This is a genomic window from Candidatus Parakkermansia intestinigallinarum, from assembly GCF_944389695.1.
Taxonomy (GTDB): domain Bacteria; phylum Verrucomicrobiota; class Verrucomicrobiia; order Verrucomicrobiales; family Akkermansiaceae; genus Akkermansia; species Akkermansia intestinigallinarum.
The window spans coordinates 57,672-115,342 of record NZ_CALXNG010000005.1; the positions used below are offsets into that span (position 1 = coordinate 57,672).

At 63.2% G+C, this 57,671-nt stretch carries 48 protein-coding genes and 1 tRNA gene (1 of these 49 only partly in view); 28 read left to right on the plus strand and 21 right to left on the minus strand.

The features are described from left to right. The 9 genes from tssE to AC6UAL_RS02450 all read right to left on the minus strand — a co-directional run. A protein-coding gene (tssE, locus tag AC6UAL_RS02410; protein WP_500681761.1) for a type VI secretion system baseplate subunit TssE crosses the window boundary here: on the minus strand, positions 1-149 show its beginning. Its footprint begins 352 nt before the window's first position; the window shows 149 of its 501 coding nt (coding positions 1-149); it begins with the start codon at positions 147-149; its stop codon lies beyond the left edge, outside the window. 18 nt (positions 150-167) lie between these two features. Beyond that, positions 168-998: a type VI secretion system accessory protein TagJ gene (locus AC6UAL_RS02415; protein ID WP_500681762.1), complete on the minus strand. Its 831-nt coding sequence runs from the start codon at positions 996-998 to the stop codon at positions 168-170. Positions 999-1,082: 84 nt separating this feature from the next. Then, positions 1,083-1,613, minus strand: a complete 531-nt coding sequence (locus AC6UAL_RS02420; RefSeq protein ID WP_500681763.1) for an Hcp family type VI secretion system effector — start codon at positions 1,611-1,613, stop codon at positions 1,083-1,085. A 40-nt stretch (positions 1,614-1,653) separates the two neighbouring features. Further along, a complete protein-coding gene (gene tssC / locus AC6UAL_RS02425; protein WP_500681764.1) occupies positions 1,654-3,141 on the minus strand; it encodes a type VI secretion system contractile sheath large subunit in 1,488 nt (495 codons plus the stop codon). A 2-nt stretch (positions 3,142-3,143) separates the two neighbouring features. Further along, positions 3,144-3,671, minus strand: coding sequence for a type VI secretion system contractile sheath small subunit (tssB, locus tag AC6UAL_RS02430; RefSeq protein ID WP_500681765.1), 528 nt, complete (start codon positions 3,669-3,671; stop codon positions 3,144-3,146). 212 nt (positions 3,672-3,883) lie between these two features. Then, entirely contained in the window at positions 3,884-5,911 is a 2,028-nt protein-coding gene (locus AC6UAL_RS02435; protein WP_500681766.1) for a hypothetical protein, read from the minus strand. A 129-nt stretch (positions 5,912-6,040) separates the two neighbouring features. After that, positions 6,041-6,694 carry an adenylate kinase family protein gene (locus tag AC6UAL_RS02440; RefSeq protein ID WP_500681767.1) on the minus strand — a complete coding sequence of 218 codons (654 nt, stop codon included), beginning with the start codon at positions 6,692-6,694 and terminating at the stop codon, positions 6,041-6,043. A 156-nt stretch (positions 6,695-6,850) separates the two neighbouring features. Continuing rightward, a complete protein-coding gene (locus AC6UAL_RS02445) occupies positions 6,851-7,459 on the minus strand; it encodes a hypothetical protein (protein ID WP_500681768.1) in 609 nt (202 codons plus the stop codon). 27 nt (positions 7,460-7,486) lie between these two features. Continuing rightward, complete coding sequence (locus AC6UAL_RS02450) at positions 7,487-7,891, minus strand: OsmC family protein (RefSeq protein WP_500681769.1); 405 nt, start codon at positions 7,889-7,891, stop codon at positions 7,487-7,489. Between the two features lie 461 nt (positions 7,892-8,352). Between AC6UAL_RS02450 and AC6UAL_RS02455 the strand changes: the two genes are divergently transcribed. The 7 genes from AC6UAL_RS02455 to AC6UAL_RS02485 all read left to right on the plus strand — a co-directional run bounded on the left by AC6UAL_RS02455 (position 8,353) and on the right by AC6UAL_RS02485 (position 18,013). Next, positions 8,353-9,828, plus strand: coding sequence for a hypothetical protein (locus AC6UAL_RS02455; RefSeq protein ID WP_500681770.1), 1,476 nt, complete (start codon positions 8,353-8,355; stop codon positions 9,826-9,828). 45 nt (positions 9,829-9,873) lie between these two features. Then, a complete protein-coding gene (locus AC6UAL_RS02460; RefSeq protein ID WP_500681771.1) occupies positions 9,874-12,600 on the plus strand; it encodes a hypothetical protein in 2,727 nt (908 codons plus the stop codon). After that, positions 12,587-13,510: a hypothetical protein gene (locus AC6UAL_RS02465; RefSeq protein WP_500681772.1), complete on the plus strand. Its 924-nt coding sequence runs from the start codon at positions 12,587-12,589 to the stop codon at positions 13,508-13,510. The genes AC6UAL_RS02460 and AC6UAL_RS02465 overlap by 14 nt, the downstream gene beginning before the upstream one ends. 21 nt (positions 13,511-13,531) lie before the next feature. Beyond that, on the plus strand, positions 13,532-14,032 hold the full coding sequence (gene coaD, locus AC6UAL_RS02470; protein ID WP_500681773.1) for a pantetheine-phosphate adenylyltransferase: 501 nt from the start codon (positions 13,532-13,534) through the stop codon (positions 14,030-14,032). A gap of 179 nt (positions 14,033-14,211) precedes the next feature. Then, a complete protein-coding gene (locus AC6UAL_RS02475; protein WP_500681774.1) occupies positions 14,212-14,760 on the plus strand; it encodes a hypothetical protein in 549 nt (182 codons plus the stop codon). Positions 14,761-14,950: 190 nt separating this feature from the next. Next, complete coding sequence (ffh, locus tag AC6UAL_RS02480; protein ID WP_500681775.1) at positions 14,951-16,459, plus strand: signal recognition particle protein; 1,509 nt, start codon at positions 14,951-14,953, stop codon at positions 16,457-16,459. A 27-nt stretch (positions 16,460-16,486) separates the two neighbouring features. Then, complete coding sequence (locus AC6UAL_RS02485; protein WP_500681776.1) at positions 16,487-18,013, plus strand: TIGR03790 family protein; 1,527 nt, start codon at positions 16,487-16,489, stop codon at positions 18,011-18,013. A 115-nt stretch (positions 18,014-18,128) separates the two neighbouring features. On the opposite strand, the gene AC6UAL_RS02490 is transcribed toward AC6UAL_RS02485, so the two are convergent. Continuing rightward, positions 18,129-18,368, minus strand: coding sequence for a hypothetical protein (locus tag AC6UAL_RS02490; protein ID WP_500681777.1), 240 nt, complete (start codon positions 18,366-18,368; stop codon positions 18,129-18,131). 93 nt (positions 18,369-18,461) lie between these two features. Continuing rightward, complete coding sequence (gene rsmA, locus AC6UAL_RS02495; protein ID WP_500681778.1) at positions 18,462-19,802, minus strand: 16S rRNA (adenine(1518)-N(6)/adenine(1519)-N(6))-dimethyltransferase RsmA; 1,341 nt, start codon at positions 19,800-19,802, stop codon at positions 18,462-18,464. Between the two features lie 112 nt (positions 19,803-19,914). On the opposite strand from rsmA, the gene hemB reads away from it, so the two are divergent. Further along, a complete protein-coding gene (gene hemB / locus AC6UAL_RS02500) occupies positions 19,915-20,910 on the plus strand; it encodes a porphobilinogen synthase (protein WP_500681809.1) in 996 nt (331 codons plus the stop codon). A gap of 50 nt (positions 20,911-20,960) precedes the next feature. After that, on the plus strand, positions 20,961-22,016 hold the full coding sequence (locus tag AC6UAL_RS02505; RefSeq protein ID WP_500681779.1) for an endonuclease/exonuclease/phosphatase family protein: 1,056 nt from the start codon (positions 20,961-20,963) through the stop codon (positions 22,014-22,016). A 43-nt stretch (positions 22,017-22,059) separates the two neighbouring features. Here the strand turns inward: AC6UAL_RS02505 and AC6UAL_RS02510 are convergent, their stop codons facing one another. From AC6UAL_RS02510 to AC6UAL_RS02525, 4 genes are read right to left on the minus strand one after another with little or no spacing between them, the layout of a single operon-like run. Beyond that, entirely contained in the window at positions 22,060-24,447 is a 2,388-nt protein-coding gene (locus AC6UAL_RS02510; RefSeq protein WP_500681780.1) for a hypothetical protein, read from the minus strand. A 3-nt stretch (positions 24,448-24,450) separates the two neighbouring features. Further along, a complete protein-coding gene (locus AC6UAL_RS02515) occupies positions 24,451-25,560 on the minus strand; it encodes a M23 family metallopeptidase (RefSeq protein WP_500681781.1) in 1,110 nt (369 codons plus the stop codon). Between the two features lie 5 nt (positions 25,561-25,565). Beyond that, positions 25,566-26,126, minus strand: coding sequence for a hypothetical protein (locus AC6UAL_RS02520; protein WP_500681782.1), 561 nt, complete (start codon positions 26,124-26,126; stop codon positions 25,566-25,568). A 56-nt stretch (positions 26,127-26,182) separates the two neighbouring features. Further along, complete coding sequence (locus tag AC6UAL_RS02525; RefSeq protein WP_500681783.1) at positions 26,183-26,326, minus strand: hypothetical protein; 144 nt, start codon at positions 26,324-26,326, stop codon at positions 26,183-26,185. A 20-nt stretch (positions 26,327-26,346) separates the two neighbouring features. Here AC6UAL_RS02525 and ilvD point away from each other — a divergent pair, with 20 nt between their 5' ends. The 6 genes from ilvD (at position 26,347) to AC6UAL_RS02555 (ending at position 34,306) form a co-directional block, all read left to right on the plus strand. Then, on the plus strand, positions 26,347-28,014 hold the full coding sequence (gene ilvD / locus AC6UAL_RS02530) for a dihydroxy-acid dehydratase (protein ID WP_500681784.1): 1,668 nt from the start codon (positions 26,347-26,349) through the stop codon (positions 28,012-28,014). Between the two features lie 50 nt (positions 28,015-28,064). Further along, complete coding sequence (locus tag AC6UAL_RS02535; RefSeq protein WP_500681785.1) at positions 28,065-29,555, plus strand: MFS transporter; 1,491 nt, start codon at positions 28,065-28,067, stop codon at positions 29,553-29,555. Positions 29,556-29,570: 15 nt separating this feature from the next. Beyond that, positions 29,571-30,863, plus strand: a complete 1,293-nt coding sequence (locus AC6UAL_RS02540; RefSeq protein WP_500681786.1) for an ankyrin repeat domain-containing protein — start codon at positions 29,571-29,573, stop codon at positions 30,861-30,863. A gap of 118 nt (positions 30,864-30,981) precedes the next feature. Further along, a complete protein-coding gene (locus AC6UAL_RS02545) occupies positions 30,982-32,103 on the plus strand; it encodes an SEL1-like repeat protein (RefSeq protein ID WP_500681787.1) in 1,122 nt (373 codons plus the stop codon). A 44-nt stretch (positions 32,104-32,147) separates the two neighbouring features. Next, positions 32,148-33,050, plus strand: coding sequence for a DMT family transporter (locus AC6UAL_RS02550; protein ID WP_500681788.1), 903 nt, complete (start codon positions 32,148-32,150; stop codon positions 33,048-33,050). A gap of 98 nt (positions 33,051-33,148) precedes the next feature. Beyond that, on the plus strand, positions 33,149-34,306 hold the full coding sequence (locus AC6UAL_RS02555; RefSeq protein WP_500681789.1) for an acyltransferase family protein: 1,158 nt from the start codon (positions 33,149-33,151) through the stop codon (positions 34,304-34,306). Positions 34,307-34,467: 161 nt separating this feature from the next. Here the strand turns inward: AC6UAL_RS02555 and AC6UAL_RS02560 are convergent, their stop codons facing one another. Continuing rightward, positions 34,468-34,884 (minus strand): LexA family protein, encoded by a 417-nt coding sequence (locus AC6UAL_RS02560; RefSeq protein WP_500681790.1) that lies wholly within the window; start codon positions 34,882-34,884, stop codon positions 34,468-34,470. A 95-nt stretch (positions 34,885-34,979) separates the two neighbouring features. On the opposite strand from AC6UAL_RS02560, the gene AC6UAL_RS02565 reads away from it, so the two are divergent. Next, a complete protein-coding gene (locus AC6UAL_RS02565; protein ID WP_500681791.1) occupies positions 34,980-35,306 on the plus strand; it encodes a 50S ribosome-binding protein YggL in 327 nt (108 codons plus the stop codon). A 92-nt stretch (positions 35,307-35,398) separates the two neighbouring features. Then, a complete protein-coding gene (locus AC6UAL_RS02570; RefSeq protein WP_500681792.1) occupies positions 35,399-36,541 on the plus strand; it encodes a citrate/2-methylcitrate synthase in 1,143 nt (380 codons plus the stop codon). Positions 36,542-36,827: 286 nt separating this feature from the next. Here the strand turns inward: AC6UAL_RS02570 and AC6UAL_RS02575 are convergent, their stop codons facing one another. The 3 genes from AC6UAL_RS02575 to AC6UAL_RS02585 are packed head-to-tail and all read right to left on the minus strand — an operon-like array spanning position 36,828 to position 41,393. Beyond that, the gene (locus AC6UAL_RS02575; RefSeq protein WP_500681793.1) at positions 36,828-39,749 is read right to left on the minus strand and encodes an ATP-dependent Clp protease ATP-binding subunit; all 2,922 of its coding nucleotides are present in this window, start codon (positions 39,747-39,749) and stop codon (positions 36,828-36,830) included. Continuing rightward, positions 39,742-40,872 (minus strand): hypothetical protein, encoded by a 1,131-nt coding sequence (locus tag AC6UAL_RS02580; protein ID WP_500681794.1) that lies wholly within the window; start codon positions 40,870-40,872, stop codon positions 39,742-39,744. Before AC6UAL_RS02580 ends, AC6UAL_RS02575 begins: the two co-directional genes overlap by 8 nt. After that, on the minus strand, positions 40,872-41,393 hold the full coding sequence (locus AC6UAL_RS02585) for a UvrB/UvrC motif-containing protein (protein ID WP_500681795.1): 522 nt from the start codon (positions 41,391-41,393) through the stop codon (positions 40,872-40,874). The genes AC6UAL_RS02580 and AC6UAL_RS02585 overlap by 1 nt, the downstream gene beginning before the upstream one ends. A 143-nt stretch (positions 41,394-41,536) precedes the next feature. On the opposite strand from AC6UAL_RS02585, the gene mutL reads away from it, so the two are divergent. The 6 genes from mutL to AC6UAL_RS02615 all read left to right on the plus strand — a co-directional run bounded on the left by mutL (position 41,537) and on the right by AC6UAL_RS02615 (position 49,453). Then, positions 41,537-43,603 carry a DNA mismatch repair endonuclease MutL gene (gene mutL, locus AC6UAL_RS02590; RefSeq protein WP_500681796.1) on the plus strand — a complete coding sequence of 689 codons (2,067 nt, stop codon included), beginning with the start codon at positions 41,537-41,539 and terminating at the stop codon, positions 43,601-43,603. A 126-nt stretch (positions 43,604-43,729) separates the two neighbouring features. Next, positions 43,730-44,722 (plus strand): ROK family protein, encoded by a 993-nt coding sequence (locus AC6UAL_RS02595; protein WP_500681797.1) that lies wholly within the window; start codon positions 43,730-43,732, stop codon positions 44,720-44,722. Positions 44,723-44,742: 20 nt separating this feature from the next. Further along, positions 44,743-45,675 (plus strand): RsmB/NOP family class I SAM-dependent RNA methyltransferase, encoded by a 933-nt coding sequence (locus AC6UAL_RS02600; RefSeq protein ID WP_500681798.1) that lies wholly within the window; start codon positions 44,743-44,745, stop codon positions 45,673-45,675. Positions 45,676-45,769: 94 nt separating this feature from the next. Then, positions 45,770-47,287: a PP2C family protein-serine/threonine phosphatase gene (locus AC6UAL_RS02605; RefSeq protein ID WP_500681799.1), complete on the plus strand. Its 1,518-nt coding sequence runs from the start codon at positions 45,770-45,772 to the stop codon at positions 47,285-47,287. 156 nt (positions 47,288-47,443) lie between these two features. After that, on the plus strand, positions 47,444-48,352 hold the full coding sequence (locus tag AC6UAL_RS02610; RefSeq protein WP_500681800.1) for a nucleotidyltransferase family protein: 909 nt from the start codon (positions 47,444-47,446) through the stop codon (positions 48,350-48,352). Between the two features lie 9 nt (positions 48,353-48,361). Next, the gene (locus AC6UAL_RS02615; RefSeq protein ID WP_500681801.1) at positions 48,362-49,453 is read left to right on the plus strand and encodes a phosphotransferase enzyme family protein; all 1,092 of its coding nucleotides are present in this window, start codon (positions 48,362-48,364) and stop codon (positions 49,451-49,453) included. 524 nt (positions 49,454-49,977) lie between these two features. Here AC6UAL_RS02615 and queA read toward each other — a convergent pair. Continuing rightward, a complete protein-coding gene (queA, locus tag AC6UAL_RS02620) occupies positions 49,978-50,952 on the minus strand; it encodes a tRNA preQ1(34) S-adenosylmethionine ribosyltransferase-isomerase QueA (protein ID WP_500681802.1) in 975 nt (324 codons plus the stop codon). A 31-nt stretch (positions 50,953-50,983) separates the two neighbouring features. Continuing rightward, positions 50,984-52,339: a glutamate--tRNA ligase gene (locus tag AC6UAL_RS02625; RefSeq protein WP_500681803.1), complete on the minus strand. Its 1,356-nt coding sequence runs from the start codon at positions 52,337-52,339 to the stop codon at positions 50,984-50,986. Between the two features lie 409 nt (positions 52,340-52,748). Here AC6UAL_RS02625 and AC6UAL_RS02630 point away from each other — a divergent pair, with 409 nt between their 5' ends. The 5 genes from AC6UAL_RS02630 (at position 52,749) to AC6UAL_RS02650 (ending at position 57,663) form a co-directional block, all read left to right on the plus strand. Next, positions 52,749-53,321 carry a hypothetical protein gene (locus AC6UAL_RS02630; protein WP_500681804.1) on the plus strand — a complete coding sequence of 191 codons (573 nt, stop codon included), beginning with the start codon at positions 52,749-52,751 and terminating at the stop codon, positions 53,319-53,321. 102 nt (positions 53,322-53,423) lie between these two features. Continuing rightward, entirely contained in the window at positions 53,424-53,870 is a 447-nt protein-coding gene (locus tag AC6UAL_RS02635) for a hypothetical protein (RefSeq protein WP_500681805.1), read from the plus strand. A 50-nt stretch (positions 53,871-53,920) separates the two neighbouring features. Beyond that, a complete protein-coding gene (locus tag AC6UAL_RS02640; protein WP_500681806.1) occupies positions 53,921-55,417 on the plus strand; it encodes a bifunctional metallophosphatase/5'-nucleotidase in 1,497 nt (498 codons plus the stop codon). Between the two features lie 196 nt (positions 55,418-55,613). Beyond that, positions 55,614-57,398 (plus strand): ankyrin repeat domain-containing protein, encoded by a 1,785-nt coding sequence (locus AC6UAL_RS02645; RefSeq protein WP_500681807.1) that lies wholly within the window; start codon positions 55,614-55,616, stop codon positions 57,396-57,398. Positions 57,399-57,591: 193 nt separating this feature from the next. Further along, a tRNA-Val gene (locus AC6UAL_RS02650) sits at positions 57,592-57,663 on the plus strand. Positions 57,664-57,671: the final 8 nt, after the last annotated feature.

Genomic DNA, 57,671 nt, shown 5'->3' on the forward strand with positions numbered 1-57,671 from the left:
AGCAACATGCTCAGATTCGCGAGGATATCGCTGCGAAGCTGCTCCGCGGAAAACTCGGTTCCGTAAGTGCTGTCCTTTGAGGCAAAGGGATTCTCATCCGTCAGCCTCGTCAAAAGGCAGGGCAAGTACTTGCTGGAGTTTCGCTGCATATCCGTCACGTCGCGCCGTCAGGGCTCTTTTGCCGCCGCAGCGGGCAGGGGATTCTCATCGCCGCTGTCGAAGCGAAGAAGCGGCTCGTGCAGCATGGGGAACAAGCCTTCCGGAGTACACCAGCAGCGCTGCCCCGCGCCGATATAGAGCCCCGCTCCGCACTCGGTCCATGCCGTCGAGCGCATCATCAGCAGCTCGGAATCGAGCTTGCCGTTGATCACGGGATAGCGTCCCGGCATGCGACCGACCATCACCTCACCGTTCTTCAGCTGCAAGCGCACATGAGCCCAAAGCAACTCGACGGGGTGAGTGGGGGCGGCCAGCTCCATCGACCGAACAACGGACAGATCGACCACTCCGTGCGTATCGCCGACGAGGAGCTCCAACACGCCGGCCAAGCGCGCATCGCCATCGAGAATCCAAGGGCTCGCGCCCCGGCTGAGCACGGCCTTCGTCTCCGGCAGCGCATCCGTCAGGCGAGCCGATGCTTCGGCTCCGGCCTGCAGGCCCTCGCGAGCATACGCGGCAAGCGCTCCCGCAAACAGATCCGCCCACTCCGGCTTTTCCCCGAACCACGTCGGCGGCGCGTCCGCGCGAAACATCGCCTCGCGGCGGCGCTCCGCGCGGATGAGCTTGCCGAGCGTCGAGCAGAACACCGCAGATGCCGGGTGAAGGCTCATCAGGGCATCCGCCTGCTTGTCCGCCCTCTCCCACTCTCCCTCCAAGCAGAGCACCTGAGCAAACAGAGCGCGCGACGCCGCATCCCGGGGATTTTGGCGAATGTCCTGCGCCACCTGCTCGTGCAGGGCCGTCAAGTTTCCTTGGGCAAACAAGGTCTTCGTATCCATAGCCTGTCTCAGCGTGTTGAAATAATGAAAAAAGCCGACGACTCACAGCGGGCGCCGGCTTTGCAAGACCAGAAGTCTTGGGGCTCAGGCTGACTGATCGGTAGCGACGTTCCACCCGGCTGCCACATCACCGCCGAGTTCGCCCGTGGTCTTGAAGGTATGCGTCGTCCACTTGAACTGCTCGGCAACGATGCTCACCTGCTCCACGAGGCGCAGCGCCGCGGCATCGCGGCCGATGCCGGCCATGAGCGTCTCCGAGCACACGGGAGCATCCACCGTCATCACCTTAGCCTCGATGACGCGGGCATTCGTCAGCTCCACCTCATAGAGCTTCTGCTTGGCGCCGCCGATTTGAGCGCACACCTCGAGCTTGACACTGGCGATATTCTGGCCGCTCATGCAAGCCTTCTGAATGTTCGGCGTCGCCTTGTCGAGCAAATGCACGAACACGAGCGGAGCCAAGACACCGCGACCACTGGCATTCGTCTGATTGGCAAACTGCGTCTCCTGCGTAGCTCCGTGGCTGAAAGAAACAACGTCAACCCAATTAGCGTGTGCCACATCGGTGGATTGCCCCTCGATGCCGTCGATTTGAATGTAGGAATTAAAGGCCATAATAATTACTTGTAGGTTTGTATGTTAACGAAATGATGGTTTATTTTTTCTCACTGGGGAGCTTGGTAACGAGTCGAAGCGAAGCCGTCAGACCCTCGAGCTGGAAGTGGGGCTTGAGGTAGAACTTGGCGGTGTAGTAGCCGGGATTGCCGTCCACATCCTCCACCACCACATCGGCGGAAGCAAGCGGGTAGCGCGCCTTGACGCTCTCATCGGCATTCGGATCCGCCGTCACATAGCCGGCAATCCAGTTGGAGAGCCATTTCTGCATGTTCTCCCGCCCCTTGAACGAGCCCACCTTGTCTCGCACGATGCACTTCAGGTAATGCGAGAAGCGGCTTGTCGCGAAAATATAGGGCAGGCGAGCGGAGAGACGGGCATTGGCCGTTGCATCGGCATCGTCATACACCGTCGGATTGTTCAGCGTCTGACCGCCGAGGAAGACGGCGTAGTCCGTGTTCTTCCAGTGGCTGATCGGCAAGAAACCGTTCTGAGAGAGCTCCGCCTCGCGGCGATCCGTGATGGCAATCTCCGTCGGGCACTTCATGGCCACGCCGCCGTCATCCGTCGGGAAGGTGTGGCAGGGCAGAGACTCCACCATGCCGCCGGACTCCACGCCGCGGATCGAAGCGCACCAGCCGTACAGCTTGAAGGCGCGGTTGATATTAACGCCCATGGCATAGGCCGCATTCATCCACGTGTACGCGGAATTATCGCCCGCGCCGGTCTCCTCCTCAAAGGCGAAGCCCTCGACGGGCGAGGTCTTGGAGCCGTAGGGCAGACGCGCCAGCACGCGCGGCATCGTCAGAGCCAGATAGCGGCTGTCCTCCGAATCGCGCAGACTGCGCCAGGCGGCGTACTCCGGCGTCTGGAAAATCTTGCTGATGTCTCGCGGGTTGGCGAGCTCCTGCCAGCTGTCCATATTCATCAGCAGGGGATCCGCCGCCGAAATCATCGGGCAATGGGCAGCTGCGCAAATGCGGCCCATACCCTTGAGAATCTCCACATCCTTCGGCTGATGGCTGAAATAGTAGTCCGCCACCAGAGCGCCGTAAGGCTCACCGCCCGGAGAGCCGAACTCATCCTCATACAACTTCTTGAAGAGAGGATTTTGATCCCAAGCCGCGCCCTTGAACTTCTTGATCGACTTCGCGAGCTCGTCCTTGGAAATGTTAAACACCTTAATCTTCAGGCGGCTGTCCGTCTCCGTGTTCGACACGAGATAGTGAAGGCCGCGCCAAGCACTCTCCAGCTTCTGGAAATCCGGATGGTGAATGACCGTATTGAGCTGGGCACTCAGCTTGCGGTCAATCTCCGCAATCATGGCCTCAACCGATGAGATCACGTCATCCGAAATCAAATTCGCCTTGCCGAGAGCCTGCGTCGCCAGCGTTCCGACGGCCTGCTGCACGGCGGACTTGGCCTCTTGAGTCTTGGGTTTGAACTCGCGATCGAGCAGCGCCTCAAAATCATTCAGCTCGAGACTCGCTGCCGAAGCCTGCGTATCCGTTTGTGTTTCCGGCGTCATAATTATGCTTGTTCAGGGGTGTTCGCCTCATTCTCCTTGTCCTTGGCCGCTTGCTCGGAAAGCGTCTTGAGCAGAGCGGGATCCTTGAGAATCTTACCGACAAGCTCCTCAGCCCCGGCCTTGCCGTCCATGTAGGAGACGAGCGCCGCCAGTTGCTTGCGAGCCTCCAAAAGGTCAGAAACGCCGGGAATGCGCGCGGCCACGGCATCGGGCTGGAAGTCATCCATGCTGTTGAAGGTAAGGTCGACGCCGATGCTTCCCTCGTTGGTGATGACATTCGGCACGGAGAAAGCGACTCGCGGCTTCATGCTCTCCATCCGATCATCGAAGTTGTCGCCGTCGATCTCCATGAAACCGCGCTCGGCCACCGGCGGCAGCTCGGCATTCGACTTACCGGACAGATCGGACATGACGCCCATGACGAAGGGTAAATCCACCTTTTTCTCGGCACCGTACAACTCCACATCGTATTCAATCTGGACGCGCGGTGCGCGATTGCGCCCAATGAATTTTTGGCTGCTATCTGACATATTATAACAATATTATTCGAGAGCAAGGCGGATCCCTGCTACTCCACTTATATTAACGTTTCTTTACATTCATTACAAGGGAAAAAATGCCGCGCCCGGCTTTTTTTGGCGAAATCGTTTCATTCGCACGCCCTTATGGAAGGCCGGCCGCGCGATGACTCTTTGGCGCGGGCCTGTCTCCCTGAAACCCGGAGGCGCGGCGGCGGCCGCTTTCAGCGCTTGCGCCTGAGGCGCAGGTGAAGCTCGGCTTTGCCGTCCTGCGCAGTGAACAGTCCGGAGACGGAGCGCAGGTGCTCCGCGAGTTGTTCAAGATGTTGACGGACGAAGGGCGGAATTTGCAGCGGGCTTGGCACGCCGCCTCGCGGCTCGCTCTCGGCGATGCGCATGAACTCAAGCGCCTTCTCGAAATTCAGCTGAAAGACGGCGCCGGGCAGCGCCGAGCTTTCCGCCAGACTCTCGATCACCTGACGATTGAGTTGTTCGTTGCTGCCCAGCACGAGATCCGTGTTGCTCACGAGAACATTGGGCGAGAAGCCCGGAACGCGGACGGGCAGCAACAGACTGTAGGCCGCGCTGCCCTCCGGCCCGTCGCGCAGCGCCATGGGCAGACTGTTGATGACGTCGGGGTTCATGCCGAGCCCCCTGATGCTGCCGTCGAGCGCGTCCAGAAATCTCTCCCAGCCCTCCGAAAGCCCCTGCCGACTTGCCACGGGGCTGTGTACGGCGACGGAGAGTCCCGCCTCGCCCGGGCTCGACTGCACAACCAGCGCCTTGGCGCCTTCCAGCGAGTTGAACATCGACGAAAAGGCCCGCCCCATGGCTCGCAGTGCCGGGCGCAGCGAGCGGTAGAGGGCGCTGCCGGCGTGCGCTTCCGCTGCGGAGGCGCGGCTGTCCTTTTCCGCGACGCGGTGAACGAGCTGCTCGGTCAGATCGGCCACGTCAGCGGCCTCTTTCCGTGTGGAGCTGTCGAGCGGAGCCGATTCGGCGTAGAGAAGCATCCCGGGATGCTCCGCCATGTGCCTCATCTCCAGCGGAACGGACAGGAAGGAATGCCCGCAGGCATCCGCCGAGAGAGCGACATACAGCGAGTCTCCCGCGCCCCCGTCATCCCACAGCTGCACGACCAAAGGCTCGGTCATGACCGACGTCGGCTCCAGCAAGCGCACCAGCGTCTGCAACAGGCGGTCGGCATCGGCTCGCAGTCTCTCGCGATGGGCGGGATCCGCCGCTCGGGCATCGGCCAGCTGCTCCCGCAGCTCGGTGCCGTATCGCCGCGCGGCGCTGATGAGGCTGCTCGACAGGCGTCGCAAGGGGCGTGCATCGATGCGGCACAGAAAGAGGTGAGCGGGCTGCGGCGATGCGTCGTCCCCCGCCGCCTGTTTCGGAAAATCGCAAAACTCGTCCGGGCAGACGGCCTCCTGAGCCGTCTCGGGCAATCGGATGTCTTGCGCGTCGTCCGCGAGGGCGATGATCGTATAGTCGCCTCTCGGGCAGATGATGACATCAAGGCAGCGCCCGCTGAGCCGCTCCGCCTCGCGCTTGTCGTCCTCTTCAAGAGTCAGATACCGCAGCGCCGCCTTCCCGAGGTCGAGACGCAGGCCGCGCAACTCGCCGCAGCTGATGCGGCTGATGCCGGAGCCTTCCCCCGTCGGGAGAAGGGGAAGCATTTGCAGCATGAACGAGGTCTCTGCGCGGCACTCCAAAACGACGTAGATCGGGCTGATGCGAGCCTGTCTCTCCCCGATCTCGGCCAGCGTGTGCAGCAGCGAGCCTCGCGGCTCCTCCTGAAACCGCCGCGCCAGCAAGGCGTCTGCGGCCATGACCAAGGCGTCTTCGCTCCCCCGCGTCAGCCCCACGGCCACACTCCGCACCCCCTTCAGCCCGACTTCGGCAAAGAGCCGCTCGACAAGAGCGGCCGACTCGTCGTTCGGAGACGTTGCCGCAAAACTCTTCACCTCCTTCGGCAGGAACTGAAGCGCCGGGTAGGCCGCCTGTGCCGCCTGCTGCCGACGGGCATCGCCGGCCGTCGCCGCCGGAGTGATGACGACAATGCCGGGCTCGGACTCCGCCGAGGCCGAGGCACGGGAGCACGACTCCTGCGGCAGCGCCGTTGCGGAGGCGCCGGCCAGAAGAGTTGCCAAAGCCGTCAGAGGCGAGAGTCTTGCGCGGGGGAACATGGGGGAGCGGGGCGTCGAGGCGATGACGATGCACGCAGGGCGAACATCCGACGCCTTCAGCATACGCCTTTTCCGTCAATGGCGCAAGTCCAAAAGCAGAGCCCTTGCTCACAAGGGCGCGGCCGCCAAAAAGCCCCCGCCGCGGCAAGGCCGGAGCAGGGGCTTTTCGTTAAAAGAGGCAGAACCTGCGGCTTATTTCTCCGCATAGCTGCGGATGGCGGCGGCGATGCGGGCGGAAACATCTTCCGGCTCGCCCTCCTCCGTCACGTCAATCTGCACCACCTTGCCTTGGCTGCGGTAGTGCTCGATGACGGGAACCGTCAGCGTCTCGTAATCCTTCCAGCGCTTAGCGAAGGCCTCCGGGTTGTCGTCGGAGCGCACAATCATGGCGTGGCCGCACTTCGGGCAGGTCTCCTCACCGTTGCGCGTCGTCTCGCCGCAGGCGGGGCAGGCCTTGCGCTTGAGCATGCGGGCCTGAATCAGTTCGAGGGAAACATTGAGGTAGACAACGATATCGACCTCCATCCCCATGGCCGTGAGGTTAGCGTCGAGCGTCTCGGCCTGAGAAACGGTGCGGGGATAACCGTCGAGCAGGCAACCGCAGTCCTTGTTTTCACCGAGCCACTTGGCGACGATGCCGTTGACCACTTCGTCGGGCACGAACATAGCCGCATCCATGTACTTCTTGGCCTCGAGGCCAAGCTGAGAACCGGCAGCAATCTCGGCACGAAGCAGCGCGCCCGTGCTCAGGGGCTTGAGATCATAGGTCCCGGAGAGGAAGGAAGACTGCGTGCCCTTGCCGGAAGCGGGGGCGCCTACGAGTACGAATCGCTTGAGCGTTTTCATGATATATGATCGAAAGAGAGGTGACTCCGCCATACCTGGTCGGCAAAGTCCTGACCCATTATGCTCCACTTTTTATCGAAAAGCAATGCCAAAAAATAAGCCTTGCAATAACATAAATACCGACTCCCCTTTGCCGCAGGCTTTCAGCGCCGTCTTTCAGAGCGCAGCGTCACCTCGTCGCACAGCGTCGAGGAAATGCCGACAAAAGGCCGCATCGTCAAAGCAGCGGTGCAGGTAGGTCGCCCAGAGGCGGCCGTGCCCGTAGCCGATGGGGCTGCCGTCTTCGCGGCGGAAGAGCACGGGTTCTTCCCCCTCGCTCATACCCCGGTGGGTCTCAAAGCCTCGCAGCTCGCAGCCGCCCGGAGCGCTGACGCGGCGCAGGCGGCGAAAGACGGCCTCGGCCGCAAAGACCGTGTCCAGCGCCAGCAGCCCGAGCATCTCCTTTTCCGCGAAAGGATACTTGTGGTGATGCGGATCAAGCAAGCGGCGCCCCATCATTTGAAGCCCGCCGCAGATCCCGACGACCCAGCCGCCCGCTTCCGCGTGGCGGCGAATCGCCTCCGCGATACCGGAGGCTTCATGAGCGTCGAAATCTCCGGCCACATCTTGCGTGCCCGGCAGGATGATGACATCGGGGCTGGCCCAGTCACTCGCAAAGCGCAACACGCGGAAATGCACCCCCGGCGCGGCAGCCAGGGGCGCAAAATCGTCCTCATTGTAGGAATGGCCTGCGAGAATCAGGGCGATATCGAGAGTCTGAGGCACGGCAGCAGAGGGAAAAGAACCGGGCGGTCAGGCCCAGTTCCACGTGATAATCTTCTGCACCTCGGGGCGAATGGCGTTGCCGACGGGGCAGGCCTTGGCCGCCGCCTCAAGAATCTTGCGGCTCTTCGCATCCAGCGCGGCCGAGGCCGTGATATCAAAGCTCAGCTCGCAAATGCCCGAGGCATCACTCTTGACGGCGGAGCGGATCCTGATGCCGTCGGTGGGAATGCCCTTGGTGTGGCCGGTATAAGCAATCATGCTCAGCATGCAGGAAGCGACGCAGCCGGCGAGCATGTCTGCGGGGCAGGGCATCTCACCCTTGCCGCCGAGCGGGGCGACGACGTCGGTGGTGAACTGAGCGTTGCCGCTCGTGAAGCTTGAAAGGCAGCGCATGCCGCCCTCGTGAACAGTAGTTGCAGCGTATGTATTCATGGTGTTGAGGGTTTGAAACCCTGTCTCATTCTGCACCGCGGAAGCTCCTTTGTCAACTTCAAAGCCAAACAGACAGATCCCGGCGCAAACGCCCGTACACAGCGTCGATCAAGCCTGAAAGCGGCTTGCGACGTTGCCGGAATATGATGCGCACCGGAACGCATCCGAGTGACGAAGAGATGGGGGCAATGAGAGTCGGTCGCAATGATCGAACGGCGGCATCAGTAGGATTTCGGCTAAGGTGAGGCTCATAGACATTTTCAGCTCCCTTACCGATCCGTAATCACCATAATCATTATATACCTTTACCATTCTATGCTTGCAAGCGGGTGGGGGACTGTGGTACGATAGCGGCTATGGAGGCGGAATGCACACGTTGCCACAGGAAATTTCAGACCCGGCGGGAAGGTGTCGATATATGCCCCGATTGCCTGAGCTCCGAGTTTTGCGTTCAGGAGGTCGTGGAGCAGTCTCCGGAAGAGGCTCGCGAGGAGGCTCAGCTTCGTCGGCAGGTCAATCGATCCAACCGCCGCCAGCAGGCGCGAGCGGAGAGCTTGGTTGATAATTACACTTCGGCCGAGCCTTTCCGGCACGTAGGCGGGTTGCGCCTTGTGTTCGGCCTGGTGGTCTTTGGCATCGTTGCCTTTGCTTTTTTGATGGGGACGGATTCGTCGTACGAGACGTTTCTCAGTGAGCTGCCGCCGATGGGTCAGCATGCCTTGGCGGCTCTTTTCTGCGTGCCGGCTTCGCTGTTGATCTTCTTTTCCGTCAGGCGTTTGCGCTGGGTGACGGGGGCTCTGGCTCTGGCGGTTTTGGCCGGTTCGTGGTATCTTCCGCTGCTGAGTTACCGGATGATTCTCGGCGATGCTATTCCCGAAAAGGCGGCGGCTTCGGAGCCCGAGGCGCGGCTGCGGGATGACGGTGCCGCGACCAAGGTTGTTCCCCGAAGGGGGACGCGGGTGCTTTCGACGGAGCGTATTGCCGCATTGCGCGGGCTTTTCAAGGACGAACCCGAAGGGCGCTATTACCTCGTTTACATGAACACGCCGGCGAAGTACGATGATGTCTTCTGCCGCGCCTTGAAGCGCATCTGCATGGCGGATGCCGTGCGCCCCTACCGAGAGAATGCCGGGGCGGTTTATCTGGTGAAGCGGGCTCATCCGGACTGTTCCGCACGGGAAATGCGGCGTCTGCTGGAGCGCTACGGCGTTGTGACCTATGATGAAGACGGCGTCTTTGAGGTGAACTTTGACGAGGAGAAATCCAACCTCGGCCGCCGCCCGGTCCCGACGTCGAGAAATCCCAATGCCGATCCGCAGTTCGTGGAGTCGAATCTCCTCTGCATCATGAGCCCCGATGCTGATCGCGTTGCGCGGGCCGCCGAGGCTCTCGCCGCCGCTCGCGTGACGGTGAGGCGCGATTTGATTCGCGAGAAGTTGATGGCCGTGCTGCAGGATGCGTGGGCGAGTGAGCCGGAGGCGTGGGGTCAGCTCGTCCGTGCATTGATTGTTTATTCGGAGCCCGGCGACGCAGCGGTGCTGCCGCCGGTGCGGCGCTACTTTGATTTCAGGCTTGCCGGAGGCACTCGCGGCGGTTCGGCGGACGATGAGGTGGTCGCCTACTTGGTTCGGGAGACTCCCGCGACGATGGTGCAGCCGGTGGTGGATTTCTGGGCGCAGGATCCCGTTAACCGCAGCAACGCCATCGTTCTGCTGGGCTCTGCCGCTGAGGAAGCCGTGCTGAACAGCGCCGGCAACGGCGAAGATCCGCAGAAGCTCCATGCTCTGCTCAACTACCTTTCCCTTTGCGGTACCGAGCGCTGCGTGCCGCTGCTGGAGTCTTTGCTGAAGCATCCCGACGACCTGACGCGCCACAGTGCCGAGGCCACACTGCTCCGAGTTCGTGAACGATTGGCTGCGCCGGATGCGGCCCCGTGACTGTTTTTCTGACCACTCACCTCTTCCTTGTCAATTGAACGTCGTATGAAACGATCCGTATCCCTGCTTTTCTTCTTTGTCTTTCTGGCGCTTCTCGCCGGCTTTATCTGTTACCCGGGATTTTATCAGTTGCCCAAGCCGATCGCGGCGCTGCAACCGTCTCCCCAAGGGCCGAGCGCGTCGCCCGATGCCGCGCCTTCCGAGACGCCGTCCGGCGATGGATTCGTGCCGCTTCCCGATCAGGGCGGCATCGTGATCGACGAGTCCGACAGCGCCGGGGACGGCAGTTCGCCCGATGCCTCGGGCGGTGACGATGGGGCTTTGGTTGATAGCTGGGATGACGGCAGTTGGGATGAGGAGGACTCTGACGACGGGCAGGCGCTCGCCACGGAGCGCGATCCGAACTCCTACATGCCGGAAGAGCAGGGGGCCGTTCCGCAGCACTTCCTAGAGCACAACGTGCCCGTTGATCCGAAGCAGATGAAGCTTCCCGGCGTGTACTCCCAAGGTGAGCTGCGTCAGGTGCGCCGCCGCGGGGATAAGCTTGCCGAGGTGCTGGCGAAGGAGGCGAAGGAGAGCGATCGCAAGGGGTATTACCACGCGAATGATGTGACCTCTGCTCAGTGGGCGAACGCCGAGGCGCTGCGCGAACAGCTGCTTGCCCGCGTGACCGCGGGGCTCGCTCAGGCCGATTCGGAGAGCATGTGGAACTACCTGCGCGAGCCGGCGAACCGCTTGGATGTGGCTCGCCTGTTGCTCATTGAAAAGGCCGGAGCGGCTGCCGTCTCCAAGGTGGCGCAATCGGGCATGGGCGGCCGCCTGCTTGAGGAGATGGGCAACGATTTGGAGTGGATGTACGGGTTGCTCTACTCCGGGCCGACGCAGAAGCTCGACGTGGCTTTGACCTACCTCGCGGCCATTTATGCTCGCCATTCGGAGGATTGGCACGACAGGTTGCTGCGCCGCGTCGCCACGACGACGGCTCTGGAGTTTGCGCGCGAAGGCTGGCCGGAGAAAGAGATGCTCGCGCGTTGCTCCTACTACTACAACAGTGCCCGTCAAGGCCGCCTCAACGTCCTTTTCGACAGCCTGCAGTACTGGGAGACGCGCTTGGTGACCGGGTGCACGGAGTACGACGGTTGGGGCAGTGTGCGCTCGCTGACCTGGCAGCGGGATAATGTGCGCCTGCCCGTGCAGGGCTACCTCAATGCCTATGATCAGGTGCAGTACCGCTTGGTGAACGTGGCGGGCGATTCGATTTTCACCGGTGAATATCTGGCGCCGATACGCAAGTACACCCGCAACATTACGGCTCTGGCGCACCGCGAGATGGGCGGCGTCTGCGGTGCCTGTTCGCACTACGGAGCCTACGGTGCGCTGGCGGCCGGCCTTCCGGCGATGACGATGGGCGAGCCCGGGCACTGCGCCTACGTGGTGCGCGTCAACGGCAAGTGGGAGAAGAGCTACACGATTTACTGGCAGCACGGCATGCACAAGACTTTCTGGGGCGAGACGGACTGGGACTTCCTGGAGCTCATGCAGCAGCTTTACTCCGATCACTTCCGCACGCTGGCCTCCGACCAGATGCTCGCGCTTGCCGAGTTGCTCGCAAGCCAGCGCAAGGTGACATCTGCCGCCACGGCCTTCTTTGAAGCCGTCGTGGTGCAGCCCCTGCACTGGGAGGGCTGGCTGCGCTACACCGGCTATCTGAAAAAGCAGGGACCCATGAACAAGGGCAAGTGGCGCGAGGCTCACGATCTTGCCGTGGCCACGATGGCGGAGACCTATCACAACGCCTCCGCGATTCTGCTGCGCAAGTATGTGTATCCGACGCTGTTGCCGCTGACGGAGGATCCGAAGGAGCGCACGAAGATGTTTGCGGCGTTCTTTGATCAATGCGAAGACTTCGGCACGAATCGCTGGGATGTCGCACCGCTGCTCAACATGCAGATGGACACCTTCTCGACGGATAAGGAGCGCATCTCCTTCATGAAGGCGACGCTCAAAACGCTCATGAGCAAGCCCGACTACGCGTCGTCCGCGCTCGCCTGGGGGCTCGACTACATCGGCTCTCAGCCCAAGACGGACGAGAGCGAGGAGCTCAATGAAGATTTTTACAAGTTGGTGATTTCGGCTCTGTCGCGCACGCGAGCGACGGGCAAGAACAAGGATGCGGCGTGGGCGAGCCTCGGCGAAGCGATGGCGACTTCGGCGGATAACAAGGATCGCCGCGCCTTTCAGGCCATCGGCAAGCTGGCTCTGCGCAAGTTCCGCCACAATTTCCCGCGCAACCGTTTCCGCTTCCGAGCCGTCAGCGGCAAGGTGGTGTCATCGACGGGACTGATTCAGACGGCTACGACCCTGACGGAGGAGCAGCGCGCGCAGGCCTGCCTGCACTGGGGGGTGTTGCAGCGCACCGGCGGCCGCATGCCCGGCAAATTTGAGGGCGACGCCGGCGTCATCGTCGAGCTGGAGAAGCTTTGTGAGATCAACGGAGCGGTCTGCCTGTTGGCGGAAGATGCCAAGACGGATCGCAACTTCCGGCTCGAGTCGTCCGAGGATGGCCAGAACTGGCAGGTGCTCTGCGCCAAAGCCGAAGTCAAGGGCCCCGTGATCCGCTTCGTCGGCGACGGCAAGCAGAAGAAGACGGGACGCTTCGTGCGCATGACGCGCGAGGGGGCGAAGTACGAGCCGGATATCGTCGGCTTCTATGTGTACGGTCGCCCGATGAACTACAAGAAAAAGAGAGGAGAGAGAGATGAAGAATCATAAACTGTTATCTCTGTTACTGCTGCCGCTGATGTTCGGCGCCGGCGTCTGGGCCGGAACCTACGAGTCGGCGCTGAATCGGGCCGGTCGCAAGCCCGTGGTGCTTTTCTGTTACGGAGCGGACTACGACAAGGTGAGCGAGCGCACCTACGAAGAGTTTATCAAGAAGCGCGGCATCAGTCAGGCGCTGCGCGGAGCCGTGCTGGTCGAGGTGCCGATTTACCAGTCGCCGGACGAGAAGCAGAAGAAGGAGTACACCAAGGTGATGGGCGATCGCTCTCTGCCCTCGGGCATTTGGAGTTACCCCTGTCTGGCGGTCGTGGATGCACAGGGCAACCTGCGCGGCATTGTGCAGAGTGCGGAAGAAATGAAAAACGCAGAGACGGCATCCGCCGCGCTGACGCGGATCATCGATCAGTTCGGCGACCAGGAGAAGCTCTTGCAAAAAGCGGAGCGTGCGTCGGGCAGCCGCCGCGCGGCCCTGATTGCCGAGGCGGCCGACATCGGCCTGCCGCTGCCTCCCTCCGCCCTCAAGCCCGATGCCCGCAGCGAACGCCGAGCGAACCGCCGACGCTCGAAAAACGCCGATGCGTCCGAGCAGGACGACCTTGCCGGCCGTTTCACCTTCGACCCGCTGGCTCTCGTAGAGAAGTTGGAGCCCATGAGCATTGTCGACGCTCACAACCATGTGCGCACGCTGGAGGCGAGCGGCGTCTACTCGAAGCGGCAGCGGCAAGAAATGCTTGCCGCGCTGGGCGGGCACGTGCGTCGCAGCAAAGGCTCGCCCGCACTGCTGCGCGCCATCTACACGGAGATGAGAAACATCGACCCGAGCAACCTTTACGGAGCCTACGCCGAAGGCGCTCTCGAACTCTGGTGCAAAGATGATGAACAGGCGCCGTCCGGCAAGTGAGGCGGCACCGGGCAGATCGACATGAAAAAGCGCATAGCCATTTACGCGGGGAGCTTTGACCCGCCGACCAACGGGCACCTCTGGATGATACGCCGAGGCGCGGAAATGTTCGACGAACTCGTCGTGGCGCTGGCGGTGAACCCGGAGAAGAAAAGCTTTCTGTCCGCCGCCGAGCGCATGGAAGCCCTGCGTCTGATGGTGGACGGCCTGCCTCACGTGCGGGTTGCCTCCGTGCTCAACGGCTTCCTGGTCGATTTCGCCCACAACGAAGGAGCATGTTTTCTGCTCCGCGGCGTCCGCAGTACGGTAGACTTTGAGTATGAGAAAATCATGGCTCGCATGAACACGCGCATGGCCCCGGATGTGCAGTCGGTCTTTCTCATCCCTCCCAGCGAGCTGGAGGAGATCTCGTCCTCCGTCGTCCGAGGCTTCCTGAGCACGCCGGGCTGGTCTCGCTGGGTGCGCGCCTGCGTCCCCGAGCACGTTGCCCGCATCATTGAGCAGCACATGGCCGAGGTCTGAGGCCGAACCGAGGCTGACGGGGATGCGGACGAGGTGATGGGGCGCGGGCGGGGCTCGGACGGGCTGCGGCTGCCCGTCTTGTCTCGGCAGAGGAGAGAAGCGGCAAAATGTTTCTGCGGGTTGGCGGGCGGCAGTCTGTGCTTGACAGCAGGCGCTGTCCGTGATTGAATTGTCACACTATGAAATTCACCTCATTCTCTCTCCTCTTGTCCTTGTCGGTTCTGCTGTCGCCCGTCGTGAGTACGGCGCAGGCTGCCCTTCCTGCTTTTACCGGGCAGTACGGCGCTTACAGTGATCCTGCTAATGACAAAAAGGCTGTGCGCGAAGCCGGCAAGAAGGCTCGCGCCCTGCTCAAAAAGACCATCACCACGCGCCGCGCCGCGGTCGGCATGCTCAAGCGGGTCAAGGATGAAAAGACGGCGGAGCGCAGTGCCAAGTCGATGGAGCGGCTCTATGAGGCTATCTCTCGCAAGCCGTCTCTGCGCGAGCGCGCCAAGGACAATGATCGCGATACCCCGCGCTACGGCAGCAACAATACGGCCAACTTGGAGGCGGAGGCTTTCCGAGAGGAGATGGAGAAGAATGAACGCGTCTTTGAGCGCATTCAGGCGGACGTCGATGCTCATTTTGAGCGCATTGAGGGGCTGGGGGTCGATACGACCAAGCTGCGCGAACTGGCCGAGAAGATTCTCAGCCTTGACTTGAGCAGCGTCGAGTCTGCGGATTGATACGTTGCCATGCGCTTTGCCCGCGCCCGCGCGCGCGGCGGGAGAAAGGGCGCCCGCTCTTGTCGGTGCCGGACGGACGTCGATCGAGACGCCGCCGAGCGCCTGCCGAGGCCTTCTCTTTCTCTGCCGCACGGGGCTCATGGCGCGGGCTGAGCTTGACAGCAGGGGTGCTTTTCGTTAATCTAAGGCCATGTTCTCACTTCTTTCCGACAAGCTCGATGATGCCTTTCGCAAACTACGCGGCCTGAGCCACATTTCGGAGTCCAACATCAAGGAGGCCATGCGCGATATTCGCATGGCGCTGCTCGATGCCGATGTGGAATACAGCGTGGCTCGCGAGTTCATCGCCCATGTGAAGGAGCAGGCGATGGGGGAGAAGGTGCTCAAGACGGTGCGACCCGGCGAGCAGATTGTCAAGATTTTCCGCGATGAGCTCGCCGAGCTTCTGGGCGGCGATGCCGCTGAGCTGGATCTGACGCCGCCGGCTCGCATTCTTGTGGTCGGGCTCAATGGTGCGGGTAAGACGACGACGAGTGCGAAGCTCGCTCGGCGTCTCAAGAAGGAGGGGCACAAGCCCCTGCTGGTCGCCTGTGACTTGGTGCGTCCCGCCGCCATTGATCAGCTGGCAACTCTGGCCTCACAGATCGAGGTGCCGGTGTATACGCCGTCTCCGACCGAGAAAGACGTGATCCGCGTCGCCAAGGATGCCCTGCGCTGGGCCGAGGGGCAGGAGCACGATGTGATGATTTTCGACACGGCCGGGCGACAGGAAGTCGATGAGCCCCTCGTTGCCGAGCTGCGCAAGCTGGCGAAGTTTCTCAACCCGCAGGAGGCTCTGCTGGTGGCTGACGCCGCCACCGGTCAGCAGGCGGTGCGCGTGGCTCAGACCTTCGATGCCGCCGTCGGTCTGACGGGCATCATCCTCACCAAGCTCGACGGCGATGCGCGCGGCGGTGCGGCTTTGTCGATGCGGGCCGTGACGGGCAAGCCCATCAAGTTCATCGGCGAGGGCGAGAAGCTCGACATGTTCGGCCCCTTCGTGCCGCTGCGCATGGCCGATCGCATCCTCGGCATGGGCGACATTGTCGGCTTGGTCGAGAAGGCGGCGGAGAAGATTGATGAGAAGTCGGCGATGAATGCGATGAACCGCATGATGAGCGGTGAGTTCAACTTCAATGACTTCCTCAACCAGATGCACATGATGCGCAGCCTCGGGCCGCTGGAGGGGTTGCTCAAACTGCTGCCGGGCTTCGGCAAGATTCGCAAGATGCTGCCCGACAATGCCCTTGACCAGAGCCGCATGAAGCGCATGGAGGCCATCGTCCTTTCGATGACGAAGGCCGAGCGCCTCAACTACAAGCTGCTCATACCCTCTCGCCGCCGCCGCATCGCCAAGGGTGCAGGCGTTTCCGAGATTGAAGTCAACCGCTTCATCAAGCAGTTCCGCGAGATGAAGGAGATGATGAGCGGCAAGGGCGCTATGGGGGGGCTGATGAAGAGTATGTTCAAGGGCGGCAAGCCGGGTGCGGCGCCCGCCGGAATGCCCGATCTTTCGTCCATGATGGGAGCTGACGGCAAGCCCGATCTGAGCAAGATGCCTGATCTCTCGGCTCTCGAGGGGCTCGGCGGCGGCGCTGCCCGCGCCCCGAAGATTCCCAAGGGGCTGGGCGGATTCAGCGGCTTGTTCCGTCGCCGCTGAGTCGAGCCGCATGAGAGGAGGCTGAAGGTGCTGCGTGTTTTGTCGGTTTTGTTGCTGGGTTGGGCGGCGGTGGCGCAGGCGCTCGACCCTTCGCAGGTCGTCGTTGTTTGCAACGAGAAGTCGGCGCTGAGCCGCGAGGCGACGGCCGCCTACTGCCGGGCTCGCCGCATTCCCGATGAGCAGGTGGTGAATCTCGGCTCGCTGCCCGAGAAGGAGCTCATCACGTGGGAGGAGTATCAGCGCTGCATCGTGGCGCCTTTGCTGCACCGCGCCGAACTGGGTTTCTGGCATTTCCCCTCGATGCGCCACAAGGACGGCCGCCGCATCTACGCGATTGTCCTGATGCCGGATGTGCCGCTGCGCATCAGCCGTGAGCCCGGCGAAAAAGAAATGTCGCTTGCCAACAGCGGCGCCTCCGTGGATTCCGAGCTCTCCCTCGTCGGCTTTCAGTATAAGCGCATCGGCATGCTCGCCAATCCCTACTGCGGCAAGGACCTGCCCCTTGATCGCTTCGAGGGCGAGGCTCTTTCGGTTTGCCGCATCGACGGCCCCGACCGCGCGTGCATCATGCGTATGATCAACGACCCCCTGCGCGTTGAAAAGACGGGCTTGCGCGGGTGGACCGTGGTCGATAGCGGCGGCCCGTACCGCGAGGGCGACGACTGGTTTGCCCGTCTTGCCAAGACGGCGCTGTCTCATCACCTGCCGCTCTACGTAGACCGCGAGCGCGAGAGCCTGCCCAAGGGCTATCCCCTGATGCAGGGCGTGGCGTTTTACTTCGGCTGGTATGCGGAGTTCGCCGATGGGCCTTTTGCCGAGGGGCAGGGGGATTTCCGCTTTGTTCCGGGAGCCGTCGCTTACCATTTGCATTCGTTCAGCGCGACGTCTCTGCACGATAAGCGCCGTTGGGTTGCGGCGCTGCTGCGTCGGGGGGCTGCCGTGACGGCGGGCAATGTGGCCGAGCCCTTTCTCGGCGGTAACATACGGCACGATTTCTTTTACGACCGCCTGCTCAAGGGCTACACCGTGGCCGAGGCGGCTCTGATGGCTCAGCCGACGCTCTCGTGGCAGTGGGTGGTGCTCGGCGACCCGCTGTATCGCCCCTTTCCGCAGGGCGCTACGCAGCGCGCAGAGGGGAGGGATACATGGTCTCTCTGGCTGAGTCTCAACGAGAGGACCAGGGGCGATATCGCGCAGCTGAGGCGGCTGATTCCGCGCGAGGCGAAGCCGTCTCAGGCTCCCTTGATGGCCGAAATGTGCGGCGCTCTTTGCATGGAGATCGGGCAAGAGCAGGTGGCGGACGCCATGTTTGACTTCGCGGCGCTCAAATACTCGGAACTCCGCGACCGCCTGCGCTGCATGCACCGCCGCGCGCTTGCTCTGCTGGCGCTCCAGCGCGTCGATGACGCACGCAAACTGCTCGCCGAAGCGCAGTCGCAGGCCCGGGGAACCCCTTGGGCTGAGGCCATGCGCATCTGTGCTCAGAGAGTCGATAAGAAGACGCAGCAGCCGAAGAGTTCGCCGAAGCCGGCGGCGGGGGGCGCGTCTCGCTGAGCAACGGCACCGGAAGGTGAAACAATAAGCCCGGCAAGGCGGCTGTGCCGCCGGTGCCGGGCCGGATTGAGGCTATGAAGTGCGAGAAACCTTCCGCCTGATTGTTGTTCAGGTTTTAGCAGAGCTCTGCGCGGTAGCGCGCAAAGACCTCTTCGGGATCAGCGCCCGGAGCCTTCAGCTCCCCGAAGATTCGGTTGCGCACCGCAATGGCCGCCTGAAAAGCGGCGCGGCAATTGCTGTGCTGCTTGTCCGAAAAATACTTCGTGAACTGGTACCCCGACCGGGTGATCGACAAGCGCCAGCCTTGGAATGACGTGCGCTTGTAGGTGTAGCGTGATATGTTCTTAGCTCTCATGCTTCTGGGCGGGTGTTGTTGGGCACCCGAGCATTCAATTACCATAACTTTGGAAGGATTTCAAGTAAAAAAAATCCTTCCGCCGAGGCAGCATCAGGAGAGCAGGGGCTTGGCGAGTTCCCAGCAACGGATGAATGAGCGTGCAAAGTCCTGCGGTCGGCGCTCGATCCAGTGGTTGATGAGCGCGGCAGAGAAGGGCAGGACTCCTTCAATTTCAGCAGCCGGGAAGCGCAGTTTGCCGTTGTGCAGGGCGGCGTAGAGCTCGACGTGTTCCCAGCCCGTATCCGGAGATGGGTTGAGGTGGGCGAGTCTGACGAGGCGTGCATCGCTGATGCCGAGCTCTTCCGCCAGCTCGCGCCGCGCCGCCTCTTCATAGCTCTCTCCGGCATCGAGGTGGCCGGCCGCGGACGAATCCCAGAGCCCCGGCTGGCGGTCCTTGAGCAGCGAGCGCTTTTGCAGCAAGCAATCGCGATGCTTGTTAAAGACGAGGATATGGACGGCCCGGTGCAGCAGATTGCCTTCGTGGACCTCGCGGCGCGAGGCTTGCCCGACCACCTCATCCTGCTCATTCACCACATCGAAGAGCTCGTCGTTGCGCTGGGGAACGCTCGCCAGCGGGTTCGGGTCATACAGGTTCGTCAGCTCAACCCACTGCCGCAGGCTGAGCTCCTCGGCGCGGGCCGTCGGAGCAATGCCGAGCTTCGCCGCCACGGTGGCCCAGTCGGGCGACTCGGGGAGAAACTTGTACATCTGCTTGCGGCGCTGGGCGTAGCATCGCTGCATGAGCGAGTCGGCCAGACGGTGGTCAAAGGGCGGCAGCGATCGCGGATCGCGCGGCGTGAGCAGCATCACCGTCGAATCCACCTTCGGACGCGGAGAGAAGGCTTCGGGCGGCACCATCTTGAGTGCGCGAGGCACCCAATCCATCTGAACCCGCAGCGACAGAATGCCGAATGCGTCGTCGCCGGGTTCGGCCAGAATGCGGTCGATGAACTCCTTTTGGAGCATCACGACGGCTCGCTCGCAGGCGCAGGGCGCCGTGAGAAAATTCGCCAGAATCGCTCCGCCGCAGGAGTAGGGCAGATTGCCGAGAAACTTCACGGGCCGTTCGGCAAAAAGACAGCGCGGGTCCCACGATGCCCCGTCGGCGTGGTGCACCTCGACGTGCGCGTCACCGGCCCAGCGCTCGCGGTGGTAGGCGGCAAGGCGGGCGTCGTACTCCACGAGAATCAGCTTGCGGCAGAGAGGAGCCGCAAACTCCGTCAGCGCACCCGTTCCCGGCCCGACCTCGACCACGCAGTCGTCGGGCCCGATCTCGAGGTACGAGACAATGGCGCGGGCAATGTTCTCGTCAATGAGAAAGTTTTGCCCCATGGCCTTAGAGGGCTCAATGCCGGCCTTTTCGAGGACGTCGCGGATCTGAGTGGCATTCATGCGCGCGCATTGTAGCTTGCACACCCGCGATTGGCAAGCTCTTTCCAAGCTCTATCCAAGCTCTTTCGCCTTTACAAAGCCCGGTCGGCGTGCTAAGCTCGCCGCTGCTATGATGCACCTGCCCATTCGCCCCCGTCGCAACCGCAAATCAGCCGTGGTTCGAGATCTGATTGCCGAGAGCTCGCTGAGCGCCTCGCATCTTATTTACCCCATGTTCGTGCAGGAGGGCGACGAGAACACCCCCATTGAATCGCTCCCGGGCTGCAAGCGCTGGAGTGTCGCGGGCATCGTAGACGAATGCGCCCGGCTCTACGCCCTCGGCATTCGCTGCATTGATCTCTTCGCCGTTGTGCCCGAGGCGAAAAAAGATCCCGAGGGCTCCGAGGCATGGAATCCCGAGGGCGTCGTCCCCCGCGCCATCAGAGCCATCAAGGCGGCCGTGCCGTCCATGTGCGTCATGACCGATGTAGCGCTCGACCCCTTCAATACCTACGGACAGGACGGCCTCGTGCGCGAGTACTCCGACGGAAGCTATGAGATTCTCAACGATGAAACCGTCGAGGCTCTCTGCCGCCAAGCCCTCTGCCACGCGCGAGCCGGAGCCGACATCATCTCGCCCAGCGACATGATGGACGGGCGCATCGCAGCCCTGCGGCAGGCCCTCGATGCGGAGGCTTTCACGGGAGTGAGCCTGCTGAGCTACACGGCCAAGTACGCCTCGGCCTTCTACGGGCCCTTCCGCGGGGCTCTCGGCAGTGCGCCGAAGTTCGGCGACAAAAAGACCTATCAGATGGATCCCGCCAACCGCCGCGAAGCGTTGCGCGAGGCGGAGCTCGACGCCGCGGAGGGCGCCGACATGCTCATGGTGAAGCCTGCGACGCTCTACCTCGACGTCATTGCCGACATGCGGGCGCACACCCATCTGCCGATTGCCGCCTACCACGTCAGCGGTGAATACCTCATGCTCAAAGCGGCAGCGGCCTCCGGCTGGCTTGATGAAAAGACCGTCGCGCTTGAAACGCTGCTCTCCATCCGCCGCGCCGGGGCCGACATGATACTCACCTACTACGCGCCTGAGGCGGCAGCTTGGCTGGCGGGCGAAGCCTGAAGACCGCCTCATTCCCGACTTCCCCCCTGCGACGGCAGCAGAGACAGGACATGCCCCCGAAGCTACTTCTCAGCCTGATTCGCCGCTTGCTTTTCGGCGGGCGCAGAAGGCGCGGCGATGCGCTGATCGGGCTGCTCGTGCTCGTCGTTCTGCTGCTGTTGCTCGGCTACTTCAAGGGGCACGAGCTCCGCTCAAGCGTCGAACCGGTGCACATCGGCGACGCCCCGCTGGAAAGGCTCGCCTCGCCCGATGAGCTCGAGCCGAAGCGCGACGGCCGCGTCCCCGCCTCGCAGGAGCCGGTCGTTTTTCTCATGCAGAACGTGCAGAACTACTTCGTCGATGACGGCGAAGGGCGTTCGCGCCACCGCATCAGCCTCAAACCCATCGAAGAGCGCGAAGCCGTGGCCGACGTCATCGCCTCGGCGAAGCCGGCCGTCGTCGGTTTGATCGAAATCGGCGGACCTCGCGCCCTGCAGGATCTGCGGGAGCGTCTGAGGCGCCGAGGGCTGGCGTATCCCTACTTCGTCGTGCTCATCCGCAACGGAGAAGACCGCGCCTTGGGGATTCTCTCTCAGCTGCCCATCATCCGCAACGACTCGCAGGCCGATTACCCCCTCTTCGGGCAGAACCGCCGCAAAATGCTGCGGGGCATCCTCGATGTGACACTGCAGGCCGAAGACGGCAGGCGGTTCCGCATCTTCGGCGCCCACCTCAAATCGCGCGTCGCATCGGATCCGGCGGCGGCCTCGGCTCTGCGCCGCAACGAGGCCAGGACCTTGGCCATGTACGTCAATTCCGCCATGAAGAAGCATCCGTCCATGCCCGTGTTGATCTTCGGCGATTGGAACGACGGCCCCGATGACGCTGCCGTACAAAGCTTCTTGAGCAACGGTCGCGACCTCACCCGCCTCTCCCCCGGCGACTCCGACGGCCAGTACTGGACTCTCTATTACCGCCGGGGCAAGGAGTACTGCACCTACGACCAAATCTTCGTCAACTCCGTCCTGCGGAAGCGCATGAGCGATGAGTGTCGCTCGGGCATCGTCGATATCAAAGCGGCAGACCAAGCCAGCGATCACCGAGCCGTCTGGTGCGAAATGCGCTGAGCCTCGGGGGCAGGGGCCTCACTTCGCGGGATGTGTCAACATCTCACTTCGCGGGATACATCAACCTGATTTGAGCGGCCCAGTTGCGGAGGCGCTTCGCAAAGCGCCGCGTCTTGCCCGAGGCCTCGTCCGCCATATCGGCCACGCGATCCGCCGCCTCGGCCGCCTTGGCGTAGTTGCCCAGCTCGAGCCAGGCGGAGATCTCTCCGGCGCCGGCCACGTACAGAATGAGCCCGCCGTACTTCAGCCCGTACTCCTGCGCTAAGGGGCGCGCTTTGATGATGCTCTCAAAGTCAGCAATGGCCTTCTCCGTCATATCCGCGCGCAGGCAGATCATCGCGTGATGGAGGCGCAGTCGGAAGCGCCAGTTGACCGGAAGATCCTTGTCCGCCAAAGCCTCTTCGAGCGCGCGGAGAGCCCCCTGCGATGCATCTTCGCCGCCCTTCATGACGAGAGCATCAGCCAGAGCACTGGCGAGCAGCGCCCGGTCGATCGGCGACAGCGCCGTCCGAGAAGCCTTATCCCCGCCCTTGAGAGCCTGACTCAGCATGTTGAGCGCCTCCTCAACCCGCCCTTCGAGCAGCAGAAGCTCAACGTGAAGGGCGATGGCACGGTAGCGCCAAGGAGAATCAATTTGCTCGCAGCGCTGCAAATAAAACACCGCTTCCCGACGCGCCTCCTGCGTCCCCAGTGAAGCATAGGCCTGAGCGGCGGAGAGGTAGTAGCGCGCCTTGACGGGCAGCGACTTCTCGACCGCCAGCCACCTCTTGAACTCCTTGGCCGCTTCGGCGTGATAGCCGGCCTCATCGAGCAGCGCCGCATGGTGCAGCCTCAAATCCGTCAGCACGCGCCGTGCTCCGGGGCGGCGCATGAGTTCCTCAGTCTTCCGCAGGCTGCGGCGATTGACCTCCTGCACATCATCCGGGAGCTGCGCCATGAGCGAAAGTTCGTGCAGCAGCGTGCAACGCAGCATCTGCTCGGGGCTCCAAGCCGTCAGATCAGCACCCTCAAGGCCGCCGAGAAGCGCTTGTGCTCTCTCCGTCTCCTGCGTCGTCGTCAGCAGAAGCTCGACAAGATCCATCGTTGCATCCGCCTTCTGAGAGTCGCTCAGAGGCAGTTGAAGCAAGCTCTCCAGCAGGCGAGCCGCCTCTGCCGGTCGAGACGGCGCAAAATACAGAGCCTCGGCCGTCAGCAACTGCGCGGCAAGCCTCGGTGACTCCTTTGCCGCATCCATCAGCCGCGCCGCCTCCGCCTCATCGCCGAGCCTCAGCGCACAGATCAGCGCATTGACGAGGGCGCTCGCCCGAAGCTCGCTCGGTGCCGACCTTGCCGCGCGGCAGTAAAGCTCATGCGCCTCCCGGGGAGAATCCTTGAGCGTACTGGCCGTAAAGAAGAGGCGGTAGGGGTCATCTTCATCCAAAGCCTTCACGTAGGGTTCGACCTGACTCGTCAGACCCCCGGCGAGCATGCGGCGCACCTGCTCGCGCAGAATCGCCTTCGTCACCGGCTCGTTCGGAAACGAGCTCAGCGCAGCATTGACAATCTCGCGAGAGATCGGCCCATCCGACATCCTGTCACTGAGCACTTGACACTCGAACAGCGCCAGACAGCAGCGATGCTCGTTTTTCACATCCTGAGCCCATTCGACCAGCTTGTCGCGCGCGTAACTGCTCGCCTCAAAAGCTCCGCGTTCATGCAAACGCCGGAAGGCATCCTCGAGGAGGGGAGAATCGGGATTGGACGAAATAAACTGCAACAGCGTTTCCTCCGCCTTGTCGGCAGACATCGCACGTTGGTCCTCATCGCCGTTCTCCGCCATGCGGTAATAGATTTCCGCCATCGCCAAGCGCGCCCGATGCTTGAGCTGCAAATCCTGCTCACCCTCGGCCTCCAAACGCCGACACAGCGCCAGAGCCTCATCGAAGCGCCCGCCGGAGGCGAGTCGATACAGCTCGAGCAGCCGCCGCTCGGCGGAAGACTCCGCGCCCTCCGGCCAAGCCCGCTCCAGCCGCTTTTCCGTCACCGCCGGATCGCCCGAAGCCCGGTAGAGATCATACTCCGCCAGCGCGGCCGAAGCTAGGCGAGATACCTCGTCGGGCGCATCCGCCTCCAGCCCTTCCACCGCTCGGCGCAAGTCCGCATCGGGGCAGGCGTGCCAGCAGAAAATCAGAGTCCGCGCCGCGTAAGGGAAGAGCGCGTGCTCCTTCGGCACGCGCTGCAACTGCCTGCCTGCCTCATCATAGCGCCCCAGCGCCGTCAGACAGCGCCCGCGCCAGTAATCGAGCTCCGGCGAAACTCCCTCGGCTTCCAGCGCCTCGAGCGCATCAGCCGGCCGCTTATCGAGCAGAGCGCGCCTCGCCTCCTCCACCCCGGCTCGGGCAGGCAGGAGAGAAAACAGGGACAGAAACAGCAGACCGGCAGATACTCTCATAACTCATTCCTCGTTCGGCTCCGTATCAGCCTCATCAGTAGGCTCGGCATCGTGTCCATCCGGCGACGGAGACGCCGAATCCGCCTCGGCGGGAAGGCGCACCATGTTGTTGACGTAGCGCAGCCCGCTCACCGTCAGCGTCGCATCGCGACTGCTGTTTTTGACGCGGTTGCAGGTGCAATTCTGCTGATACGTCGGCATAGGCTCGCACGAAATCACCTTCGGCGTCGACAAACGCTCATCGGACGGCCATGCCGCAATCGGCACACCCTCGGCCGTGAAGGCTATGTCGACGGAAGGCGGGCAGGGATCCCACGAACCCTTGTACAGGAACGGGTAACGCACCAGAAGATCGATGGGCCCGCTGCAGGGAACACGCACGCGGTAATGCTCCCGCAGCGTGCTGAAATACTCGCTAATCGAAAAAGGCTTGCCGTCCTTGCAGGCCAGAAGCGCGTCCGCGGCATTGAAGCCGATGAGATTCAAACCGTTGTAAATACCGTGCTTATTGGACTTCGGCGCAAAGCGGTCGTACTGCGAATGCATCAGCAGGCAGAGCTCGAGATGGCAGTGAGCTCGCACCCGATTGATACCCGCCCCGCTGTAGCCCAGAATCCCGAGCGTATTGCCCGTTCCCACCACCTGACCGACCTCGACATCCGTGCGCGCCAGATGCGCGTAAAGCGAATAAATCGTCCCCTCGGGAACCTCGTGCGCCACCACCACATAGCGGCCGTAGTTGCTCAGCCCCGTGCGGCTGCAGACATGCACCACGCGGCCCGGAGCCACGGGGCGCACCTCGTCGAGCGGCGTACCGTTTGCCGTGCGGCGAAGAGGCTTGATATCAATACCCTCGTGAAAACGCGAGTAGCGCACCTCCTTGTTGTAGTCGCGAAAAGGGTTGCGGACGAGCCCGTAGGTCCCGGCCTCCCAAGGCTGCGTATGCACATCCTCGAAGGTGCGGTCGCAGTACATGAAGAAGCCCTCGTTATCGCCGCGAAGCAGAGCGTCGTTTTCCGTCGGCGGGCGGTACACGAGATCCGTCTCGGCCCGGGCGAACAGACTGAGACACAGCCACGCAGCCGGCCACAGCGCAATAGGCGAAAGCTTCATGGGCATCAGTAAATTTGCGGAATGGCACGGCCGGAGGGATCGCGCATGATATTGGTATCCACCGGCATCTTCGGGCGCGGACGCGGGTCCTTGTCCTTGTAGCGCTTCTCCTCAATCTCCGGGCGCACCGGCTCGACCTTGCGCGAAATCATCTTGAGATCGTAGCCGTTGAGGCCGCCCCAGATCGTCAGCTTGCCCGTATTGACCGGACTGTCAATGAGAATGGGCGTAAACGCCATACCGTTGACAACGGGCAGCAGGTACTTGCCCTGATTATTCAGCGTCGTGAGGTAGAGGCGGTTGCGGTACTCGGGCTTGAGGTAGAGCGTCACCGTGTATGAACCGTCGGTCTCGAGGAAAGACTCAAACTTCTCGAAATGCTCGAGATTGAAAATCGGCTGCCTCACGTAATAGCGATCCTTGTAAACAATCGTGAACGTTGCGCCGGCCCCGGAACCGTCAGCCTGTTCGAACCAATACAGAGGGTAAGCCCGTTGCTGCTGCTGGCACGACGTACCCAGCAGAACGGCAGCCAAAGAAGAAAGAATAAAGCTGATCGTTTTCATAAGCCGGTCAAAAAATGTCAGCAGCATTATAGACCCGACGTCGCGTCAAGGCGAGCTCAAAATGCAATCATGTCGCGCAGCAACCCACTTGCCGAAACAACAAGCCCTGCCGAGACGCCCACCGCAAGCTGATTGAAAACTGCAAAGATTAACGAAGCTGAGATACAGACGCATTTTATGCTCGCCATATCGTAACCCATATGCTACAGTGATCCCCGCTATGTTATCAGATCGTACCAAAGCCGGTATCGAGCGCGCGCCGCATCGCAGCCTCATGCGCGCCACTGGCATGACGGATGAAGACATCAAAAAGCCCTTCATTGCCATCTGCAACTCCTTCAACGAAGTTATCCCCGGCCACGTTCACCTCAACAAAGTGGCCGAGCTCATTAAAGCTGAAGTACGCAAAGCCGGCGGTACCCCCATCGAATTCAACCTCATCGGCGTGTGTGACGGCATCGCCATGGCCCACAAGGGCATGAAATACTCCCTGGCCAGCCGCGAGCTCATCGCCGACAGCGTCGAAACCATGCTCACGGCACACGCCTTCGACGCCTGCATCTGCATCCCGAACTGCGACAAAATCGTCCCCGGCATGGTCATGGGTGCGCTGCGCTGCAACATCCCCACCATCTTCTGCTCCGGCGGGCCCATGGCTGCGGGCCGCGGGCGAAACGGTGAAGCGCTCGACCTCAACAGTGTGTTTGAAGCCGTCGCCGCCTGCACCGCAGGCAAAATCAACGAAAACGATCTGCATGACATCGAGTGCCGCGCCTGCCCGGGAGCGGGCTCCTGCTCCGGCATGTTCACCGCCAACTCCATGAACTGCCTCTGCGAAGTCATCGGCCTCGCCCTGCCCGGCAACGGCACCCTGCTGGCCACCTCTGAAGAGCGCAAAGACCTCTGGCGCGCCGCCGCCCGCCGCGCCGTTGAAATGGCCAAGCAAGGCGGCCCGCTGCCGCGCGACATCGTCACGCAGGAGAGCATCGACAACGCCTTCACCTGCGACATGGCCATGGGCGGCTCCTCCAACACCGTGCTGCACACCCTCGCCTTCGCCAACGAAGCCGGCCTCAACTACGATCTGCGCCGCATCGACGCCATCTCTAAGCGCACCCCCAACATCTGCAAAGTCGCCCCGAGCTCCAAGTACCATATGCAGGACGTCCTGCGCGCCGGCGGCATCATGACCATTCTCGCCGAAATCAACCGTATCCCCGGCGCCCTGCACACCCAGTGCCCCACCGTCAGCGGCAAGACCCTCGGCGAGCAAATCGAGGGCTTGCACAGCCTCGACACCGACGTCATCCGGCCGGTGGAAAAAGCCTACTCGGCCGACGGCGGCCTCGCCGTCCTCTTCGGCAACCTGGCCGAGCAGGGCGCCATCGTCAAAAAAGCCGGCGTGCTGCCTGAGATGATGGTGCACCGCGGGCCGGCCGTCATCTTCGAATGTCAGGAAGACGCCTGCGCCGGCATCCTCGCCGACAAAGTCAAACCCGGCGACGTCGTCGTCATCCGCAACGAAGGCCCGAAAGGCGGCCCCGGCATGCAGGAAATGCTCGCGCCCACCAGCTACATCATGGGCAAGGGCCTCGGCAACAGCGTCGCCCTCATCACCGACGGCCGCTTCTCCGGCGCCACCCACGGCGCCTGCATCGGCCACGTCTCCCCCGAAGCCGCGGAAGGCGGGCTGATCGGCCTGCTGCGCGACGGAGACATCATCAGCATCGACATCCCCGCCCGCAGCATCAGCGTCGACCTCAGCGATGAAGAAATCGCCGAGCGCCGTGCCGCATGGGTTCCTACCTTCCAACCGGTCGAAGGCCGCTGGCTGAAACGCTACCGCAAACTTGCCACCAACGCCGGCAAGGGCGCCGTCCTCGAATAAATCCCTCATCAACCCTCTCCTTCCTCCCTCTCGGATCCCGCTACCAAACAATGTCGTCCAAAAAACAAAACCCCATCATTCAGTATTTCTCCGAATTCGGAGTCCTGCGCGACTGCGGCAAAGACTTCTGGCTGACCAACTTCATCCAGTTCTTCGACGGACTCGCCTACTTCACCCTCATCCACATCTTCGTGCTCTTCCTGAGCAAGTGCTGCAGCTTCAACGATGCCGAAGCCGCGCTCTGGGTCGGGCTCTACACCCTGTTCCTCTCGCTCTTCGTCTTTGCCGTCGGCACCATCTGCGACATCATCGGCCTGAAGCGCACCTACCTCATCGGCTTCGCCCTGCTCATCTTCGGGCGCATCCTGCTGGGCTGCGGCTTTGACTTCGGCACGAAGCAGCTCGAGCTCATGCCCGAAAACGCCCGCTTCCTCGTCATCGCGGGCATCTGCGTCATGGCCTTCGGCACGGCCTTCATGAGCCCCTGCATCTCCACCTCCATTCGCCGCTTCACCACCCTGCGATCGAGACCCACGGGCTTCAACTTCTACTACCTGTTCATGAACGTCGGCGCTCTGCTGGCCGGCTTTGCCTTCGTCGACCCCCTGCGTGAAGCCAAGGGGCCGGTCGACGGCTTGGTGTGGATCGTCAACCTCGGCACCGCCTGCAGCGCCATCGCCTTCATCTTCACGCGCTTCGTCAACGAAGACTACTACGCCGTGCCCGAAGAGCGCGTCTCGCAGAGCAAGACGGCCGCCCGCCGCCCCCTGCAGCTCATCGGTGAAGTCGCCAAAGAAAAAGCCTTCCGCAAGCTCATCGTCTTCCTCGTGCTGACCTTGGGCGTGCGCCTCGTCTTCACCCTCCAATTCCTCGTCATGCCGCAGTACTACACCCGCACCGTCGGCGAGGACTTCAAGCTGGGCATCATCAACTCCTTCAACCCGGCCATCATCGTCATCGGCCTCATCGCCATCATCCCCATCCTCAAGAAATTCTCCACCGTCAAACTCATGATCTCGGGCATGTCCATCTCCGCCTTCGCCATGGTCTTCATGGCCATACCGGCCGAGTGGTACTTCGTCCTGCCCGGCGTTGAGACCTTGGGTCAAGCCTACTTCTTGGCCATCGTGCTGCAAATCTTCGTCTTTGCCTTCGGCGAGCTGCTCTTCAGCCCGCGCTTCTCGGAGTACGTCGCCCGCGTCGCCCCGAAAGACAAAGTTGCCTCCTACATGTCCCTCTCGGCCCTGCCGATGTTCATCGCCAAACCCATCAACGGCGTCGTCGGCGGTCTGCTCGTCTCCTACCTGTGTTACGACGGCATCGCCGCCAAGATGGATACCGGCCACATCAGCTTCTGGGACTCCCCTGAGTTCATGTGGACCATCTACCTCATCATGGCCGTCATCTCGCCCGTCGCCATCATTCTGACCAAAGACAGCTTCGTCTCCGACCACCCCGAAGAACAAGCCAAGTCCGAGAGCAACAACAAGGCCGAAAACGACACCGAAATGCCCGAAAACGGCACCGCCCAGAACGCCTGATTCCGCCACACCCCCATGTCTGACTCTCATAACCGCAACACCGAAGCAGAGCAGAAGCAACTGCTCGACGAAGTTCAACAAGCTGAAGCCGCCGCCCCGCGCAAAAAGCCCGAGGTGCAGTGGAAGCCCATCATCAACGACATGCTCGTGCTCATGCTCGTGGCCGTCGTACTGGGCCTCTTCAGCAAGTTCGCCATGAAGCCCTTTGAAATCGTCTACGACGCCCAGGACCTCATCTCCATCGCCCACAAGGCCGAAGCAGACTTCAAAAAAGGAGCCCCGCAGGCTTTCTCCTCCCTGCAGAATGAAACCTTCATCAAAGAGCTCGACAAGCGACTCGAGGCCGCGCTCCGCGACGGCGTTGACTTCATCAACTGCACCGACAACACCGGACGCACCCCGCTGATGTGGCTCTGCTACAGCAACTTCAACAACCCGCAGACCCTCTGCTACGCCTACGTCAGCGACGAGAAGGACGAGAAGGGCAAAACCAACCTCAAAAACTTCCACGACTACATCAAAAAGCAGGACGGCGAAGACTACAACGCCTTCTTTGATAACGAGGACCTCTACTGCAGACCCGATCTCGCGCGCTACTTCTACACCAACCGCCTGCTTGCCCAGGCCGGCATCGACGTGCACGCCACCGATGAAGACGGTTTCAACGCCCTCCACTGGGCGGCATGGAGCGGGCTTCCCTTCAACTGCGCCCGCCTTCTGGAGCGCGGGGTCGACATCAACGCCGCCGAGGGCAATGGATACACGCCCCTCATGCTCGCCGCGCTGCGCGGCCAGAGAGGTGCCGTGCGCATGCTGCTGGCGCTCGGGGCCGACACCTCGCTCAAGAATTTCAAGGGCGAAACAGCCTTGTCCATCGCCGAAAGCTACGCCGATGCGTATGCCAAGCGCGATCAGTTCCCCTACGGCCTCATCTGCTCGGAGAACCGCATCAAGGATTACGCAGCCGTCATCGAGCTGCTGAAGAACCCCGGGAGCGTCCCGCCCATTGATGCCGACGACTGCGTGCGCGTGGCTCAGATCGCCGTCACCGCCTACGTCATCCAGCGCGACAAGGCCGAAGAGGAAAAGAAGGCGGAAGAAGAGGCCAAGTACCACAAGTCCGCTCAACCCGCCGAACAGCCTGCCGCTGAGCAACAGCCTGCCTCTGAACAGCAGCCCGCAGATCCCGCCGAACAGCCTGCCGCCGAGCAACAGCCCGCAGAGCCTGCTGCCGCGCAGCCTGCCGCTGAGCAACAGCCCGCAGAGCCTGCTGCTACGCAGCCTGCCGCGGAGCCCGCTGCGGCTTGAGCTTGTTTTCGCAGCATCTTCTTCAGGTCGCTCCCATCTCACCCGTGACGGGCGGAGGGAGCGACCTGTTAGTTTCTGCTCTTGACGCGCCGTTTGCCCTGCATTAGAATCGCTGACGATGAAAGCCACCCGTCTGATGCCGCCTCTGCTGATGCCCCTGCTCATCCTCACCGCCTGCCATGACCAAGACGGGCAGGCTTCCGAGACCCCCGAAGCGATGTACGAGCATGCCCGCGCCCTGCTCATGCCCGCCGTCTCGCGCGAAACGGCGGATGTAGCCGGGGCGCTGGAGTGGATGCGAAAGTCGGCCGAGGCCGGGTACCTGCGCGCCCAGCTCGATCTCGGCGGCCTGTACATGTACGGCGGCAAGGGCATTGAAAAAGACGCCGGGGAGGCCCTCGCGTGGTTTTCTCGCGCAGTCGACCAAGGCTTTATTGAGGCCGAAACATCCATCGGCGACATCCTCTACCGCGGCGAAGGCGTCGCGCGCGACGTGCAGGGGGCTCTCGCTCACTGGCGACGCGCCGCCGAAGCCGGTGTTGCCGACGCTCAGTTTCGCCTCGGCGACTTCCTCATGCAGAGCGAAGCGACGCTTGCCGAGGGCCGCCAATGGCTCACCAAGGCCGCCGAGAGCGGCTTTGTCGATGCCCAGATTCAACTCGGACAGCTTCTGCTGCGGAGTGAAGAGACTGCGGCCGAGGGACTCGCATGGCTCGCCAAGGCAGCGGATGCCGGATGCGCCGAGGCTCGGTATCGACTCGGGCTTGCCCTCATCCACGGCGGCAAAGCCGAAGACGCGCCAAGAGGGCTGGAACTGCTGACCCAGGCTGCCGATGACACGGCAGGCAACGGCCTGAAAGATGCCGCACGCAATCTGGGCTTCATTTACGCAAACGGCTACGCCGGAGTGCGCCGCGACCTGAGCGAAGCCGCCCGCTGGTACCGCCTGGCGGCAGAGAAGGGGGATTCTCGCGCGCAGATGGTTTACGGACTGATGCTGATAAACGGAGAAGGCGTGGACGTAGACTTCGATCGCGGGGTGAACTACATTCGCTTGGCGGCGGGGCAGGAGCTGCCGGCAGCCATACGCTTGCTCATCGGCCTGCTCGAATCTTCTCCGCAGGCCTCTGATTTCAGCGCGGAGATTGAAGCGTGGAAAGCGCGCCTGTCTCGGCTCGAAGGCGCCGACTCCGGCGAACCGGCTGCCGCAGAGAGCACGAAAGCCGAGGCGCAGGACTGAAAAGGACTTGCTTTTGAGCGCGAGGCGTGTAGAATACCGCCCCGATGTTCAAGCGCGGACTGAAAGGACACGGCGCGGCCTTGCTCGCCGTTCTGTTCTTCGGGCTGATGAGCCCCGTCTCCAAACTCGTCATGCAGGGCGGAGTTGTCGACGGCAGCCTGCTGGCCTCGTTTCGCATCGTCGGGTCGGCCCTTTTGTTTCAGCTTCTGGCGCTCTTTGCGCCCTCTCAGAAGATTGCTCGCCGCGACTGGCCCGCGCTCATCGGCATGTCGCTCTGCGGCATGGCCTTCAACCAGTACCTCTTCGTCATCGGTGTTCAGTACACGTCGCCGACCAATGCCTGCGTGATCACAACCTCCACCCCCGTGATGACAATGGCGCTCGCCGCCCTCATCCTGCACGAGCGCCTCACCCTCTCCCGCCTCTGCGGGCTCTCCATGGGGGCGTGCGGCGCCCTCATCCTCATCCTCGGCTCGGCGCAGTCGGGGCAGGTCGGCAGCGTGCTCGGTGATGCCCTTTGCCTCGCCTCCCAATTCTTTGCTTGCTGTTATTTTATTTTCTTCGGCCGGGTGATTCGCCGCTATCGGACGCTGACGCTGATGAAGTGGCTCTTCACCATCTCCGCCGTCCTTTCCGTGCCCTTCATGGCTCCGGCATGGGTGCAGCTGCCCTGGGGAAGTTTGAGCCCGCGCGAGTGGGGCGGCATGCTCTACGTCGTCCTCATCGGCACCTTCGTCTGCTATATCCTGCTCATCATGGCGCAGCGCCGCCTATCGCCCTCGGTCGTCGCCACCTACAACTACGTGCAGCCCGTTGTTGCCGCCACGGCGGGCGTGCTCTGGGGCATCGACGTCATCACGACGCCGAAGCTCGTGGCCGTGCTTCTCATTGCCGTCGGCGTGCGCTTGGTCACGCAGGTGCATGCCGCTGCACCTGCCGGCCGTTGATCGGGCACGCGTTCCCGCTTGACAGAGCTCCCGTCACCCGCTAGAATGGGGCTCCGCAACTGTCCGTTTCGCGTTTCCTCGAGCCCATCTTCAGCCCTATGCCGACGTCCCCTCCGCTGCCGCCGACCGATTCCAAACCGCACTATGAACTGCTCGACGGGCTGCGCGGCGTGGCGGCCCTGCTGGTCGTGGTCTATCACGTGTTTGAGGGCCTCTTTCCCGTGGCGAACAACGGCGCGGTCATCCCCTGGCTCAATCACGGCTACTTGGCGGTCGATTTCTTTTTCATGCTGTCGGGCTTCGTCATGGGCTACGCCTACGATGATCGGCTGGGCCGCACGATGAGCGGCGGGTCTTTTCTGCTGCGCCGCCTCATCCGCCTGCACCCGATGATGCTCATCGCTTCGCTCATCGGGGTGCTGAGTTTCTGCGTGCAGAATGCCGGCTGGCCCGGGGGCGGAGGCGCGGTCGCGGCATCGGCGGTGGCGATGGCCTTTCTCTGCTCCTGCCTGTTCATTCCGGCGTGGCCGGGGGCGGGCTTCGACGTGCGCGGCAACGGTGAGATTTTCCCCCTCAACGGGCCGGCTTGGTCGTTGTTTTATGAGTACGTGGCCAGTCTTGTCTACGCCTTGCTGCTGCACCGCCTGCCGACGCGCTTGCTGCTTGTGCTGACTCTGGCCGTCGGCGCCGGGCTCTGCGCCTATGCGGTGAGCGACGCATCGGGCTACGGCATGATCAGCGTGGGCTGGACCTTTGCCGGTACCAACGTGCCGGGCGCACTGCTTCGCCTGTTTTTCCCCTACTGCGTCGGCTTGTTGCTGGCTCGCGGCTATCGCCCCCGCCGCCGGGTGCGCGGCGCGTTCGAAGCGGGGAGCTTGGCCTTGTTGCTGCTGTTCTGCGTTCCGAGCCTGCCCGCCTGCGGCGGGGTGCTGCTCAACGGCGTGTATGAGTTTGCCTGCATCGCGCTGGCTTTCCCGCTCGTGCTGATGATGGGGGCCTCGGGGCAGCCGTCCGGGGCCATGATGGGCGCTCTGTGTCGGGGATTGGGGCGGCTGTCCTACCCCCTCTACGCGGTGCACTACCCCCTCATGTATCTTTTTTACGACTGGCTGTTGGCGAAGCGGGTGACGACTTGGGGAGAGGCGTGGCCGGGGGCGCTGCTCGCGGTGGCCGGCAGTTTGCTGCTGGCGCTGCTCTGCTCGCGCCTCTGGGATGAGCCGGTGCGCGCCCGCCTCAGGCGCCTGCTGCTGCGCTGAGCCGCCGCCGTGTCGCAACACGCGGCGCGGGAAGCTTATCCGCGGCCCATGCGGCTTCGTGTACGGCGCCGCCGCTGCACGCACCGCAACGGCGAAACGACCCGCCGGAAGCAACGGCGCGGACGGCAGCCCGCCGTCAGGTCGGCTCAGGGCAGGGGCCCTCAATGCCTGAGGCGATGAATGACGCAGGTGACGACGCCGAAATATTCCGCGCCGGACTCGGGCGTGATGTCGATCGGTCGGAAGTCGGGGTTGGCCGGCAGCAGACGAACGCGTTTCCCGCTCTTCTCGAGGATTTTGACGGTGAACTCACCGTTGAGCGACGCGATGATGACCGAGCCGCTGCGCGCTTCGAGACTGCGATCGACGACCAGAATATCGCCGTCGAGGATGCCGGCATCGCGCATGCTCTCCCCGCGCGCCCGCACAAAGTAAGTCGCCACGGGATTGGTGATGCAGAGCTCGTTGAGGTCGAGCTTATGTTGAAGCTCCCCCTCCGCCGGGCTGGGGAAGCCCGCCGCGACGGCTTCGCTGAAAAAGGGCAGGTTTTGCGGGCTGCTCGGGGTATCGTCGCTCATGCCGCGAGTGTACCACTCCTCCGGCTCGGAGGCAAGTCCGCAGCAGAATTCTGTGCTTGACAAAGAGGGGGGAATTCGGTATATACTTGCCCGTCATGAAAAAGAGACTCAGAAAAAAATACCGTCTCGGCGAGTTCCGCGAGCTCTGCTTTGAGTTTACCTTCGAGTACAAGGGTGATGTGAATTCCCCGGAGTGCGGACAGTTTCTGCAGTCGCTCGTCAGTGAGTGCATCGAGGCCAACGGTCTGGATTGCGAGGGCAGCCTGACGGATGAGGGTTGCCTCATCATTGTGACGGCTGCGGACCCGACGAAGACCAGCGAAGAGCAGCGCCAAGCTGTCAAGACTTGGCTGGAAGGCCGCTCCGATGTCGAAGTCAAGGCTTTCAGCGAGCTTCATGACGCTTGGTATGCGCTGAGCTGAGCTGAGCTCGGCCTCCGCGCTGATCTGCCGCCAACCCACCTGAATACCGGGTCGGAGCGCCTCCGGCCCACAACCATCCCATTGTTTCAAGAATGACTGATAAGCAGCAACAAGCACCGGCGATTCTGGCCAAGGGGCTCAAGGGCGTGATTGCCAATGAGACGGGCCTGAGCGACGTTCGCGGCGAAGAGGGACGCCTTCTTTACTGCGGCTATGAAATTGAGGATTTGGTCGATCTCTGTACCTTCCCGGAGATTATTTACCTGCTCCTCAATAAACGCCTGCCCAACCGGGAGGAGCTCAACGGACTCCAGCAACGCCTCCGCAATGATCGCGAGCTGCCTCAGCCCATTCTCGATTTCTTCAAGACGGCGACCAAGAAGGCTCGCCCGATGAGCGCACTGCGCACGGCCGTGTCGATGCTGGGCATGTACGACGACCGCACGAAGGATCCGAGCCAGATGAAGGAGATCGGCCTGTCTCTCATCGCGAAGATTCCGGTGATGGCGGCCTACTACTACCGCATTTGCGAGGGGCTGGATTTGCCGCCGATTCGCACCGATCTCGACGAGGCGGCTCACTTCCTCTGGTTGCTCAAGGGCAAGGAGCCCGATCCGAATGAGGCGCATATCCTCGATGTGGGCTACATTCTGCATGCTGATCACGGCATGAATGCGTCGACCTTCTCGGCTCGCGTGACGGCCTCGACGCTCTCGGACATGTATTCGGCCATTACGTCGGCGGTCGGCACGCTCAAAGGGCCGCTGCACGGCGGCGCCAATGAGGCGGTTATCGAGATGCTCAAGGAGATCGGCGATGAGGACAACGTCGAGGCCTACATTAACCAGAAGCTTGCCAACAAGGAAAAGATTTTCGGCATGGGGCACCGCGTTTACAAGACGCTCGACCCCCGCGCTCCGCAGCTGCGCCGCATCGCCATCCGCCTGACGCAGACGATCGGCGAGCCGAAGTGGATCCGCATGAGCGATATGATCGCCAAGATTATGCGCGCCCGCAAGAATCTGAACGCCAACGTGGATTTTTATTCGGCGACGGTGTACTACAGCCTCGGTATTCCGACGCGCATGTTCACGACGGTGTTTGCCATTGCCCGCTCCGCCGGCTGGGTGGCTCAGATTCTCGAGCAGCTTGAGGATAACACGCTCTTCCGTCCGCTTTCCCGCTACACGGGCCCGAACGAGCCTCTGCTGGTGCCGGTGCTCGATATGCGCTGAGACGCGAGCGCTTCTCACCGCGAGTTTCCGCCCTTTTGCGCCCCTGCGGATCGCCGATCCGCAGGGTTTTTTGCGCTTTGCCGCATGCGGCGTTTCGCTCGGGCTGCTGAGGCCGGCCCGCCGACCGTGAATGCTTACTCCCGCCTGAAGAGACCGTGGAGCCGGGGGAAGCCTGCGGCTTGAACGCTGACGCGGCGCTCAGTTCCCCCCCGTGGGGGAGGCTGAGCGCCGCGCTTCGATGGGATGCGGCCGCGTACGCCGACGCGGCTGTGAGCAGAAAAGACGATCAGTCTTTCGCGGCATCCGGCGATGCGCCGTCCGAACCCTCTTGAGGCTCGTCGCCGCTCTTGCGCTTGCGTCGCGGAGACTTCGGCGCCGCCGTGTCGCCGGAAGCTGCATTCCTGCGACGGCGTTTCGGCTTGGCGCTGCCTTCCGGGGTGGCGCTGAGGCGCAGAACCTCTCCGTCGTCGGGGGACTCTTGGGCGCTGTCATCCGCTGCCGCTGCCGTCGCTGCCGTCGCTTCGGCAGGTGCACCTGCGTCCGGCGTCTCTTCAGCGGGTGCCGAAGGAGCGGGTGTCGCGGGACTCGGTTCTGCGGGAAGAGAGGGAGCAGCGGAGGCGGATGGCTCGGCGGGGGCAGGGGCTGCGGGCGGGGCCGACTCAGCCGGGGTGTCGTCGCAGAAGGCAATCTCATCGGAGCCTTCGGGGCGAATGGCGCGCGAATGGTGCCCGGCGCTCAGATCGCCGCGCAGGATGGCCTCGGCAATCGGATCCTCGAGCAGGCGCTCGATGGCCCGGCGCATCGGGCGGGCGCCGTACTGCGGGTCGTAGCCCTTGTCCACGAGCATGCTGACAACCTCGGGCGAGAGCTTGAGGTCGATCTGCTTGTGGGCGAGGCGGTCGATGAGCTTGCGTGCCTCGAGGCGGACGATTTTTTCCAGATCGGCGCGTTCGAGCATGCGGAAGACAATCAGCTCATCGAAGCGGTTGATGAACTCGGGGCGGAAGTGCTGGCGGGCGGCCTCCGTGATGCGCTCCTTCATGGTCTCGTAGTCGGCACTCTCGGAGCTCATGGCGCCGAAGCCCATCGTGCCTTGGCGGGAGGCCAGACTGGCGCCGACGTTGGAGGTGAGGATGATGATCGTGTTGCTGAAGCTGACCTTGCGGCCGAGAGAGTCGGTCATGCAGCCTTCTTCGAGCACCTGCAGCAGCAGGTTCATCACATCGGGATGCGCCTTCTCCACCTCGTCAAAGAGGATGACGGCATAGGGTCGTCGGCGCACTTGTTCGGTGAGCTGGCCGCCCTCGTCGTGACCGACGTAGCCGGGAGGCGAGCCGATGAGGCGGCTCGTGCTGAACTTCTCCATGTACTCGCTCATGTCGACTTGGATGAGCGCGTCGGCCGTGCCGAACATGATTTCGGCCAGATTGCGCGCCAGATAAGTCTTGCCGACGCCCGTCGGCCCCATGAACAGGAAGGAGCCGATGGGGCGGCGCGGGTCTTTGATGTCGGCGCGGCTGCGGCGCAGGGCCCGCGAGATGGCCGAGCAGGCGACGTCTTGCCCGATGACCTTGCTCTTGAGCTCGTCTTCCATGCGCAGGAGCTTTTCAGCCTCTTTCTCTTCCATGCGCGAAAGCGGAATGCCGGTCCACTTCGAGATCACCGTCATGATATCCTCTTCGCTCACGTCGATGTAGGAGTCGTTCATGTGATGGCGCCAGCTTTCGACCCGCTGCCGGAGTTGCTCGCCGAGCTCCTTGATGCGATCGCGGTAGCGGGCGGCCTCTTCAAAGAGCTGGTCCGCGACGGCGGCGCTCTTCTTCTCTTCGAGGTCGCGCAGCTCCTGCTCGGTGGCCTTGATGTCCGCCGGGCGCGTCATGCGAGCGACGCAGAGGCGCGAGCCGGCCTCGTCCATGAGGTCGATAGCCTTGTCCGGCAGGAAGCGTCCCGTCAGGTAGCGCTTGGAGAGGCCGGCGGCCACTTCGAGAGCTTTGGGCGTATAGTGCACGTGGTGATGCTCCTCGTAGCGGGGAGCGACGCCTTTGAGAATGAGGATGGTGTCCTCAACCGACGGCTCGCCGACCTGCACCTGCTGGAAGCGGCGCTCGAAGGCGGCGTCTTTCTCAATGTGCTTGCGGTATTCGTTGAGCGTGGTTGCGCCGATGGCCTGAAGCTCGCCGCGCGAGAGCGCGGGTTTGATGATGTTGGAGGCGTCCATCGTGCCCTCGGCCGAACCCGCGCCGATGAGAGTGTGCATCTCGTCGATGAAGAGAATGACGTTTTTCTCGCGCCGAATCTCGTCCATCACCGCCTTGAGGCGCTCCTCGAACTGCCCTCTGTACTTCGTGCCAGCCACCATGAGAGCCAGATCCAGCGAGATAAGCCTCTTGCCCAGCAGAAACTCCGGGACTTCTCCGGCGACAATCTGCTGAGCGAGCCCCTCGACGATGGCCGTCTTGCCGACGCCTGCCTCACCCAGCAAAACGGGGTTGTTTTTGGTGCGGCGGCAGAGAATCTGGATGACGCGCTCCATCTCAGCCTGCCGGCCGATGACCGGGTCAAGCTCGCCTGCGGCGGCGCGCTGCGTCAGGTCTCGGCCAAAGGCTTGGAGGGCAGGCGTGCGGCTGCGCGATCCGCCGCCTCGCCCGCCGCGCTCGTGGAGAAAGGCGTTGGCGTCTTCCTCCTCGTCCTCGGGGCGTTCGTCGCCGCCGCGGTTCTCATCGTCGTAGGGGCGCTCGGGGCCCTTGTCGTCGTCGGAGGCTTCGGGGTCGTAGGAGGCGGAGAGCTCTTCGGAGACGGCGCGCGCGGCGTCCTTGTAGGTGACGCCCGAGTCGTTGAGAGCGTGCAGCGCGATGCCGTCCGTGTCGCAGAGCATGGCGAGCAGCAGGTGCTCGCTGCCGACGTAGCTGTGCCGGAGCCGGGCCGCTTCAGAGCCCGCACTCACCAGCAGCTTGCGCGCCCGCGGCGTGTAGAGCAGCTTGTCGGGGGCTTCCGCCGAGTCGCCGGGCACGAGACTGCCGGAGATGCGCTCGGCCAGCTGGCTGATGTTGACGCCGAGCTTCTCGAGAACGGCGCACGCGACACCTTGCCCCAGCTTGAGAATGCCGAGCAGAATGTGCTCGACGCCGATGTACTGGTGATGGTGCAGAGAGGCTTCGCGACGCGCGTAGCTGAGTATTTGCATGGCTCGGGGTGAAAAGTTATTCATGGTCGGAAGGGGATGAAAAATAGGGTGAACAAAAATGAAAACGCAGGTGCCGGAACATTTGCAGAAGGGAATAGGCGCGCGCGGCGTCCTGCTCCGACTCTTTGGTGACTTTCGAGAGGGCAAGCGAACCGGGCGCGAGCTCGATGAGGCCCTCGGCCAGCAGACGCATGAGAAGGGGCGGATCCGTCACCTCGTCGCTGCGAACGATGTCGAGGCCGGCGCCGAGTATCAGAACCGACAGCAGCCTCCTGAACTCGGCATAGTTGAGGCGATGAGCGTAGCGGAGCTGCCCGTAGCTGCGGCCGACCTGATCGCAGAGCTCAAGGGGGCGCTCGGCGATGAGCTTGATGCGCAGCATCTCTTCTTTGCGGCGAATCTCCGCTGCGGTGCTGATGGCCCGGCGGAAGAGCTCGTCGCTCTGCCCGACCGGAGTCGGCCCCGCGCAGAGCAGAAAGCCGTGAGACTCGTCGTCGTCGTCGCTGCCGAAGAGCGGAGTGAACTGCAGGTTGAGTTTGTCGCAGGCGCGGCCGACCTGCTCGGTCATGTCGGCCAGGGCCAGCGCGGGCAGGTGGAGCATGAGGTAGAGTTGCAGACCGTCGCCGGCCTCGTGCGGATTGCTCGTCAGGAAGCCCAGTTTCTCATGGGTTGCGAAACTGATGCGGCCGTCGATTTCCGCCATCAGCTCTCGGGCGCGGCGCAGATGCTCATCAAAGTGTCCGCCGCCGTAGAGCATGTGCACCACGAGGTGCTCCTCTTCGTTGAGCATGACGCAGACATTGCCCTTGCGGTTCAAGGCGATGGAGCAGCCCTGCTGCCGCGCTGCCATGCAGGGCGTGATGAGCTTGCGCTCCAGCAGCATGCGCCGCTGATCAAAGCTCAACTCGGAGACATCGGTGAAGCGGCTCAGCCCGAGTCGGCGTATGCCGCTGAGCTCCTTGCTGAGCTGTTCCGCGACGAGGCGGCGCGACTCATCGCTGCTCCAGCCGGGGAAAGGAAAGCCGGGCAGGTTGCGCACGGCGCGCAGCACCGAGCCGAGAACAATATCACCTTCGCTGTCGATGCGGGAAAGCCAGGGCACGGTCGTCTTTTGCGCCTTGGCAATGAGGGGAGGGAGGGCGGCCATCAGTCGAGATTCTTGAGTTGGTCGCGGAGGCGAGCCGCCGTCTCATAGTCTTCGCGCTCAATGGCGCGGCTCAGTTCCGCTTCTATCTGTTTCCGTGTAAGGGCAGGGGATGCACCGTTCGGCGCAGGCTCTTCGCTGCCGGCTTCCTGAGTCTCAGCGTCGCTGAAGATTTCGCGGGCGAAGACGCGGTAGCAGTCGGGGCAGCCGAGGTGCTCGCTGCGGCGATAGTCATCGAGGGTGAAATGGCAGACGGGGCATTCGGTCAGCAGATTGCCCTTGCTTTCCGCATCGCCGTGTTGCCGAGACGGGGAAGCGCCGATGTTGAGCTCCTTGAGCAAATTGCCGACGCGCTCTTGGAACTTCTCCGGGAAAAACTTCTCGGCAAAGCTCAGAGCCTGAGGATCAAAGAGCCCCCTTGCCTTGGCGCACTCTTCGCAAAAGGCAAGCTCCGTCACCTCTCCGTTGATAATCTGGGTGAGAAACATGGTGGCGGGTTTGCCGCAGATTTGGCATTTCTTCACGCGCGCTATGATACACGAAAAAATCTCCCGTGGCGAGCCAAGACCTTGCTTTCTGTGTCATTACTCGCACAAGGGGCTCATCCGTCCCGCGATGTGAGGTTGACGAAAAAAACGCCTCGTGGTAGAGTGGAGGCGTTGCAGCCATGCCGGATGACCCCGACCAGAAGATACACCTGATGGATGATGTCCTTGCCAGCCAAGTGGCGGCCGGCGAGGTGGTCGAGCGCCCGGCCTCGGTGCTCAAGGAGCTCGTCGAAAACAGCATTGATGCCGGTGCTCACTGCATTCGCGTCGAGGTGCGCCGCGGTGGTATAGCCCTGCTCAAGGTGACGGATGACGGCTGCGGCATGAGCCGCCTCGATGCCGAACTTTGCCTGCGCCGCCATGCCACCAGCAAGTTGCGCCGCGCGGAGGACCTCTTCGACATCCGGCAGCTCGGCTTTCGCGGCGAGGCTCTGCCCAGCATAGCCTCCGTCTCTCGCCTCACCATCCGCACCCGGCGAGCGGAGGATGTGGAGGGCACCGAACTGATTTGCGAGGGGGGAGAGGCGCCTCGCGTGAGCGGAGTCGGCTGCGCTCCCGGCACCGAGATCAGCATGGCCGACCTCTTTTACAACACGCCGGTGCGGCGCAAATTCCTCAAGAGCGAAGAGACCGAGTCCGGGCATGTCGAGCACCAGCTGCGCTTGCACGCCCTCGCCTTTCCCGGCCTCCGCTTCGTGTTGGTCAAAGACGGCTCTCTGTGTTTTGACCTGCCGGCGACCTCGGATTTGCGGCAGCGCATTGCCGGCTTCATCGGTCGAGAGTTAGCCGAACGCCTCATGGCCATTCGCCCTGCGGAAGCGCCGGGGGTGCGTGTCAGCGGTTACCTCATGCCGCTGAGCGAGGCGCGCCGCAACCGCCGCATGCAGTATATCTTCCTCAACGGCCGCTCGATAGAAGACAAAATCATCACGCGAGCCATCCGCGACGGTTACGGCGGCTTCCCCACGGGGCTGCATCCCGCTCTGTTTCTTTATCTGGAAGTGGATCCCGGTCTGGTGGACGTCAACGTGCATCCGGCCAAGCGCGAGGTGCGCTTTCGCCGCCCTTCGGACATCACCCTTGCCGTGCTGGAAGCCATCGGCTCGACCCTGGCCGCTGCCGCGCGCGGCGAGCAGAGCCTCAGCGGAGAAAAGACGGCCAATAATAAGACCCCCGATGACAGGGCTCCCGATGCCGCGACTCCCGATGCCAAAGCCCCGGATGAGAGTGTGCCGGAAGGGAGTGCTCCTCCTCAGCCGATCGCACCCGGCGCCGAAGCTCAGCCCCAAGCGGCGGCCGCACCGCTGCGGCATGGGCCCGAACGTGCCGAGGTGCCGCCGCCGGGCGTCACCGATGCCAAGCCCGCACTGACGCCCCGCCTCGTGCTGCAAGCGCTGGCCCAACCGCGCCAGCAGGATTTGAAGCTCCCCGCGTCACCTCCCGGCAGCGGCAGCGCCGTCCCGCAGGCAGGAGCCGCGGGTTCCGCCGCCGTGCTGCCGCCCCAGCCCCCGCCGCCGACGGTCGGTCGTTTCTCGGCGGAGCCCGATGAGCGCCTCGGGGGGACGGTGTCACCGCCCGCGGCGCATGCGGACGATGGCGGCGACGTGTTGCCGCGCTTCCGCTATCTGGGCTGCCTGCACGGGCGCTATATCATCTACGAGAACTCCGAGGGCCTGGTGCTCATGAACCCGACGGCCGCCCGCGAGCGCATCATCTTTGAACGCCTGCTCGAGTCGCATCGCCGCCCGCTGGCCTCGCAGCGCCTGCTGCAGCCCATCATGATAGAGCCCGATGCCCGCGATTGGGGCACCGTGCAGGCCCTGCTGCCCCACTTCCGGCAATCGGGATTCAGCGTCAGCCTCTTCGGGCGACGGACGCTGCGCGTTGAAGCCGCTCCCGCCCTGCTGGCCCTCGATGACGTCGAGGGCTTCATCGAAGACCTTATCGCCTGGTTCGCACGGGGAGAAGGCAAACTGCGCCGCAGCCGCAACCCCTTTGAACCCTTTGCAACCCGGCTCGCGCATCACTACGCCCTTCAGGAAGACCTCAGCACCTGGCTGCAACAGCCCATGCCCCTGCTGGTCGACCTGCTGCGCTGTGACATACCCTACTGTACGCCCTCGGGCAAACCCACGCTCGTCCCCATCTCCCTCAGCGAGCTCAACCGCAAGTTCCAGTCCCGTTGAGAGCGCGGCCCGTTTCCCGCCGACCTTTCCCGCCTCGTTCATCCGCCTCGTTCATCCGACCCATTCATCCGACCCATTCATCCGACCCATTCATCCGCCTTCCCGATAACCTCTGCCTCCAAGCCCATGATGAATCCCGATTCCGCACCCCGCTCCGCCGCTCCCTCCGTCCTCGCTGCCGATACCCCGGCCCTCGCCGTCGGTGTCGACATGGGCGGCACTTCCGTCAAGTTCGCCGTCGTGCAGGGCGCCGACATTGTGCACAAAGGCGCTCCTCTGGTGACGGCTGCATACGCCACGCCCGATGAGCTGCTCGAAGCCGTAGCCGGCCGCGTGCGCGAGCTTCGCAACGGCTATCCGGGCGTTTGCGCCGTCGGCATGGGCCTGCCGGGCTTCGTCGACCACCGAGCCGGACGCGTGGACTCGCTCACCAACGTCCCCGGCTGGCACGACATCATGGCGCGCGACCGTCTCCGCGAGCTCACGGGGCTTCCTGCGGCCATCGACAACGACGCCAACTGCATGGCCTTCGCCGAGTGGAAACTCGGCGCGGGGCAGGGGATGAACGACCTCGTCTGCCTCACGCTCGGCACCGGCGTAGGCAGCGGCCTGATAGTCAACGGTCAGTTCCTGCGCGGCCACTTGGGTGCGGCGGGCGAAATCGGTCAGATGAGCATCGACTACCGCGGACGCATCGGCCACTACGGCAACCGCGGCGCCGTCGAAGACTACATCGGCAACCGCGAAATGGCCATGGCCGCCCAACTCGCCTACGCCGCAGCCGGCGAGACCCGCAGCCTCGCGCAATGCAGCCCCCTCGAACTCGAGAACGCCGCGCGTGCCGGCTGCCCCATAGCGCAGCAGATCTGGCAGGACTTCGCCTGCAAACTGGCTTGCGTGCTCATGAACTGCCACTACGTCCTCAACCCCGAAGCCTTCATCATCGGCGGCGGCGTTGCGAAAGCCGGAGACCTGCTCTTTGCTCCGCTGCGTCGCTACCTGCGCGCTCAGCTCTACCCCAGCCACTTCGCTCAACTCAAAATCCTGCCGGCCCGCTTCGGCAACGAAGCCGGCCTCATCGGAGCCGCCCGCCTGGCTCTCACCGCACTCTCCGACTGACGCACCCTCCCCATCCGCCGATGCCCGACAACGCCCCGACACCCGCCAAAGGCGAATGGCGCCTCTGCGCTCGGCTCCAACTCGACGCCGAGCAAAGCCAAGCCTTCGTCACCGCCCTGCGCGCCGGAGCATCCGCGCGCCGCGCCCTCGTGCTGAGCCCCTTGGCGCCCGAGGACTACCGCCCCCCCTTTCCCTGCGAGAGCGCCGAGACCATGCCTTGGCTGCCGCCCCGCGTCTACGTGCCGGAGCCCGGCGTCCGCCCCGCCGTTTGCGACGACTACAACCGCGGCCTCTACTACATCCTCGATCTCTCATCGTGTTGGGAATCAGCCGCCCTCTCCTGCGTTGCTCCCCCGCATGAAAGCCTTGACCTCTGCGCGGCACCGGGCGGCAAGACCATGCTGCTCTGCGCACGCTATCGCGGAGCCCTCTGCGGCGAAGCGCCGACGATGCGCCACATCGCCAACGAAGTCAGCCCCTCGCGCCGCGGCATCCTGCGGCAAAACCTCGCCCTCTGCGGCCTGCCGCAGGTCGACGTCACCGGCCTGCGCCCCGACCAGTGGCGCGAACACCGCGAGCGCTTCGACCTCCTGCTCGTCGACGCCCCGTGCAGCGGTCAATCCCTCCCCGCCCGAGGCATCGCCAACCCCGGCTGCTTCGGCCCGTCGACGGTCAACGGAAACGCCAAGAGGCAGAAAGGCATCCTGCTCGCCGCCGCCGGCTGCGTGAAACCCGGCGGGCACCTCCTCTACAGCACCTGCACCTACGATCCCGATGAAAACGAAAAAGTGATGGCCTACCTCATGCGGCGACAGAGCGAGTGGGAAGCCGTCGACGTCCCCTGCCTGAGCGCCTTTCGCAGCCGCCTCTGCGACTTCCCCGCCTACCGCCTGCTGCCGATGCAGGGCATGGGAGCCGGGGGATTTTGCTGCCTGCTGAAAAAAAGAGGGTGATTTTTGCGACGAAAGGTGTAGAATGAAAACGCCGACAGCGCGGAAATCGCCGTGAGCCCCGACATCACAATCAGCCTTGCCGCCTTCATCAGCCATGAGTGCCTGCCCACCTCTCTCCTTTGCGACCATCGCCCCCGATGAGCTGCCGGAACCTGCCGGCTACAGCTCCTGCCGAACAGACTCCGGCCTCTGCATCGCCGTCGCCGTCGCCTGCCCCGGCGGCAGCCCCGAAGAGGCGGAAGACCTCGGCCTGAGGCTCATCGAACTCCTCGGGCAGGGACTCTCCCCCGATGCCGCCCTGATCAGCTGCTCGCTCAGGGAGGAAGACAACGTCATCGTGACAAGCATCCGCGAAGGGCTGCTGCTCTGGGCCCAGAGCGGTCGGGCCTGCATCTGCGGCTATCGAGCCGGAGGCTGCCGCATCCTCGCTCGGCAGCGCCAGTACCTGCTTGCCGGAGATCGCCTGATCCTGATGGCGCAGCGCCCCTCCTCCGACGAACTCAGCACCCTGACCGCAGCACTGGCGGAGCACGCCGACGCGCCGGCATCCGGCCTCATGCCGACGCTTCTCGAGACAATGAGAGAGCAATCGCCGACGGGAGCCGCTCCCTACGTGCTCATCGACTACAGACCTCAGAGCACCCCGTCGCTCGACGCAGGCAACCGCGGGGCTCACCGCGAAGTTTACGTCAGCTCCGTCTGCGGCGATCGCGAGGACCAGCAGGATTGTTGCAGCTATTGCTGCGAAGGAGAATCAGCCATGGTCGTCATCGCAGACGGTGCAGGCGGGCATGCTGCCGGAGCCCTAGCCTCCCGCGTAGCCGTGGACAGCGCCCTCTGCTTCTGGAACCGCAGCCTGCGCAAGGGCCTTCGCCCCGACCAAGCGGAACAGCTGCTGACCGCCTTCATGCAAGACACCAACCGAGCCGTCTGCCGATATGCCCGCGAGCAGGGGCGGGAGGGCAACGGACGCGCCGCCATGGTCTTCTACTACCAGCATCGCCGCGATGTCTACATCCTTCACATCGGCGACTGCCGAGCCTACACATGGACGTCGGAAGACGGCTGGACGCGCCTCACGGACGACGACTCGGAACTCGAACTCATGGTCAAAGCCGGAGAGCTCAGCCCCGAAGAAGCTTGGCGCCATCCCGGGCAGAACCGCCTCCTGCAAGCACTCGGAGCCGAAAGCGATATCGAGGTCCACTATCAGCACCTGACGGCACATTATCACCAGGTCTTCCTGCTTTGCTGCGACGGCTTCTGGAATCAGCTGCACCCCTCGCGCTGGCAGCAGGAAGAGACCTACGGCTTCGCCGTCGACACCGGGCAGCTGCTGCGCGACTGGGTCCGCGCCGCCGCAGAGAGCGGCGAAGGCTATTCGGACAACGTCACGGCGGCCCTGATCGTGCCGGAAGTCGACACCATGCCCAACAACCCCCTCTGGCAGAAAGTCGCCTTCATCGTGCTGACTCTCCTTGCCATTGCGTTAGGCACTTGGTACGCGTGGTCGCAAGGTGCGATCGGCGCCGACTCGTCGGTCGGAAGCCCCGGTGACGAGCCGCCGGCCGAGTCGAGTGCCCCTGCTTCCGCCTCCGGTCACGAAGGCTGAGCCCTGCGTCGTTGCCCGCTCTGAAATTGAGCGGAAAAGCAGGCATTTCGGCTTGCCAAAGGATAGTTGAAGAGTTACAATACCCCCGTATCGGTGCGTCCCGACCCGCATGTGGGTGTGCACCCGTGCATCACGACAAATCTCTTATCACACATCATGAAACCGACACTCCTTGTTCTCGCAGCAGGCATGGGCAGCCGTTACGGTGGCCTCAAACAGCTGGATCCCATGGGTCCCAACGGTGAAGTTATTCTCGATTACTCCGTCTACGACGCCATCCGCGCCGGCTTCGGCAAGGTCGTCTTCATCATCCGCAAGGATTTCGAGGAGGCCTTCAAGAGCCAGGTGGGCGCTCGCTTCGCGGGCAAGATCGAGGTCGACTACGCCTTCCAGAGCCTCGACGATCTGCCCGAGGGCTTCTCCGTTCCCGAGGGTCGCGTGAAGCCTTGGGGCACCGCGCACGCTCTGTTGGCTGCCCGCAACGTGGTCAATGAGCCCTTCGGCGTGGTGAATGCCGATGACTTCTACGGTGCTGATGCCTTTGCGAAGGCTGCCGAGTTCCTCACCGCCGAGCATCCTCAGGACGGCAAGGTGCACTGCGGCATGATCGGTTACCCGCTCAAGAACACGCTCAGCGACCACGGCGACGTCAACCGCGGCATCTGCGGCATCAAAGACGGCTACCTTGACAGCGTCGAAGAGTTCACCAAGATCATGCGCGAAGAAGACGGCGTCTGCCGCGGCGACAGCCTCTCCGGCGAGCGCAAGGCCGTCGACCCCGAGGAGCTCGTCTCGATGAACTTCTGGGTGTTCCCCGCCGCCTTCATCGGCGAGATCAAAGATCACTTCACCCGCTTCCTTCAGGCCCACGGCAACGAAGTGAAGAGCGAGTGTTACATCCCCACGGTGGTCGATGAGCTCATCCACAACAACAAGGCTGACTGCCGCGTCATCAAGACAAGCGCCTCTTGGCTCGGTGTTACGTATCCCAGCGACAAGCCCGCCGTGGTGGAAAGCATCGCCAAGCTCGTCAGCGACGGTGTCTACCCCGCCAAACTCGGTTAAGCAACACCCATGTACGATCTCCGTCAAATTGCCGGTCTTTTCGACCTCCGCGCGGACTACGTGTTCGGCGGCTCGTACGGTTCCGGCCACATCAACGACACCTTCCGCATCGAGGTGGATCAGGCGGGTATCCGCACCCGCTACATCCTGCAGCGCGTCAACAGCAACGTCTTCAAGCAGCCCATCCCGCTGATGGAGAACGTCAAGCGCGTGACGGACGAAGCCCTGCGCGTGTTGCTTGAAGAGGGTTGCAAAGAGGCCTACCGCCGCACGCTCACCATCATTCCCGCCAAGGACGGCAAGCCCTACGCGCAGGATGAGGAGGGCAATGTCTGGCGTGTCTACCCCTTCATCGAGCGTGCCCGCACCTACGATATGATCGAGAATCCCGGTCAGTGCATCGAGGTGGCTCGCGCCTTCGGCAACTTCCAGAAGCTCGGAGCTAACCTGCCCGGAGCCCCGCTCTTTGAGACCATCCCCGACTTCCACAACACGACGAAGCGCTTCCGCAACTTCCAAAACGCGATTGCCACCGACCCCCTCGGCCGCGCCAAGAGCGTGCAGAAGGAAATCGACTGGTTCCTGTCGCGCGAGGCGGACTGCCACAAGGTGGTCAACTACCTCGCCTCCGGCGAACTCCCGCTGCGCGTGACGCACAACGACACCAAGCTCAACAACGTCATGCTCGATGACGTCACGGGCGAAGGCATCTGCGTCATCGACCTCGACACGACCATGCCCGGCTCGGCTCTCTACGACTTCGGCGACATGATTCGCACCTCGACCTCTCCCGCCGCCGAGGATGAGAAGGATATTTCGCTGGTCACCATGCGCATGGAGTACTTCGAGGCTCTCGCCAAGGGGTACTGCGAGGCGGCCACCTTCCTCACGCCGCTGGAGAAGAGCCTGCTGCCCTTCTCGGGCAAGCTCCTCACCATGGAGTGCGGCATGCGCTTCCTCACCGATTACCTCGAAGGCGACACCTACTTCAAGATCAAGCGCCCCGAGCACAACTTGGATCGCACCCGCACCCAGATGGCCCTCGTCGAATCCATCGAAGCCCAGATGGACGAGATGATGCGCGTCGTCGAGCGCTATTGAGCACCGCAGCACCGCTCTGCGGCCTCTCTTCCCTGAAGGGCAGGCAGCGGAGCGGAAGCGAACCCCGCTCTCAAACGCAAGCCCTGTACGATGAAAATCGTACAGGGCTTGTGCGTTGCCGTCCTGCAACCCGTCGAGCCCATCCCCACCAAGCCGGGCCGAGCGGCCGCGCAACACTCGTAACAACCGTGCAACGCAGGTGATAGCGCCTTACCTCCTCCGGGCCGCAACAGTCTGCCCGACGGCCTACCCGACCGAATCGCCGCACCGCGCACGTCCCGTCAAAGGTGCAGGAGCTTCAGCGAATTTCCCGAAAACAGCTTCGCCGAGCGTCCGCTCGTCGGCGGGGAACACAGAGCCGCGACGCTACCTAGCCCGGAGCCTCCCGGACTCGGCGAGCGCATCAGCGCCGAGCCGCCTCCAAAACCCGCGTCTGCCGCTGCATCTTCGGGCAGCTCGAGCACAACCTGCGCTCCGTTGCCGGGCGACTGCATCCGGGCGCAGCGGAGCGCATGCGTGCACACTCAGAGAATGAGCATGCAATCCCCGTACGAGAAAAAGCGATAGCGCTGCTCCACGGCCTGGCGGTAGGCCTCCATGATGAGCGGTTTGCCCGCGAAGGCGCAGACCAGCATAATCAGCGTACTCTGCGGCAGGTGAAAATTCGTCAGCAAAGCGTCCGTCACCTTGTACTCATAGCCCGGATAGATAAAAATATCCGTCTCACCCGGGCCGGGGCGCAGGGGGCGGCCGAAGCGCGTCGCCAGCGTCTCCATGACGCGCACACTCGTCGTCCCCACCGCAATCACGCGCTGAGCCTGCTCAATCGCCTGAGACGTCTCGGGACTCATGAAAAAGCTCTCGGTGTGCATATGGTGATCCTCGATATTCTCCGCCTTCACCGGGCGGAACGTACCCACCCCCACATGCAGCGTCACAAAGCGGTGCGGCACCTTCTCGAGAATCTCGGGCGTGAAGTGCAGCCCTGCCGTCGGTGCGGCAATCGCCCCCTCGTGGTGAGCGTAAACCGTCTGGTAGCGCTCCTTATCGCTCGGATCACTCTCGCGGTTCATGTAGTGCGGCAGCGCGAGACGACCGAGACTCTCATCCGGCACGCGATCCCAGCGAATATAGCGGTAGCCCTCATCATCAATACTCTCCACCGTGCCCGTCGCCTCACCGACCTGCACCGTACGGCCGACCTTCATCTTCTTGCCGGGGCGCACCATGCACTTCCAGACCTCCTCGCCCGACATCCCTGCGCGCACCAGCTCGATACCGCCGTCATTGCTGAAGTAGCGAGCCGGAATCACCTTCGTGTCATTCATCACGAAGAGATCGCCGGGGCGCACGTACTCGAGAATATCGTGAAAATGCCGATGCTCGATGAGCCCGCTGTCGCGGTGCACCACCAGCATGCGCGACGCCGCGCGGTCGGGCAGGGGCCTGTCCGCAATCAGCTCCTCAGGCAGCTCGTAGTCAAAATCAATCGTTCGCACAACCGTCAGAACACAGATGAATCCGCACCCTTCAGCAGGGGAAAACAGCAATGCGGCGCAGTACCTCATCGCGCCCCAGCACCTGCATAATCACATCGATGCCCGGCCCGGCGTGGCAGCCCGTGAGCGCCAGGCGCAGCGGGAACATCATCGCACCCACCTTCACGCCCTGCGCCTTCGTCATCGGCTTGACCAGCTGCATCGCCGCCTCACCGTTCCACTCCGGCAGCGACGCGGCCGCCTCCGCAAAGAGATCGAGCATCGCGCGTGCATTCTCCTGAAGCTTCGCCATCGCCTCCGGCTCGTACTCCAGCACCTGCAGCCAGCGCACCCATGCGGGCACCTCGCTGAGCAACTGCACCTTCGTCTGCACACTGGGCAGCAGCTCGCGGAGCTGCGGCGTATCCTCGAGACCCGCCTGCGTGCAGAAAGGCATCGCCAGCTCCGTGAACTTCTCGGGCGCGAGGCGCATAATATGCTGCTGGTTCATCCACTTGCACTTCGTGATGTCAAACTTCGCCGCCGCGCGGTTCACGTGCTCGAGCGAGAAGAGCTCAATCAGCTGCTCCTTCGAGAACACCTCCTCCTCGCACTTCGGGCTCCAGCCCAGCAGCGCAATGAAATTCACCACCGCATCCGGCAAAAAGCCCTCCTCCGGGTAATTGCCCAGCTGCGCGCCCACATCGCGCTTGCTCATTTTCGACCCGTCCGGGTTCTGAATCAGCGGGATGTGCGCATAGACCGGCGGCTGCACCCCGAAAGCCTCAAAGAGCTGCAGGTGCTTGAACGTATTCATAATGTGATCCTCGCCGCGAATCACGTGCGTAATCTTCATCTCGATATCATCCACCACATTGACCAAGTGGAAGATATATGAGCCGTCCGTGCGCTTCACCACCATATCCGGCGTGTTCTCCTCATTCGTGTAGTCGACGGAAATATCGCCGCAGACGAGATCGTGCAGCGTCATCACGCCGTCGCGCTTGAAGCGGAAGCGCCACACCGTACCCTCACTCGTCCCCGGAATCTCATCGCCGTTCTTATCGCGCTTATTCGGCGCCGGGCACTCGTACACGCGCCCCATATCGACGAGCTTTTGGAAATAGCGGTCGTAAATATCCTTGCGTTGGCTCTGGAAGTACGGCTCGTAAGGTCCGCCCTTACCCTCGCCCTCATCCCAGTCGAGACCGAGCCAGCTCATCCCCGTGAAGATAGCCTTCATGGCGTCTTCCACGTGGCGCTCCTGATCCGTATCTTCAATGCGCAGCACGAAAGTGCCGCCCATCTTGCGGGCAAAAAGATAATTGAAAAGAGCCGTGCGGGCGCCGCCGATATGCAGATAGCCGGTGGGCGACGGAGCAAAACGAGTGCGAACAGTCGTAGCCATGCGCCGCTTATACACCCGAGCCGCCCTTTTTTCAAGCGTAAACAGCAGCATAGACGCCGAATCCCGCCGAGCCCCGCTCCTCTCCCCGCCCGTCTCGTGCACCGCGACCCCGTCTTCGGTCGGCTCGCCTCCTCGGCCGTGCAGCATCCCCCGAGCGCATCCGCCTTGCCTCGCCCCAAAAGGCGCAGGCATCGCGGTAGAGACTTGACTCGCCCCCGGCGGGGCAGGTATAATGACCGCAGGGTCGGGGTCCCCCACGGCTTGGCCGCGGCCATCCCGTCCGCGGACTCTTCATCCCCGAACCGCGCTCCCTGTCCGGCGGCATCCCCGCGAGGCACATGGCTGTGCGAGAGCCCGAAGCCCGACCCTCCCCGCGAACCAATCCTCCCGTGCCCCAATCTCCTACGCCATGATACAGCCCAGTCTCCCGCCCCGTCGCTCGGCGAGCAATCGTCGAACCCTCGCGAAAGCCCTCTTCTGCCGAGCCGCGCTCGGAGCTGCCGCTGCGGCGTGCCTCCTCGTCTCGTCCTGCCAGACCACTCAACAGACCCCGACCAAGCCCAACAACTACCGACTCAGCACCCTTGCCGACGGCATCGACGAAATCAACGACATGCAGCTGCTGCCCGGCAAGGAGCAAGAATTCATCGACAAGCTGCTCCAAATCATGAAAGCCGAGCGCGCGGCCTACCTGAGTTACCTGCAGAAACACAGCCTGGCAGATCTGGAGCCCGCCCCGCCGGCGCCCTACGTCTTTGAATGGAGCTACATTCGCCCGAGTGTCACCTCTGACGAATCCGCCAGCGACTGCGTCATCTTCGTCGTCGACGGCCTCAACATCGGCGGACGCTTCTGCTCCCCGAGCGAAGCCGCTCGCATGCAAGACTACTTCACCCCGGAGACCGTCGACAAAGTCAGGCGCCGGACGGAGGAATTCTGGCGGCTGAACCCCTCCGTCGCCCCGAAGCAGCCGAAGCCCTGAACTCCGTCGACGCTCCTCCTCCCCCGCCGTAACCGCGGCGCAACGCCGCATCAGAGCGCCTGCCCGCACATCCCGATACCCCACACACCCTCCCCGAGCATCATGAACATCTACGCCTACCTCGCCGCGGCTCCGGCCGTGATCTGCCTCTGTCAGGCAGCAGAGCCCGAAAAGACATCAGCACCCTTTCGCCCCATCAGTCGGCAGGAACTCGAGCTCATCGACCCCGAATACAAAAGCCATCTCCCCACCGGCATCGGCGGCGAACAGAACTGGGACAACTGCCGCGTGTGCCGACTCAGCCCCGAGCTCGTCGTCGTGTCAATCGACTACGGCTCCGGCCTGTACATAAACGCCTTGCGCATCTACGTGCGCCGGGGCGAACGCTGGGTTTGTCTCCCGAGTGTGCTTGGCTACTCAGCCTCCGACGGCCAAAAATGTCACTCAAGTGCCGAGCTGGAGGGGACGGAGTTGCGCATCGTGAACTTTGAGGGCGACGTCATCGGAAAGCTCGACCTCGCCCCTTGGCTTGAGCAGATAGGTCAGTGAGAGAGCAACTCACCCCGCCAACCCTGCCGCACCGACAGACCCGAAGAGCCATGAGACTGCTGCTGCTTTACCTTCTGGCGTTTGTTTCCGTCGCATCGGCCGAGTTGGTGACCGTGCTCGGCATCAACGACATGCACGCCAACATCGACGCCCTGCCGCGACTCGCCGCCTTCCTGAAAGCCGAGCGCGACGCCTCCCCCGAGCTCCTGCTGCTCTCGGCCGGCGACAACCGCACGGGCGACCCCTACGTCGACCACGGCGAAAAGCCGGGCGTGCCGATGATCCGGCTCATGAACCGCTTGGGCTTCGACCTCTCGACGCTCGGCAACCACGAATTTGACTCCGGCCGCCGCGCCCTGCAAGCCAACCTCGATGCCGCCCGCTTCGGCTTCGTCTGCGCCAACGTCCGCAGCGCCGAAGGCGCCGAGCTCAACCTCAAACCCTACCACATCTTCGAGCGCCAAGGCGTGCGCATCGGCGTCCTCGGGCTGGTGCAGGTCGGCAAACAGGGCCTGCCCGACGCCAACCCGGCGAACTGCCGCGGCCTCATCTTTCGCGACCCCCTCGCCGTCGCGCGCGACTACGCCTACCTGCGCGGAGAATGCGACGTACTCATTTTGCTCACACACCTCGGCTTGAGCGACGACCGACAACTCGCCCGAATCTTTCCCGAGGCAGACGCCATCATCGGCGGGCACTCACACACGCGAGTCGACGGCGCCGTACTCGAAAACGGCGTCCTGATCACCCAAGCCGAGTACCGCGTCAGCTGCATCACCCGCCTGACCTTCGACGTTGAGAACGGCAAAGTTCTCCGCAAAACAGCCGAACTCATCCCCCTCAGCGATTACACCGCCGATCCCGACATGCAGGCCGCCGTCGACGCCGTACGCGCCGACCCCGCCATGAACCGCCGCCTCACCCTCATCAATCCGGCCATCCGCAGCCGCGAGAGCTTGGGCTGCCTGATGGCCGACGCCATGCGCTCCTACACCCGCGCCGACGTCGCCGTCGTCAATGCCGGCAACGTGCGCATTCCCGGGCTGCCGGAGGGACCCTTCACGGTGGCCGACTGCTACCGTCTCGACCCCTTCTGCAACAGCATGGTCGTGTTTCGCGCCACGGGGCGCGAACTGCTCGCCTTCCTCAACAGCGTGCCCGAAGCCGACCACTACGGCGCCCCCTACGTCTCGGGCATGCGCTACAAAGCCGTCAAACCCTCCGCCGAGCGCCGCCCCATGCGCATCACCGAGGCCGCAACGGAAGACGGCCGCCCCATCGAACCCGATGCCCTCTATACCGTCGTCACCAACAGCTACCTCATGGCGACCGTCCCGGCCCTTCCCGCCGACCGGGGCCGGCCTGTCCGGGCGGACGTGCCGCAGGCCCTCATCCGATTCACGGAGGGGCGGGAAACTGCCGTCTACGCCGACCTGAGCCGCATCGAGGTGACGGAGTCGCCCGATGCAAGCGCCGAACCCGGCCCTGCGGACGCAGCGGGCCCCGCCGCGAAGGAGGGACGACGCAGCGCCGGGAGCCTGCGCTGATCCCTTCGAGACGCTCGGGACTCCCGGAGACTCCCGAGACCCCCCGTCGTCGAATCGGGCACCTTTTCCCTTGCGGACTTGACTTCACCGACCGTCCCCGTTATCATGGCTACGGTAACACCCTCAGAGCCCTCAGAGCCCTGAGAGTCCCGACCCCCTCTGAGCCCCGACACCTTCTGAGCCCTTCCTTTCCGCCATGCACGCCCGACGCCTCTACCTCCTTGTTCTGCCCGCCCTTGCCCTGATGGCTTGGCTCTGTCTCTCGATGCCCCAGCCGGCAGCGGCGAAACCCGCCGTCGAGATGTCTGACGGACGCAGCGTCCGCACGGCCGACGTCATCGACACACTCTCCGAGGGCGGGGGAATCCTGGCCTTGCTCGATGCCGAGCGGAAGCGCAGCGATGAGCAGCGAGCCGCCTACGCCATCCGCTTTTCATCACATCTCTCGGCTGAAGAAGCGTCTCGCTACATCGGCCGCGCCTACCTGCTGTGCCTGCAGCGCGAGGCCGGCCCCTTCACCTTGAAATTCGACCTGATCGACTGCCCCTCATGGGCGTGCGAATGCCGCGACTTCATCGAAGAAGCCCTGCGCGCAAAGGGGCAAAGCATCGAGTACGACTCCGCTTCCTACGAGCGCGAGCGCCCCCTTGCCGAGCTCTTCGTCCGGGAGCAACTCGCCGCTCAGGGACTGCCCGTCGAGACTTTCGTCTCCATGCTGATCAGCGATTTTTACCTCGCCAACCCCTCGCTGAGAGCTGACGGGCCGACGGTCTTGGGGTGGGTGGCGCTTGATATCTCCCCCGGCAGACGGCCTCAGCTCCTGCTCCGCGAAAAGCCGGCGCCCCCCGTCGGCGACAACTGGACGCCGCTGCACCTCGCGGCCGAGTGCGGCGACCTTGCAGAACTCCGCCGCCTGCTCGACAGCGGCGCGAACCCGGATGCGGCGAGCCGCACGGGCCGGACCCCGCTCGAGCTCGCCGCGCAAAACGGTCGCACGGACGCCGTGCGCACGCTGCTCGCCGCCGGAGTCGAGAAGCGCAAGACCGAAGCACTTGAAGCAGCCTCCGGCGAAGGGTATACCGAGATCGTCCGCCTCCTGCTCGATGCCGGGGCACCCCCTCAGGGAAACGGCGAAAAGAGCCCCTTGCTGGCCGCCGTCGCCGGCGGGCATGAGGACTGCCTGCGCCTGTTGCTCGATGCCGGAGCCGACCCCGATGCCCGCACCCCCGGCGGCCGCCGACCGGTTGAACTGGCAACGCTGTGCCGAGAGTTCGGTGCACTCGAGATACTCGTAAGGGCAGGGGCTCACTTGGACGTCCCGGGCCTCGACGGTGTCGGCTTGCTGCCCGGCGCCATCGAGAGCGGCAACTCCGACGGCGTGCGCACCCTACTGGCATTGGGGGCCAACCCGAACCTCGCGGACGACCAAGGGCGCACGCCCCTGCATATCGCCGTCTCGAAGCCCTGGTCACACTGGGCCTGCCCGCTGCTGCTCGACGCCGGGGCAGACCCGAACGCCCGCGACGCATCGGGCGACACCCCGCTGCACCTCGCCGCCCGCCTCGATGCACGCGAACTCCTGAGCCTGCTCATCGACAGCGGCGGCGACCCGCACCTGAACAACAGCGCGGGGCAAAGCCCCGAGGCACTCGCATCGACCATACGCACACTGCGTCAGGCTCGGCACGGTGCGCTGGAAGTCGACGGCATGTACACCCTGCCGGACGGCGTATCCTTCAGCTCCGTGACGGTGCGCCGCGAGGCCGGGATCATCCGCGTAATGCCGGACGGCGACGAATCTCTGACCCCCGAGCAGTTTCGCCGCCGGCTCAGCCGCTACGTAGACGGAAAGCGCGACCAAGTCCTCCTTTTCCGGCTCTGCAAAGGAGCGAACGGAGAACCCGCCCCCTCACCCGAGGACATTCAACCCTGGATCTCCGTCTGCGACGACTGCGGCATTCGCACGCGCCACGATCCGTGATCGCTCGGCGCCTCGTCGGACGGGCTTCAGGCCGATACGAGCCGCTGGGCAGCTTTTGCTTCATGTTGACACACACCGCACAGCGTCGGCATTCGGCATCTCGGCCTCCGAAAACCACACGCGGGGAATATCCGTATTCTCCCTCACTTTTGACTTGTCAAATCTCGATGCATCCGTATAATAGCTCGCACACGCACGGGTAGCTCAGTGGTAGAGCGGCTGTCTTACACACAGTTGGTCAGGGGTTCGAGTCCCTTCCCGTGTATTTCCTTA

Bases quoted from the DNA above. Each gene is read 5' to 3' on its own strand.
- AC6UAL_RS02645 (WP_500681807.1), top strand. From the start codon at position 55,614: ATGCACGCCCGACGCCTCTACCTCCTTGTTCTGCCCGCCCTTGCCCTG.
- AC6UAL_RS02450 (WP_500681769.1), bottom strand. From the start codon at position 7,891: ATGAATACATACGCTGCAACTACTGTTCACGAGGGCGGCATGCGCTGC.
- AC6UAL_RS02565 (WP_500681791.1), top strand. From the start codon at position 34,980: ATGAAAAAGAGACTCAGAAAAAAATACCGTCTCGGCGAGTTCCGCGAG.
- coaD (WP_500681773.1), top strand. From the start codon at position 13,532: ATGAAAAAGCGCATAGCCATTTACGCGGGGAGCTTTGACCCGCCGACC.
- AC6UAL_RS02520 (WP_500681782.1), bottom strand. From the start codon at position 26,126: ATGAAAACGATCAGCTTTATTCTTTCTTCTTTGGCTGCCGTTCTGCTG.
- ffh (WP_500681775.1), top strand. From the start codon at position 14,951: ATGTTCTCACTTCTTTCCGACAAGCTCGATGATGCCTTTCGCAAACTA.
- AC6UAL_RS02540 (WP_500681786.1), top strand. From the start codon at position 29,571: ATGTCTGACTCTCATAACCGCAACACCGAAGCAGAGCAGAAGCAACTG.
- ilvD (WP_500681784.1), top strand. From the start codon at position 26,347: ATGTTATCAGATCGTACCAAAGCCGGTATCGAGCGCGCGCCGCATCGC.
- AC6UAL_RS02615 (WP_500681801.1), top strand. From the start codon at position 48,362: ATGTACGATCTCCGTCAAATTGCCGGTCTTTTCGACCTCCGCGCGGAC.
- AC6UAL_RS02535 (WP_500681785.1), top strand. From the start codon at position 28,065: ATGTCGTCCAAAAAACAAAACCCCATCATTCAGTATTTCTCCGAATTC.
- AC6UAL_RS02460 (WP_500681771.1), top strand. From the start codon at position 9,874: ATGAAACGATCCGTATCCCTGCTTTTCTTCTTTGTCTTTCTGGCGCTT.
- AC6UAL_RS02415 (WP_500681762.1), bottom strand. From the start codon at position 998: ATGGATACGAAGACCTTGTTTGCCCAAGGAAACTTGACGGCCCTGCAC.
- tssB (WP_500681765.1), bottom strand. From the start codon at position 3,671: ATGTCAGATAGCAGCCAAAAATTCATTGGGCGCAATCGCGCACCGCGC.
- AC6UAL_RS02560 (WP_500681790.1), bottom strand. From the start codon at position 34,884: ATGAGCGACGATACCCCGAGCAGCCCGCAAAACCTGCCCTTTTTCAGC.
- AC6UAL_RS02550 (WP_500681788.1), top strand. From the start codon at position 32,148: ATGTTCAAGCGCGGACTGAAAGGACACGGCGCGGCCTTGCTCGCCGTT.
- AC6UAL_RS02505 (WP_500681779.1), top strand. From the start codon at position 20,961: ATGCCCCCGAAGCTACTTCTCAGCCTGATTCGCCGCTTGCTTTTCGGC.
- AC6UAL_RS02635 (WP_500681805.1), top strand. From the start codon at position 53,424: ATGAACATCTACGCCTACCTCGCCGCGGCTCCGGCCGTGATCTGCCTC.
- AC6UAL_RS02515 (WP_500681781.1), bottom strand. From the start codon at position 25,560: ATGAAGCTTTCGCCTATTGCGCTGTGGCCGGCTGCGTGGCTGTGTCTC.
- AC6UAL_RS02570 (WP_500681792.1), top strand. From the start codon at position 35,399: ATGACTGATAAGCAGCAACAAGCACCGGCGATTCTGGCCAAGGGGCTC.
- AC6UAL_RS02490 (WP_500681777.1), bottom strand. From the start codon at position 18,368: ATGAGAGCTAAGAACATATCACGCTACACCTACAAGCGCACGTCATTC.
- AC6UAL_RS02630 (WP_500681804.1), top strand. From the start codon at position 52,749: ATGATACAGCCCAGTCTCCCGCCCCGTCGCTCGGCGAGCAATCGTCGA.
- AC6UAL_RS02525 (WP_500681783.1), bottom strand. From the start codon at position 26,326: ATGGGTTACGATATGGCGAGCATAAAATGCGTCTGTATCTCAGCTTCG.
- rsmA (WP_500681778.1), bottom strand. From the start codon at position 19,802: ATGAATGCCACTCAGATCCGCGACGTCCTCGAAAAGGCCGGCATTGAG.
- AC6UAL_RS02600 (WP_500681798.1), top strand. From the start codon at position 44,743: ATGCCCGACAACGCCCCGACACCCGCCAAAGGCGAATGGCGCCTCTGC.
- AC6UAL_RS02475 (WP_500681774.1), top strand. From the start codon at position 14,212: ATGAAATTCACCTCATTCTCTCTCCTCTTGTCCTTGTCGGTTCTGCTG.
- AC6UAL_RS02510 (WP_500681780.1), bottom strand. From the start codon at position 24,447: ATGAGAGTATCTGCCGGTCTGCTGTTTCTGTCCCTGTTTTCTCTCCTG.
- AC6UAL_RS02575 (WP_500681793.1), bottom strand. From the start codon at position 39,749: ATGAATAACTTTTCACCCCGAGCCATGCAAATACTCAGCTACGCGCGT.
- AC6UAL_RS02595 (WP_500681797.1), top strand. From the start codon at position 43,730: ATGATGAATCCCGATTCCGCACCCCGCTCCGCCGCTCCCTCCGTCCTC.
- tssC (WP_500681764.1), bottom strand. From the start codon at position 3,141: ATGACGCCGGAAACACAAACGGATACGCAGGCTTCGGCAGCGAGTCTC.
- AC6UAL_RS02555 (WP_500681789.1), top strand. From the start codon at position 33,149: ATGCCGACGTCCCCTCCGCTGCCGCCGACCGATTCCAAACCGCACTAT.
- AC6UAL_RS02545 (WP_500681787.1), top strand. From the start codon at position 30,982: ATGAAAGCCACCCGTCTGATGCCGCCTCTGCTGATGCCCCTGCTCATC.
- AC6UAL_RS02640 (WP_500681806.1), top strand. From the start codon at position 53,921: ATGAGACTGCTGCTGCTTTACCTTCTGGCGTTTGTTTCCGTCGCATCG.
- AC6UAL_RS02605 (WP_500681799.1), top strand. From the start codon at position 45,770: ATGAGTGCCTGCCCACCTCTCTCCTTTGCGACCATCGCCCCCGATGAG.
- mutL (WP_500681796.1), top strand. From the start codon at position 41,537: ATGCCGGATGACCCCGACCAGAAGATACACCTGATGGATGATGTCCTT.
- AC6UAL_RS02465 (WP_500681772.1), top strand. From the start codon at position 12,587: ATGAAGAATCATAAACTGTTATCTCTGTTACTGCTGCCGCTGATGTTC.
- AC6UAL_RS02625 (WP_500681803.1), bottom strand. From the start codon at position 52,339: ATGGCTACGACTGTTCGCACTCGTTTTGCTCCGTCGCCCACCGGCTAT.
- AC6UAL_RS02440 (WP_500681767.1), bottom strand. From the start codon at position 6,694: ATGAAAACGCTCAAGCGATTCGTACTCGTAGGCGCCCCCGCTTCCGGC.
- AC6UAL_RS02610 (WP_500681800.1), top strand. From the start codon at position 47,444: ATGAAACCGACACTCCTTGTTCTCGCAGCAGGCATGGGCAGCCGTTAC.
- AC6UAL_RS02435 (WP_500681766.1), bottom strand. From the start codon at position 5,911: ATGCTGAAGGCGTCGGATGTTCGCCCTGCGTGCATCGTCATCGCCTCG.
- AC6UAL_RS02580 (WP_500681794.1), bottom strand. From the start codon at position 40,872: ATGGCCGCCCTCCCTCCCCTCATTGCCAAGGCGCAAAAGACGACCGTG.
- AC6UAL_RS02420 (WP_500681763.1), bottom strand. From the start codon at position 1,613: ATGGCCTTTAATTCCTACATTCAAATCGACGGCATCGAGGGGCAATCC.
- hemB (WP_500681809.1), top strand. From the start codon at position 19,915: ATGCACCTGCCCATTCGCCCCCGTCGCAACCGCAAATCAGCCGTGGTT.